The 54790-nt window shown below is 42.0% G+C and carries 46 protein-coding genes, 1 rRNA gene and 1 pseudogene (1 of these 48 running past the window's edge); 25 read left to right on the forward strand and 23 right to left on the reverse strand.

Going from position 1 to position 54790, the window contains the following annotated elements:
• The 9 genes from F988_RS06110 to F988_RS06150 all read right to left on the reverse strand — a co-directional run.
• A protein-coding gene (locus F988_RS06110; protein ID WP_004681764.1) for an AlbA family DNA-binding domain-containing protein crosses the window boundary here: on the reverse strand, window positions 1-727 show its 5' portion. The gene continues 677 nt to the left of window position 1, outside the view; only the first 727 of its 1404 coding nucleotides appear in the window; its start codon is at window positions 725-727; the stop codon falls past the left edge of the window.
• Window positions 717-2447 carry a class I SAM-dependent DNA methyltransferase gene (locus F988_RS06115; RefSeq protein ID WP_004681765.1) on the reverse strand — a complete coding sequence of 577 codons (1731 nt, stop codon included), beginning with the start codon at window positions 2445-2447 and terminating at the stop codon, window positions 717-719. The genes F988_RS06110 and F988_RS06115 overlap by 11 nt, the downstream gene beginning before the upstream one ends.
• Before the next feature lie 191 nt (window positions 2448-2638).
• On the reverse strand, window positions 2639-3697 hold the full coding sequence (locus tag F988_RS06120; protein ID WP_034422238.1) for an RNA-guided endonuclease InsQ/TnpB family protein: 1059 nt from the start codon (window positions 3695-3697) through the stop codon (window positions 2639-2641).
• 224 nt (window positions 3698-3921) lie between these two features.
• Window positions 3922-6120, reverse strand: coding sequence for an OsmC domain/YcaO domain-containing protein (locus F988_RS06125; protein ID WP_004681769.1), 2199 nt, complete (start codon window positions 6118-6120; stop codon window positions 3922-3924).
• A 225-nt stretch (window positions 6121-6345) separates the two neighbouring features.
• Window positions 6346-7263, reverse strand: coding sequence for a LysR family transcriptional regulator (locus F988_RS06130; RefSeq protein ID WP_010589466.1), 918 nt, complete (start codon window positions 7261-7263; stop codon window positions 6346-6348).
• Between the two features lie 113 nt (window positions 7264-7376).
• Window positions 7377-9440 carry a putative bifunctional diguanylate cyclase/phosphodiesterase gene (locus F988_RS06135; protein ID WP_004681772.1) on the reverse strand — a complete coding sequence of 688 codons (2064 nt, stop codon included), beginning with the start codon at window positions 9438-9440 and terminating at the stop codon, window positions 7377-7379.
• A gap of 691 nt (window positions 9441-10131) precedes the next feature.
• A complete protein-coding gene (gene ilvC / locus F988_RS06140; RefSeq protein WP_004659026.1) occupies window positions 10132-11148 on the reverse strand; it encodes a ketol-acid reductoisomerase in 1017 nt (338 codons plus the stop codon).
• A 125-nt stretch (window positions 11149-11273) separates the two neighbouring features.
• Window positions 11274-11765: an acetolactate synthase small subunit gene (ilvN, locus tag F988_RS06145; protein WP_004678407.1), complete on the reverse strand. Its 492-nt coding sequence runs from the start codon at window positions 11763-11765 to the stop codon at window positions 11274-11276.
• On the reverse strand, window positions 11762-13489 hold the full coding sequence (locus F988_RS06150) for an acetolactate synthase 3 large subunit (protein ID WP_004681773.1): 1728 nt from the start codon (window positions 13487-13489) through the stop codon (window positions 11762-11764). Before F988_RS06150 ends, ilvN begins: the two co-directional genes overlap by 4 nt.
• Window positions 13490-13996: 507 nt before the next feature.
• On the opposite strand from F988_RS06150, the gene F988_RS06155 reads away from it, so the two are divergent.
• The 4 genes from F988_RS06155 to holA all read left to right on the forward strand — a co-directional run bounded on the left by F988_RS06155 (window position 13997) and on the right by holA (window position 18671).
• Window positions 13997-14347, forward strand: a complete 351-nt coding sequence (locus F988_RS06155; protein ID WP_004681775.1) for a DUF4124 domain-containing protein — start codon at window positions 13997-13999, stop codon at window positions 14345-14347.
• Window positions 14348-14483: 136 nt separating this feature from the next.
• Complete coding sequence (leuS, locus tag F988_RS06160; RefSeq protein WP_004681776.1) at window positions 14484-17108, forward strand: leucine--tRNA ligase; 2625 nt, start codon at window positions 14484-14486, stop codon at window positions 17106-17108.
• Window positions 17109-17156: 48 nt separating this feature from the next.
• Window positions 17157-17666: an LPS-assembly lipoprotein LptE gene (locus F988_RS06165; RefSeq protein ID WP_004681778.1), complete on the forward strand. Its 510-nt coding sequence runs from the start codon at window positions 17157-17159 to the stop codon at window positions 17664-17666.
• A gap of 9 nt (window positions 17667-17675) precedes the next feature.
• Window positions 17676-18671, forward strand: a complete 996-nt coding sequence (gene holA, locus F988_RS06170; protein ID WP_004681779.1) for a DNA polymerase III subunit delta — start codon at window positions 17676-17678, stop codon at window positions 18669-18671.
• Here the strand turns inward: holA and F988_RS06175 are convergent.
• Window positions 18668-18934 (reverse strand): hypothetical protein, encoded by a 267-nt coding sequence (locus F988_RS06175; RefSeq protein WP_004681781.1) that lies wholly within the window; start codon window positions 18932-18934, stop codon window positions 18668-18670. The genes holA and F988_RS06175 overlap by 4 nt on opposite strands.
• A gap of 105 nt (window positions 18935-19039) precedes the next feature.
• Between F988_RS06175 and F988_RS14485 the strand changes: the two are divergent.
• From F988_RS14485 to F988_RS06205, 6 genes and pseudogenes are all read left to right on the forward strand, one after another.
• Window positions 19040-19251 (forward strand): annotated as a pseudogene (locus F988_RS14485) (integrase core domain-containing protein); the annotation flags it as partial.
• Between the two features lie 199 nt (window positions 19252-19450).
• Window positions 19451-20788, forward strand: a complete 1338-nt coding sequence (locus F988_RS06180) for a MacA family efflux pump subunit (RefSeq protein ID WP_004681782.1) — start codon at window positions 19451-19453, stop codon at window positions 20786-20788.
• A 1-nt stretch (window position 20789) separates the two neighbouring features.
• A complete protein-coding gene (locus F988_RS06185) occupies window positions 20790-22781 on the forward strand; it encodes a MacB family efflux pump subunit (RefSeq protein WP_004681783.1) in 1992 nt (663 codons plus the stop codon).
• Between the two features lie 284 nt (window positions 22782-23065).
• Window positions 23066-24454 carry an efflux transporter outer membrane subunit gene (locus tag F988_RS06190; protein ID WP_004681785.1) on the forward strand — a complete coding sequence of 463 codons (1389 nt, stop codon included), beginning with the start codon at window positions 23066-23068 and terminating at the stop codon, window positions 24452-24454.
• A 465-nt stretch (window positions 24455-24919) separates the two neighbouring features.
• A complete protein-coding gene (locus F988_RS06200) occupies window positions 24920-25189 on the forward strand; it encodes a hypothetical protein (RefSeq protein ID WP_004681789.1) in 270 nt (89 codons plus the stop codon).
• A 76-nt stretch (window positions 25190-25265) separates the two neighbouring features.
• On the forward strand, window positions 25266-25748 hold the full coding sequence (locus tag F988_RS06205; RefSeq protein ID WP_004681791.1) for a hypothetical protein: 483 nt from the start codon (window positions 25266-25268) through the stop codon (window positions 25746-25748).
• A gap of 124 nt (window positions 25749-25872) precedes the next feature.
• Here the strand turns inward: F988_RS06205 and F988_RS06210 are convergent, their stop codons facing one another.
• The 3 genes from F988_RS06210 to orn all read right to left on the reverse strand — a co-directional run bounded on the left by F988_RS06210 (window position 25873) and on the right by orn (window position 28215).
• On the reverse strand, window positions 25873-26676 hold the full coding sequence (locus F988_RS06210; protein ID WP_004681793.1) for an enoyl-ACP reductase FabI: 804 nt from the start codon (window positions 26674-26676) through the stop codon (window positions 25873-25875).
• A 143-nt stretch (window positions 26677-26819) separates the two neighbouring features.
• Window positions 26820-27554, reverse strand: coding sequence for a Bax inhibitor-1/YccA family protein (locus F988_RS06215; protein WP_004681795.1), 735 nt, complete (start codon window positions 27552-27554; stop codon window positions 26820-26822).
• A 106-nt stretch (window positions 27555-27660) separates the two neighbouring features.
• Window positions 27661-28215, reverse strand: a complete 555-nt coding sequence (gene orn / locus F988_RS06220) for an oligoribonuclease (RefSeq protein ID WP_010589338.1) — start codon at window positions 28213-28215, stop codon at window positions 27661-27663.
• Between the two features lie 124 nt (window positions 28216-28339).
• Between orn and rsgA the strand changes: the two genes are divergently transcribed.
• The 6 genes from rsgA to F988_RS06250 all read left to right on the forward strand — a co-directional run bounded on the left by rsgA (window position 28340) and on the right by F988_RS06250 (window position 31249).
• Window positions 28340-29398 carry a ribosome small subunit-dependent GTPase A gene (rsgA, locus tag F988_RS06225; protein WP_004681799.1) on the forward strand — a complete coding sequence of 353 codons (1059 nt, stop codon included), beginning with the start codon at window positions 28340-28342 and terminating at the stop codon, window positions 29396-29398.
• A 94-nt stretch (window positions 29399-29492) separates the two neighbouring features.
• Entirely contained in the window at window positions 29493-29909 is a 417-nt protein-coding gene (locus F988_RS06230) for a rhodanese-like domain-containing protein (protein WP_004678438.1), read from the forward strand.
• 11 nt (window positions 29910-29920) lie between these two features.
• On the forward strand, window positions 29921-30181 hold the full coding sequence (grxC, locus tag F988_RS06235) for a glutaredoxin 3 (protein ID WP_004681801.1): 261 nt from the start codon (window positions 29921-29923) through the stop codon (window positions 30179-30181).
• Between the two features lie 27 nt (window positions 30182-30208).
• Complete coding sequence (gene secB, locus F988_RS06240; protein WP_004681803.1) at window positions 30209-30667, forward strand: protein-export chaperone SecB; 459 nt, start codon at window positions 30209-30211, stop codon at window positions 30665-30667.
• A gap of 93 nt (window positions 30668-30760) precedes the next feature.
• Complete coding sequence (locus F988_RS06245) at window positions 30761-30946, forward strand: hypothetical protein (protein ID WP_004681805.1); 186 nt, start codon at window positions 30761-30763, stop codon at window positions 30944-30946.
• 24 nt (window positions 30947-30970) lie between these two features.
• Window positions 30971-31249 (forward strand): hypothetical protein, encoded by a 279-nt coding sequence (locus F988_RS06250; RefSeq protein ID WP_004681806.1) that lies wholly within the window; start codon window positions 30971-30973, stop codon window positions 31247-31249.
• Window positions 31250-31263: 14 nt separating this feature from the next.
• Here F988_RS06250 and F988_RS06255 read toward each other — a convergent pair whose 3' ends face one another.
• The 3 genes from F988_RS06255 to coaBC form a co-directional block, all read right to left on the reverse strand.
• Window positions 31264-31872 (reverse strand): alpha-ketoglutarate-dependent dioxygenase AlkB family protein, encoded by a 609-nt coding sequence (locus F988_RS06255; protein WP_004681808.1) that lies wholly within the window; start codon window positions 31870-31872, stop codon window positions 31264-31266.
• The gene (locus tag F988_RS06260; RefSeq protein WP_004681809.1) at window positions 31859-32698 is read right to left on the reverse strand and encodes a bifunctional transcriptional activator/DNA repair enzyme AdaA; all 840 of its coding nucleotides are present in this window, start codon (window positions 32696-32698) and stop codon (window positions 31859-31861) included. Before F988_RS06260 ends, F988_RS06255 begins: the two co-directional genes overlap by 14 nt.
• A gap of 205 nt (window positions 32699-32903) precedes the next feature.
• On the reverse strand, window positions 32904-34160 hold the full coding sequence (gene coaBC / locus F988_RS06265) for a bifunctional phosphopantothenoylcysteine decarboxylase/phosphopantothenate--cysteine ligase CoaBC (RefSeq protein ID WP_004678447.1): 1257 nt from the start codon (window positions 34158-34160) through the stop codon (window positions 32904-32906).
• 114 nt (window positions 34161-34274) lie between these two features.
• Between coaBC and radC the strand changes: the two genes are divergently transcribed.
• Window positions 34275-35009: a RadC family protein gene (gene radC / locus F988_RS06270; protein ID WP_004681810.1), complete on the forward strand. Its 735-nt coding sequence runs from the start codon at window positions 34275-34277 to the stop codon at window positions 35007-35009.
• Window positions 35010-35053: 44 nt separating this feature from the next.
• On the forward strand, window positions 35054-35965 hold the full coding sequence (locus F988_RS06275; protein WP_004681812.1) for a bestrophin family protein: 912 nt from the start codon (window positions 35054-35056) through the stop codon (window positions 35963-35965).
• A 358-nt stretch (window positions 35966-36323) separates the two neighbouring features.
• On the opposite strand, the gene F988_RS06280 is transcribed toward F988_RS06275, so the two are convergent.
• Window positions 36324-37175 carry a PHP domain-containing protein gene (locus F988_RS06280; protein ID WP_004681813.1) on the reverse strand — a complete coding sequence of 284 codons (852 nt, stop codon included), beginning with the start codon at window positions 37173-37175 and terminating at the stop codon, window positions 36324-36326.
• Between the two features lie 45 nt (window positions 37176-37220).
• On the opposite strand from F988_RS06280, the gene F988_RS06285 reads away from it, so the two are divergent.
• The 4 genes from F988_RS06285 to mnmC are packed head-to-tail and all read left to right on the forward strand — an operon-like array spanning window position 37221 to window position 40528.
• Window positions 37221-37832, forward strand: coding sequence for a septation protein IspZ (locus F988_RS06285; RefSeq protein WP_004678451.1), 612 nt, complete (start codon window positions 37221-37223; stop codon window positions 37830-37832).
• Window positions 37833-37855: 23 nt separating this feature from the next.
• A complete protein-coding gene (locus tag F988_RS06290) occupies window positions 37856-38158 on the forward strand; it encodes a YciI family protein (protein WP_004681814.1) in 303 nt (100 codons plus the stop codon).
• 3 nt (window positions 38159-38161) lie between these two features.
• The gene (locus tag F988_RS06295) at window positions 38162-38605 is read left to right on the forward strand and encodes an SH3 domain-containing protein (RefSeq protein ID WP_004681815.1); all 444 of its coding nucleotides are present in this window, start codon (window positions 38162-38164) and stop codon (window positions 38603-38605) included.
• Window positions 38606-38623: 18 nt separating this feature from the next.
• The gene (gene mnmC / locus F988_RS06300) at window positions 38624-40528 is read left to right on the forward strand and encodes a bifunctional tRNA (5-methylaminomethyl-2-thiouridine)(34)-methyltransferase MnmC2/FAD-dependent 5-carboxymethylaminomethyl-2-thiouridine(34) oxidoreductase MnmC1 (RefSeq protein ID WP_004681817.1); all 1905 of its coding nucleotides are present in this window, start codon (window positions 38624-38626) and stop codon (window positions 40526-40528) included.
• 69 nt (window positions 40529-40597) lie between these two features.
• Here mnmC and F988_RS06305 read toward each other — a convergent pair whose 3' ends face one another.
• On the reverse strand, window positions 40598-40912 hold the full coding sequence (locus tag F988_RS06305) for a rhodanese-like domain-containing protein (RefSeq protein ID WP_004678456.1): 315 nt from the start codon (window positions 40910-40912) through the stop codon (window positions 40598-40600).
• A 90-nt stretch (window positions 40913-41002) separates the two neighbouring features.
• Here F988_RS06305 and F988_RS06310 point away from each other — a divergent pair, with 90 nt between their 5' ends.
• Together F988_RS06310 and F988_RS06315 are read left to right on the forward strand one after the other, a co-directional pair.
• Window positions 41003-41491, forward strand: a complete 489-nt coding sequence (locus tag F988_RS06310; RefSeq protein ID WP_004681820.1) for a YajQ family cyclic di-GMP-binding protein — start codon at window positions 41003-41005, stop codon at window positions 41489-41491.
• 14 nt (window positions 41492-41505) lie between these two features.
• Window positions 41506-42000: a DUF4442 domain-containing protein gene (locus tag F988_RS06315; protein WP_004681821.1), complete on the forward strand. Its 495-nt coding sequence runs from the start codon at window positions 41506-41508 to the stop codon at window positions 41998-42000.
• Window positions 42001-42049: 49 nt separating this feature from the next.
• On the opposite strand, the gene F988_RS06320 is transcribed toward F988_RS06315, so the two are convergent.
• The 3 genes from F988_RS06320 to F988_RS06330 are packed head-to-tail and all read right to left on the reverse strand — an operon-like array spanning window position 42050 to window position 43799.
• Window positions 42050-42463: an acyl-CoA thioesterase gene (locus F988_RS06320; RefSeq protein ID WP_004678459.1), complete on the reverse strand. Its 414-nt coding sequence runs from the start codon at window positions 42461-42463 to the stop codon at window positions 42050-42052.
• A gap of 1 nt (window position 42464) precedes the next feature.
• Window positions 42465-42902 (reverse strand): thioredoxin TrxC, encoded by a 438-nt coding sequence (trxC, locus tag F988_RS06325; protein ID WP_004681824.1) that lies wholly within the window; start codon window positions 42900-42902, stop codon window positions 42465-42467.
• On the reverse strand, window positions 42903-43799 hold the full coding sequence (locus F988_RS06330; protein WP_004681825.1) for an alpha/beta hydrolase: 897 nt from the start codon (window positions 43797-43799) through the stop codon (window positions 42903-42905).
• 123 nt (window positions 43800-43922) lie between these two features.
• Between F988_RS06330 and F988_RS06335 the strand changes: the two genes are divergently transcribed.
• The gene (locus tag F988_RS06335) at window positions 43923-44258 is read left to right on the forward strand and encodes a protein tyrosine phosphatase family protein (RefSeq protein ID WP_004681826.1); all 336 of its coding nucleotides are present in this window, start codon (window positions 43923-43925) and stop codon (window positions 44256-44258) included.
• Between the two features lie 58 nt (window positions 44259-44316).
• Here F988_RS06335 and F988_RS06340 read toward each other — a convergent pair whose 3' ends face one another.
• Both F988_RS06340 and rrf read right to left on the reverse strand, forming a co-directional pair.
• Window positions 44317-54234: a hypothetical protein gene (locus F988_RS06340; RefSeq protein ID WP_004681828.1), complete on the reverse strand. Its 9918-nt coding sequence runs from the start codon at window positions 54232-54234 to the stop codon at window positions 44317-44319.
• Window positions 54235-54545: 311 nt separating this feature from the next.
• Window positions 54546-54660 (reverse strand): 5S ribosomal RNA (gene rrf, locus F988_RS06345).
• Window positions 54661-54790 lie beyond the last annotated feature (130 nt).

The raw sequence follows: 54790 nt of genomic DNA on the forward strand, positions 1-54790 counted from the left end.
TTTGTTCAATTTGAGAAAACAAGTCACCTGTGTATTCTTTACGGTCTAAAAACACACTCATATTTGTGCCTTTAAATCGGGCGCATTGGGTCATCACATGCTCATATTGACCGAGCAAGATCAATAAACCATGACTGGCATAACGCTGTCCTTGCTCTTCAATCACCAGTTTCAGATTCAACATCTTTTCTAAAGTCAGTGTTTTATCAGCAGCTTTGAACGCTTCTTCCAAGACCGTTAAATTGAGCTTTTCTAAAGGATATTGATAATTAGCTAAGGCATCAAAACTGATATTCAGCCTTTGCAATTCCAGTTGTTGAATATGCTCAGGCGATGCTACACGGTTACTCGCACCTAGGCGGATATATGTGCCTTGCTCACGTCCTATAGATTTAAGGTAATACGGAAATAAACTGCCCCGAGCCACTTCCACCACCAATAGCTCAACACCGTCTATGTTCTCGACATAAATTTGTGCTGCAATTTGCGGAGCGCACAATTCATAAATCATGGAAGTGATTTTATCTTGCAACTCGAAAATATCATCTTGAATCCCAACCAACTGCCGATCATCAGTGACTCCAACAATCAACTTACCGCCACTACTATTAGCAAAGGCAATTAATGTCTTGGCGATCTGCTGTCCTTTCGGTAACTGCTGTTTAAACTCTAGCGTTTTGCTTTCGCCTTTTTGAATCTCAAGCAGCAACGGTTGATCAAAACTCATAACCCAAACCTTTTAAATTCTTTTTAATCTCTGCTTCTAAAACAGCACTTTCAGCAAACTGCTGTTTAAGTTGTCCTGTTAAGCGTGCCATTTTCTCAGCAAATGGCTCGCCATCATCTTCCTGCTCGACTGCACCCACATAACGCCCTGGGGTCAATACATAGTCATGCTTCTGAATATCTTTTAACTCAGCAGAGAAGCAGAAACCTTTCTCATCTTGATACGCTTCGCCTTCAAAGTTTTCACCTTGTTGCCAAGCATGTAAAGCATTGGTGATTTTAGCAATATCCGCATCGGTAAAGTCACGTAGTACACGATCTTTCATATAGCCCAAGTTGCGAGCATCAATAAACAAAGTCTTGCCTTCACGATTGGCTTTCTTTTTATCCAGGGACAAACCATTCTTTTTGTCCTTGGTCAAAAACCAAATACAGGCAGGGATTTGCGTATTGGTAAACAGTTGCCCTGGTAATGCGACAATACATTCCACCAGATCGGCTTCAATCAGATTTTTACGGATTTCACCCTCATTATTGGTATTGGAACTCATCGAACCATTGGCAAGCAAAAGTGCCATACTACCCGTTGGTGATAGATGGTGCAGCATGTGCTGCATCCAGGCAAAGTTGGCATTGCCCTGTGGCGGTGTGCCATATTTCCAACGTACATCACTTTCCAGTGAAGCATGCCACCAATCCTTAATATTGAACGGTGGATTTGCCATGACGAAATCAGCACGCAAGTCTGGATGCTGATCATCTAAAAATGTATCGGCATTCTTTTTACCAAAGTTAAAATCAATGCCACGAATTGCCATATTCATGGCAGCAAGTTTCCATGTGGTTGGATTACTTTCTTGTCCGTAAATCGAAATATGCTTTTTCTGTTCAGATGCTTTGTAGTGCTTTTCCTGTGCATGTTGTTCGATGAACTTTTCACTGGAAACAAAGAAACCGCCTGAACCCATTGCAGGGTCATAGACTCGACCTTTATAAGGTTGCAGCATTTCTACAATCAAGGTCACGATACTTTTAGGTGTGTAATATTGTCCGCCTTGTTTTCCCTCAGCTAACGCAAACTGCCCTAAAAAGTATTCGTAGACATGCCCGAGAATATCCTTGCTGTGCAAGCTGAGTTTTTCCCCGTTGTATTCAGGCTTGGTAAAACTTGTGTCCGAAAAAGTATTGATCAAATCCAACAGTTTGTCATTATCAAGCTGATACTGCCCGATTCGATTCAGAATACCTTTTAATTTAGGGTTGGCTTTCTCAATTTCATCAAAAGCATTATCCACTAACCAAGAGATAGAACGTAGTTTGACATCTTGCCCATGTTCATCTTGCCAAATAATCGAGCCAATGGCTAAAGCGGCTGTATTTTGTAATGTTGCCCAACGTGCTGCTTTGGGCACCCAAAACACATTTTTTTCTTGATAATAATCAATAATTTCTAATTCATCAGCGATTGCTTGTTGATATTCCTCTTCTGTGTCGTATTGATCACGAGGCATGTAATAGATGTTGTGATCATCCGCCTGAGCAAATAAATCTTTAAGTTCAGACTGACGTTCATCAAAAGCATCTGATACATATTTTAGGAAAATCAGCCCAAGCACAATATGCTTGTAGTTGGCAGCGTCTAAGCTGCTACGTAATTTATCAGCGGCTTTCCAAAGCTTATCATCTAAGTCATTTAGAAACTTTTGTTCCAATGAGTTCATTCTTTATCCTCAATCAATGATCAACCGCTGTGGTTTTATACTTAATGTTCAATAGTTTATTACGTTAGCACAGTTAAGACAGAATCATTTATGGCAAATCCATGCCTTGGAAAATGTAACGCTCACCAATCCACGTACAGGGCAAACCATCTTACGGGATGTTTGATGAAATAGTTGACATCCTCCCCGACCTAAAGGACGGGGATTCCTACTGCTAGACGCTCATGTCCGAGCGCAAGAATATTCAGTGCGGAATTTACATCCCGATCATGGAGCGTACCGCACTCCATACACTGCCATTCTCTTATTCCTAAGCCTGCTCTACCTTTCGGACTACTGGAGCGTGAGCCACAGCACGAGCAAGTTTGGGTGGTATACGATTCATTGACTTCTTCATACCATACCCCTGCGTTCTCGCATTTATACTTGAGCATGGTTCTTAGTGTTGTCCAACTTGCATCTAGCACTGATTTAGCTAATTTAGTTTGTGCGAGTGCTTTGGCATTCACATTGCCAACGAAGATTGCTGCATGTTCATTCACCAGTTTATGACTGAATTGATGCAACATGTTTTGACGTATATTTTTAATCTTGGCGTGAATCGCTTTGACGCGCTTTTTATTTCTCGCACGTTGAGCTATGCCAAGTTTTTGTTCGTATTGTCGATAGATTTTAGGAGCTTTGAGCTTTATACCATCTGAACAAGTAGCTAAGTCTTTTAATCCCAAATCTATACCAATTGAGGTTTGACCTTTCGATTTAACTGGTTTTGCATGATCAACCACTAAACAGACATACCAACGCCCACGACTATCTTCTACAAATGAGCCTGTTTTGACGTTGTATTTTGATAGTCCGTAACTATCCCATAGTTTGAATTGATGTTTGCCATATTGAACATAGCCATTAGCATATTTGATTGCAACTTTTTTGAATGGTATCCAGCCCAATGAACGCCTAGCTGATTTTTTATTGCTGACTCGCCATTTCAGTTTTGCTTTTTTGAATTGCTTTCTGCGTGTAATGAGTTCTTCTGTTATGGCTTGAATGGTTTGACTATGCAAATTGCATTCTTTCGATGTGCCTTTTGTGTATTTAGCAATATCGTATGCTGAAAAGAATTGTTGTTTGCGTTGTAGATGCTTGAAACACAAATCATTGACATAATTCCAAACAAAGTTTACCTCCAACGCTAGTTGGTCTAGCATCTTGCAATGTTTGTCTTTTATTCGTAATTTGAGTGTCTTCATACAATTATTTTAACCGTATTTTTCTTAATAGTGATTATAGCAAAAGTATTTAAAACGACATTTCATGTCGTATGGCTTACGCCAGTCGCTTATATCGTCGGGCTAAACCCCGAGGTTTTACGCTCCAATGGATAAATTCCTTTTCGTATCAGGAAGCGTTTTAAACCTGAAACCGTAAGGTGCAATCTACAAATACAAGGATTGCACCCATAACTTTTAGCTCACTAGGCAGCAACCGCCCTGGCACGCGCGGCATGCAACTTTTTATAACTGTCAATCAGGCGTAAGTGTCGATCTAGCCCCTCCAGTTTCATACTGGTTGGGGTGAGACCATAGAAACGGACACTGCCATCTACCGATCCAAGTACCGCGTCCATTCGTTCATCACCAAACATACGGCGGAAGTTAATTAGATAATCATCCAATTCCAGCTCATCATCCAGAATCACCTCCAGCACCACATTCATGCACTGATAGAATAAGCCTCGCTCAGCCGTGTTGGTGTTGTATTGCAGGAACTGCCCGACCAATTCTTTTGCTTCTTCAAATTGCTCTAAAGCAAGATAAATCAACAGTTTTAACTCAAGAATGGTCAGTTGCCCCCACACGGTATTGTCATCAAATTCGATACCAATCAAGGTGGCGATTTCGGTGTAGTCATCCAGCTCACATTCCTCCAGACGCTCAACCAAGGCCTCAAGGCTGTCATTATCCAGACGATGCAGGTTTAAGATATCTTCACGGAATAACAGTGCCTTGTTGGTGTTGTCCCAGATCAGGTCTTCTACCAGATAAATCTCGGAATAGTCAGGCACCAAGATACGGCAGGCGGTTGCACCTAAATGTTCATACACCGCCATGTAGACTTCTTTGCCCATCTGCTCAAGAATGGCAAACAGTTCTTCCGCTTCTTCCACATTGCTGTTTTGACCCTGGTGGGTAAAGTCCCACTCGACAAAATCGAAATCAGCTTTGGAGCTAAAAAAGCGCCATGACACCAAACCGCTGGAATCAATAAAGTGTTCCACAAAGTTGTTTGGTTCAGTCACCGCATTACTTTGGAACGTTGGCTGTGGTAAATCATTGAGACCCTCAAAACTGCGCCCCTGCAACAACTCAGTCAGGCTACGTTCCAACGCAATTTCAAAACTTGGATGCGCACCGAATGAAGCAAAGACTCCGCCTGTACGTGGATTCATCAGCGTCACACACATCACAGGGAACTGACCACCAAGCGAGGCATCTTTCACCAGCACAGGGAAGCCCTGTTCCTCCAGCCCCTTGATGCCAGCCAGAATTGCTGGATATTTTTCCAGAACCTGTTGCGGTACATCTGGTAGCGTCATTTCGCCCTCCAGAATCTCACGTTTCACTGCACGTTCAAAGATTTCAGAAAGACACTGTACCTGTGCCTCAACCAAAGTGTTGCCTGCACTCATGCCGTTACTGAGATAGAGATTTTCAATCAGATTGGACGGGAAATACACCACTTCACCATCCGACTGCCGTACGAATGGCAATGAACAGATGCCTCGCTCGGTATTACCTGAGTTGGTATCATATAAATGCGTGCCCAGCAATTCATCGTCAGGGTTATAAATCTCAAGGCAGTATTCATCCAGAATTTCTACTGGCAATTCACCATTCGGGCCTGGCTGGAACCATTTTTCATCAGGATAATGCACAAACTCAGCATTGGCGATTTCCTCTCCCCAAAACTGGTCGTTATAGAAGAAGTTACAGTTTAAACGCTCAATAAATTCGCCCAGTGCCGATGCCAAGGCACTTTCCTTGGTTGAACCCTTGCCATTGGTAAAACACATCGGCGATTGTGCATCACGAATATGCAGTGACCAGACATTCGGAACAATATTACGCCATGATGCAATTTCAATCTTCATGCCCAAGCCAGCCAAAATGCTAGACATATTGGCAATGGTCTGTTCTAAAGGTAAATCCTTGCCCTGAATATAAGTACTGCTTTCCGAAGTCAGGCTTGGCATCAGCAATGCCTGTGCATCAGCATCAATACTTTCAACTTCTTCAATAATAAATTCAGGGCCTGTCTGGATCACTTTCTTCACGGTACAACGGTCAATCGAGCGTAGAATCCCCTGACGGTCTTTTTCAGAAATGTCAGCAGGCAACTCGACCTGAATCTTAAAAATCTGTTTGTAGCGGTTTTCAGGGTCAACAATATTGTTTTGTGACAGGCGGATATTGTCGGTTGAAATATCCCGCGCCGCACAATACACTTTTACAAAGTAGGCAGCACATAACGCCGATGAAGCCAGAAAATAGTCGAATGGTCCTGGCGCTGAACCATCGCCTTTATAGCGGATCGGTTGATCTGCAATTACTGTAAAATCATCGAACTTGGCTTCCTGACGAAGATTGTCGAGATAATTAACCTTGATTTCCATGCTGGTACCTAATACCTCTTATGTACCAGCATCGGCACATAAGCGTGTAAATATGAATAGAATAACGATCTGAAATGGACTTAAACAGAATATAAATGAGGCTCATCACGATCAATGAGCACTCATGATAAGCCAAGATAATATATGCCGCATTATAGAGGGATTTGCCTGAATTGATAATGTTTGTCCGTGTTTCCAATCGACATACAACCAGCCCATTCAAGCCTAGTCATAATAATGATTGCGCTTTTTAGAAAACTTATCCAGTTGATTTAAAAAGCCCTCAAAATAACTCTTGTCTTTATCTTCAGTGCGATAGCCTGCATAGAGTGTGCGTCGGAGACCTTTGGGTGAGACACAATCCAGACGGCGCGAAGTGACCCAGCCTTTTTGCTCATATTCATTTACCACCCAGTCAGGGAGTGCCGAAATCCCCCGCCCGCTGGCAACCAATTGGATCAACATTTGTGTTAGTTCCGTTGTGCGGATTTCTTTAGGGTGTAAATTGGCTGGAATAAATAGTTTCGCCATAATGTCCAAACGGTGTTTATCCACGGGATAAGTCACCAAGGTTTGCTCCGCCAACTCCTGTACCGTAATCTTTTCCATCCGAACCAAAGGATGAGTGTTGGACAAAACCAGTCTGGATTCATATTCAAAAATTGGAAAATACTCAATGCCTTTTAAAGCAATTGGGTCCGCGGTAATCAACAAGTCAAATTCCGCATTCTGTAATAACTCGTGTGGATTGGACTCAAAACCAGAGACAAAATCCAGATCAACATCTGGATATTGCTGGCGGTATTGATTCAACAACGGCATCAGCCAGTCAAAGCAACTATGACATTCCGAAGAGAAGATAATTCTGCCTGTTTGCCCGTGCACAATACGGGCAATATCGGTATGTGCAATCTGGATCTGCGGTAACACATCATCCGCCAGCTTTAACAGGCGCAAACCAACATGGGAAAATGAGACAGGTCGGCTACGGCGATTCACAACCTCCACGCCAAACCATTGATCCAGCTCTTTTAATTGATGAGAAATCGCAGAGGGTGTTAAATACAGGTCAGTTGCCGCTGCAACCAATGAACCGTGTTCGCGCAAGGCGGTTAATGTCTTTAAATGACGAAGTTCTAACATACTAATAAACCAGTAAAACATGCCTTAGCTTGTTTCAGTACAATTGAGCAGACAATATTTATATAGACAAAATTGAATTAAATTCATCTATTATAAAACCAGATTATTTAAAATTAGGCAAAATGTGGCTGCCCTTGCAATACCAAACTATCAATCTTAACAGGCCTGCCAAGCAAGTATCCCTGTAATTGATTACAGCCTAAATTTTTAAGAATATCCGCTTGTTGCTGTGTTTCCACTCCCTCAGCCGTGACAATCAAACCTAATTTTGCAGCAAGATGAATTATACTTTCTAAAATCGCTTCTTCTTTGGAATTGGGTTGTAAATCCATGAGGAAACCACGGTCAATTTTGAGTTCATCGACAGGTAAATTTTTTAAATACAGGAAGCTTGAGTAACCCGTTCCAAAGTCATCTATTGCGATTCGAATACCGAGCTTACGCAGGCGTTCCAGGGTACGAATAGTTGAATCAATGTGATGCATTGCAGTTGATTCAGTAATCTCCAGTATCAGGTTGTGAGGTTGGATTTGATATTTTTCCAATAATTGTTCAAGGACACTGAATAATTTCTTATTTTCAAACTGTAATGCTGACAGATTCACTGCAATTGGATAAAACGGGTTCTTGCTCTGCTCCCATTTCTGAATTTGTTGACAGGCTTGTTCCAGCGCCCAATATCCCATAGGAATAATTAAACCCGTTTTTTCAGCACTTTCAATAAACATTTGTGGCGTAAGCAGCCCCAAAGCTGGATGCTTCCAGCGAATCAGGGCCTCAACACCACAGACTTCATAGTTCGCGGTAAATTTTGGCTGGTAAAACAAGACAAACTGCTGCTCATCAACGGCCTTATATAAATCATTGATCAGTTTGGACTGGCTGCGTACATCTTGCTGATCGCTCATGGACTGGAACACGGTATAGGTATTACGCCCCTGATCTTTTGACACCAGCATGGCAACATCGGCATTAATCAACAAATCCTGAATATTGGTGCCATGTTCAGGATACATCGCAATCCCAAGGCTCGCGGATATGTTTATGTCTTTGCTGGCAATTAAATAAGTTCCCTGAATAAAATTCAGAATTTCTTCGGCAAGCTGTATTGCCTCGTTGATATCGGTATTTTCAGATATCAGGACAAATTCATCGCCACCTATACGGAATAACTTATGGCTTTGATTTAGCTTATTGTGTAGACGATTGGCCATCTGGACCAACAACTGATCCCCAATATGATGCCCAAAAGCATCATTCACCGACTTAAAACCATCCAGGTCAATATATAAAAAGGCAGCCTTTTGCTCATGCAAGCGATGATGGCTAAACACAACCTCTGCATACTCGGTTAAATACATACGGTTAGGCAGCTTGGTTAGGGCATCATGCAGAGACTGAATCTCAAGCTCTTTATTTATAAAAGTGAGTTGTTGATTACGCTCTTCCAGTCTAGATTCTAAAACCGCAACAGCAAAACCTGCGACAAACACCAGACTGGTAATAAAGATGATTGTGAACAACAATACACTTTGCTCTGTCTGTGCTGCATTCAAGGCCTTAATAATACTTGCATCAAAATAGGTTGCCACCATACCTGTGTAATGCATACCGACAATACTCAGCGCCATTAACAGCGCAACAATGGCTTTTATCCCAATCCGATACCTGACTGCTGACTTATATTTAAAGATAAAGAAGAAACTTAGACCAGCCCCACTGATTGCAATTAAAACTGAGCAAATAACCAATAAGGGATCATAATGCATCTGATAATGTTCAACTGTCAGAGCCATCATGCCTGTATAATGCATACCCGCTATACCCAAGCCCATAAACACGGCACCAAGAATCAGGCGAGGCAAAGGCAAGGTTGGACGTGAAGTCAGCCACACCGCAAAAATAGAGGCAATTGCACCCACCATATAGGAAAGCGTCGTTAACCCCAGATCAAAATGATAGCTTTCTGGCAAATGAATCGCTAGCATTCCCACAAAATGCATTGCCCATATCGCCAACCCCAGGATTAAGCCACTCGCAACCAGAATGCTTTTTTCAAACTTTTTATAAGCGGTCTTGAAAACCAGCTCTTCCATTGAAAATGCGGCATAGCATGTTGCCACCGCAACCAGAATGGAAACGATGACCAATGTACTATCGTAATCAACGTGTACCATAAAGGAATTCCATGATTATCCATGACTTTTTTATTTGCCGAGCAAATTGCCTAGGCTCAGAACGATCTTTCACACTCAAAAAAAGATACGAATAGCAGTCATAATCTTTCCTTAACAATAACATCATATAACATAAGGTCAAGTCTTTTTCATTTTATAAATCAATAGAATAAAAACATATAATTACTCCAAACCTATAAAAAGACTTGCTTTTTTTATTGCACTTTTCACCGAAAGACCAATTTATTTTTGCTAAGTGTTTTTCTTATTTAAGTAGCTACTTCTTATTTGTTTTAAACTGCCCTATGAACTTAAGTCTGATTGCAGTTTTTTTGTTTTTCTCGTGCACTAAGCACGATATAAAATGCTTATCAGAGACACATATAAACTTTTTTAATTTTTATACTATTATAACTCTGTTATCAGCAGCATTAAAAACCTCGTTTACCAACAAGAGGGTTCTTTTAACTCAGAGATAAAACTGAGCTTTCTCTTTTTCTACGATTTTGTTTGCTTCAACACTTATTAGGGTATCCTGCGCAAGGAGCAACGAAATAGAAAAGCATGTGAAGCATCACTTCGTAAGACCAATACGTAAGATTGGAGCTATACCTCACCAATGCGCAACATTAGGATGATCCAATAAAAAAGCCCCTGTACAAACAAGGGCTTTTAAAGATTAAACTAAAATTTAGTTCTTCTCTTTATCAACGATTTTGTTCGCTTGAATCCAAGGCATCATCGCACGAAGTTTATTACCTGTTACTTCGATACCGTGTGCAGCATTTTGACGACGGCGAGCAGTCATAGATGGGTAGTTCAACGCACCTTCCTGAATGAACATTTTCGCATATTCACCAGACTGGATACGTTTCAACGCGTTACGCATTGCTTCACGAGACTGTTCGTTGATTACTTCAGTACCAGTCACATATTCACCGTACTCAGCATTGTTAGAAACTGAGTAGTTCATGTCAGCAATACCGCCTTCGAACATTAAGTCAACGATTAACTTAAGTTCATGTAAGCATTCGAAGTAAGCCATTTCTGGTGCATAACCCGCTTCAACCAAAGTTTCGAAGCCCATTTTAACCAATTCAACAGCACCACCACAAAGAACTGCTTGCTCACCGAATAAGTCAGTTTCAGTTTCTTCACGGAAAGAAGTTTCGATAATACCTGTACGACCACCACCTACACCTGAAGCGTAAGAAAGAGCAACGTTACGTGCATTACCAGAAGCATCTTGGTGAATTGCGATTAAGTCAGGAACACCTGAACCACGTTGATATTCAGAACGTACAGTGTGACCTGGTGCTTTTGGAGCAACCATGATTACGTCTAAATCTTTACGTGGAACAACTTGGTTATAAAGAATAGAAAAACCATGAGCAAATGCTAAGGTTGCGCCTTCTTTGATATTTGGCTCAATCACATCACGATAAAGTTGAGATTGGAACTCATCTGGAGTCAAAATCATCACTAAGTCAGCTTGAGCAACAGCTGCTGGAACTTCAGATACTTTAAGACCTGAATTTTCAGCTTTTTTCCAAGATGCTGAACCAGCACGTAAACCAACAGTTACGTCAACGCCAGAATCTTTCAAGTTAAGTGCATGAGCATGACCTTGTGAACCATAACCAATGATTGCAACTTTTTTGCCTTGGATGATTGATAAGTCACAGTCTTTATCGTAAAAAATTTGCATCTGTATTCTCCATTAGAATCTTTAACTTCCCTCCCATTTTCAAGGGGAGGGTTAGGGTGGGGTCGACATAACCCCCTCTAACTCCCCCTCTTGCGTGGCAATACCACTCAGGGGGAGAACTATATTTAAACTGTTAAAACTTTTTCACCACGTGCGATGCCTGACACACCTGAACGCACAACCTCAAGGATGGTATTCTCTGCAAGTGCATCAATAAAACCATCGATCTTATCAGTCGTACCAGCGATCTGAATCGTATAAGTGGTTGGTGTTACATCAACGATTTGGGCACGGAAAATATCAGCTGTACGCTTAATTTCCGCACGAGCTGCACCTAAAGCTTTCACTTTAATCAACATAAGCTCGCGCTCAATATGTGCACCTTCTGACAAATCAACCACCTTAACCACTTCAACTAATTTATTCAGTTGTTTTGTGATTTGCTCGATTTTGTGATCATCGCCATAGGTTGTCAGCGTCAAACGAGATAAAGTTTCATCTTCAGTTGGCGCAACGTTTAAAGTCTCAATGTTGTAACCACGTTGAGAGAATAAACCGACCAAACGAGAAAGCGCGCCTGCTTCATTTTCTACAAGTACAGAGATAATGTGTCTCATGCCGTGCGCTCCCCTTTACCTAACCACATATCTTTCATCGACTGACCTGCAATCAACATTGGATAAACATGTTCTGTACGATCAACCATGACATTAATGAATACACATTTATCATTAATTGCCATTGCTTCAGCCAGTTTAGATTCCAATTCATCTGCATGATTGATTTGAATACCTACGTGACCATAAGCTTCCATCAATTTTGCAAAATCAGGTAAAGAATCTACATAAGAGCTTGAATGACGCCCTTCATAGTTCATGTCTTGCCACTGCTTCACCATGCCTAAAGCTTGGTTATTCAAGCAAAGAATTTTCACATTTAAGCCATATTGCTTACATGTTGATAATTCTTGGATACACATCTGAATTGATGCTTCACCTGTGATACACACTACTTGTTGATCTGGGAATGCAAGCTTCGCTGCCATTGCATACGGCAAACCAACACCCATGGTGCCTAGACCACCAGAGTTAATCCATTGGCGTGGACGTTTGTATTTGTAGTAGTTTGCACCAAACATTTGGTGCTGACCTACGTCAGATGTGATGATCGCTTCACCATTGGTCACACGATCAAGCGCTTCCACCACTTGTTGTGGTTTCATTTCACCATTTTGAGCCGTTTCATAGCGTAAGCCATGAACTTTACGCCACTCATTAATCTGAGACCACCATTCAGCAATTGCTTCAGGATTTGGTTTAGACACATTCATCTGCTTCAACTGTGCTAACATTTCTTGAAGAACTGGCTCAACCGCACCAACGATAGGAATGTGCGCCATGATGGTTTTAGAAATGGTCGCTGGATCTACATCAATATGAATAACTTTCGCATTCAAACAGAATTTCGCAGGGTTATTGGTTACACGGTCATCGAAACGTGCACCAATGGCCAAAATCACGTCTGCATTGTGCATCGTCATATTGGCTTCATAGGTACCATGCATCCCTAACATACCGACAAACTGTGGATCATTGCCAGGGAAAGCACCTAAGCCCATCAAGGTATTGGTTACTGGATAACCCAATAGATGTGCAAGTTCAGTCAATAATGCAGAAGCATTACCCTGAACAACACCACCACCCGTATAGATAATTGGGCGTTTAGCGGTAATCAGTTCATCAATCGCCTTACGGATTTGACCAGAATGACCACGTGAAGGCGGTTGATATGAACGCATCTTCACTTTTTCAGGATATTCGTAGGCAAATTTATCCGTAGGGTTGGTTGCATCCTTAGGAATATCAACCACAACTGGACCTGGACGGCCAGAAGACGCGATATAGAATGCTTTCTTGATAATTGCAGGAATTTCGCTGGCGTGACGAACCTGGAAACTGTGTTTTACAATTGGACGGGAAATTCCGACCATGTCCGTTTCCTGGAATGCATCTTCACCAATTAAATGAGTTGCAACCTGTCCAGACAAAATCACCATTGGGATCGAGTCCATATACGCTGTTGCGATAGGAGTCACAGTATTTGTCGCACCTGGACCAGAAGTCACAAGAACAACACCAGTTTTCCCTGTTACGCGCGAGTAAGCATCTGCCATGTGGCCAGCAGCTTGCTCATGACGTACAAGGTAATGATTGATTTTGTCTTGTTGAAAAAGCGCATCATAAATATGTAAAACTGCGCCGCCTGGATAACCAAAAACATGCTCTACGCCTTCGTCCGCAAGCGCACGAACGAGCATTTCACCACCAGATAAAAGTTCCAACGTGATTCACCCTAGTATTTGCACAGTTTATAGGAGACATAAACCGTGTTTCATTCATTAACTTATGCACTTTTTTAAGTGTGCGTATTCTACTCGTTTTTGCTGCAATAGGAAAAATTTTCTGACTCATCAGCCGTATAAGCTGTTTTTACATCTCGAATCAAAATATGCTGGGATAAGCATATTTCAAAAAATCATTCTCTCGGCTAGAAAGAATGTCCATTGCAAGCCATGACATTTATTCGAAGGGTGATCAAATAAGCGCATATAAAACTAAAGCAAGCATTTTTGTTGCTTTCATACACAAAGTCAAGAATAAAGGAAAGGTTTTTCTATAATATTTTTTAGCTGTTGTTTTTTTAGGCTTATTCAAGGTTGTGGTTTAGTCTATTGAAACGTCCATTTATCAAAAATTCATTTTCTTTTTACATAAAACGATGCATTGTAAATTGCATCCTGAATACACTTTGATCGAATATAGACAGAATTCTCTTGGAGAGATCAAACATGAAACCATCTTATTTAAAAACGGGCTTATATACGATTGCTACAACAGCACTGTTGTTTTGTTCAACTCAAAACCATGCTCAACAGTACTACAAATGGGTCGATGCAAATGGATCGACCCACTACACCACCACACCTCCACCTAAAGGTACAAAACGTTTAAACAAAGTTTCAACCTATGGTGGAAATCAGCCGACACAAGCACCAGCCACAACAGCAAATCAGGCCCCACAGCAAGCCCAGAATGCTCCGCAACATGTATCACAAGTAGCAAATGTGGCGGTTGAAGCGACTGCAACAACCTCACCTCCTGCTCAGGCACCATCTGCACCATCACATTCAGACCGATAAAGTAGCCTAAATAGATCAAGGCGGTATCTAACCGCCTTGAAGATAAAATCCCAATCTAAAAACTGACATTTCACCCAGTTTTGCGCTATGCTGTGCAGCAATCTTAATCTTAATTTTTGTTGTATCGCATATCCCTATGACGACTTCTCACATTGACACCGAATATCAAGCAAGTGCCATTGAGCCCCAAGTTCAACAAGACTGGGACAATCGCAAAGTTTTCAAAGTTGCCGACACTGTAGAGGGCAAACATCGCTATATCCTGTCGATGTTCCCTTATCCAAGTGGCAAACTGCATATGGGGCATGTGCGTAACTACACCATTGGCGATGTGATTAGCCGTTTTTATCGTTTAAAAGGCGAAACTGTATTGCAACCAATGGGTTGGGATGCCTTTGGTTTACCTGCTGAAAATGCTGCCATTGCGCATCAAGTTGCGCCAGCAAAATGGACTTTTGAAAACATCGCCTATATGCGTGACCAATTAAAAAAATTGGGCTTGTCGGTCGATTGGGATCGTGAATTTGCGACTTGTACCCCAGAGTATTATCACTGGGAACAATGGTTATTCGTACAGCTTTATAAGAAAGGCTTGATCTACCGTAAGCTGTCAACAGTGAACTGGGATCCTGTAGACCAGACTGTGTTGGCCAACGAGCAAGTTGAAAATGGTCGTGGCTGGCGTTCGGGTGCATTGGTAGAAAAACGCGACATCCCAATGTACTACTTCCGCATCACCGACTACGCACAAGAGTTGCTGGATGATCTAGACACCTTGCAGGATGGCTGGCCACAACAAGTGTTGACCATGCAACGCAATTGGATCGGCCGCTCTACGGGAATGGAAATTACTTTCCCATCTGCAAATACAGAAATTTATGCTGATGGCTTAACCGTTTACACAACGCGTGCTGATACCTTAATGGGTGTGACTTATGTTGCTGTTGCAGCAGAGCACCCTCTTGCGCTTAAAGCAGCAGAAAACAATCCTGAATTGGCTGCATTTATCGAAGAATGTCGTATGGGATCAGTGGCTGAAGCTGATTTAGCGACTGCCGAAAAGAAAGGCATGGCAACAGGTTTATTCGTGAAGCATCCAGTGACAGGTGAAGAACTTCCTGTTTGGATTGCCAACTATGTGTTGATGTCTTACGGTTCAGGTGCGGTGATGGCTGTGCCTGCCCACGATGAACGCGACTTTGAGTTTGCCAACAAATTTAACCTGCCAATCAAACAAGTCATTGATGCCAAAGGCACGGATGACGCTGATTTTTCTGCAACCGTATGGCAGGAATGGTATAGTTCAAAAGAAGGTAAACTCGTCAATTCGGGTGAGTTCGACGGTTTAGTATTCCAAGCAGCGTTTGATGCTTTCCTTGCAAAATTAGAACCACAGCACTTAGCAAATGCTAAGGTTCAATTCCGTTTACGTGACTGGGGTGTATCTCGTCAGCGTTACTGGGGTTGTCCAATTCCAATGATCAACTGTAACAGCTGTGGTCAAGTCCCAGTGCCAGAAGATCAATTGCCAGTGGTATTACCAACTGATGTGGTTCCAGATGGTTCTGGTAACCCATTGAATAGGATGCCTGAATTCTATGAAACTAAGTGTCCAAGCTGTGGCGGCGATGCGCGTCGTGAAACAGACACCTTGGATACCTTTGTAGAATCATCTTGGTATTATGCGCGTTATGCATCTCCAGACTTTACTGACGGAATGGTTAAACCAGAAGCGGCGCAAAGCTGGCTTCCTGTGAATCAATATATCGGTGGTGTAGAGCACGCAATTTTGCACTTACTTTATGCACGTTTCTTCCATAAGTTGATGCGTGATGAGGGTGTTGTTCAGGGCAACGAACCATTTACCAACTTGTTGACACAGGGCATGGTTTTGGCGGATACGTTCTACCGTGAAGCTGAAAATGGCAAAAAAACTTGGTTCAACCCTGCCGACATTATTTTAGAAAAAGATGAAAAAGGCCGTGTGCTTTCAGCAAAATATTCAGGTGATGGTCAGGATGTGGTTATCGGTGGACAAGAAAAAATGTCCAAGTCGAAAAACAACGGCATTGACCCGCAGGCGATTATCGACCAGTACGGCGCAGATACCGCCCGTGTGTTTATGATGTTTGCTGCCCCACCTGACCAGTCTTTGGAATGGTCAGATGCAGGGGTTGAAGGTGCCAACCGCTTCCTAAAACGTGTATGGCGTTTGGCTACTAGTTTCCTTGAAAAAGGCAATCAGACGAGTGCAATTGATAGCGCAAATCTTTCTAAAGATGCACAGGATCTACGCCGTAAAACCCATGAAACGATTCAGAAAGTGGGTGATGACATTGAACGTCGTCACGCCTTTAACACTGCCATTGCCGCATTAATGGAACTGTTAAATGCCACCAATAAGTTTGAAGCCAAGGATGATCACGATGTTGCGGTTGAACGTGAAGCAATCACAACATTGCTGACATTACTTGCACCATTTGCGCCACATTTAAGCCAGACCCTGTTAGCTCAGTTTGGTATTGATTTAACCTCGGCTGAATTCCCTCAGGTGGACGAGTCAGCCTTGACCCGCAATACGCAAACGATTGTTGTACAGGTGAATGGCAAGCTTCGTGGTAAGCTGGAAGTTGCTGTTGATATTTCCAAAGAAGATTTATTGGCACAGGCAAAAGCCTTGGCAGAAGTTCAGCAATTCCTGACAGGTCCAACCAAGAAAGAAATTGTTGTGCCAAACAAATTGGTGAATTTAGTCGTTTAAACTGTAGGGGCGTATTGTATACGCCCTCATTGTCTATGAGGGATATTTATGCACTTAGCGCAACGTCTCGCTGCTATTGTTTTAACTTTGGGTCTAAGTGCTGGCTTAGTCGGTTGTGGTTTTCATCTCAAGGGAAGCAACCCAGCCGCAACGCCATTGGTCTACAATAAACTCACCCTGGTTCTACCTGACAATACCGATGAGCTTGAAAATCGTTTAAGTATCTACCTCAGTGCAACGGGTGTGCAGCTCAGCAATGCCAATGATGCCTATGTATTGCGTATTCTGGATTACACCCCTCGCCGCCAGTTGTTGAATGGTAAATTGACAGAGGTGCTACTGCGTTTAACGGTGACTTTTCAGATTGAGGACCATCAGGGTCGCAAGATGACTGAACCACGTACCTTAACAGCTTCCCGTAGCTATCAATATGATGTGGCAACCGTCAACACTGACAACCAGCAAGAAGCCTATCTCAACCGTATTGTGATTGATGATCTGGCACAACAATTGACGCGTCAAATTGCCGCAAACCGCTTGCCTAAAGCTCAACCCTAAGCTGTCATTATGAAGCTGGATTATGTTCAAGCCCTAAAGCGTGTCCATGAAGCCCGTGGTGCATGGATTATGCACGGTCAGGAACCCCTGCTTGAACAAAACCTGCTGGATGCCTTTCGCAAAAGCTGGCAACAGCAGGAAGTTGAGCGGCAACGCTACGATATTGGCAACGTGAATGACTGGAAAAATGTCTTTAATGCGCTGAATAGTTTGTCATTATTTTCACAACAGCTTGCGATTGAAGTGCATGGCAATATCAAGCCAGATGCCAACGGTCTAAAACAGCTTAAAAATTATATTCAGCATAATGAACACAACTTACTCCTGATTGTTTTACCCAAACAGGACAGCAGCAGTTTAAAGACAGCCTTTTTTCAGACCGTGGAAGCCAATGGTGTGGTGGTTGCGCTAACCGCCACCTACCCGCAGGATCGGCAACGTATCCTAGGCATTGAGGCAGAAAAACTAGGGATTCAACTCAACAATGATGCATGGCAATGGCTGATGCAGCACCATGAACATAATTTACTGGCTGCAAAAAACAGCCTGATGCGGGTTGCGGACACATTTCCAGATCTTAAGCAAATTCAGACTGAACAACTGTATGCCTGTTTACAGGATCAATCCCGTTATACTACTTATGATTTAAGTGATGCCTTGTTGGCAGGCAACCTAGCACAGTCGGTCAAGATTTATCAGTACCTGATTGCGGCTGGCGAGCCTGACAGCCTGATTTTATGGACACTCAGCAAGGAAATGCGTCTATTGATGCAGTTGTTTGAGCAACCACACAATGCCCTACAGCTTGGTATCTGGAACACCAAGGTTTCACAATATCAACAGGCGTTACGGCGCTTGAATCCACGCCAGTTTCTGACCTGGTCTGATTTACTGTTGCGTATTGATGCCGCCATTAAAGGTATGTCGAAAGAAAAGCCTGAATATTTGATGTTGCAGGCTGTTGGGGAATTGTGTGGAAAAAGACTATTTCCCAACACAACTTAATAATTTGGTGTCCCCTCAATTAAATACTGATCATTTTTTTTGGAGAAATTGAAAGTGAAAGACAAGGTTTCGCTATTATTCAAAGTAATATTTGCATTACATCTTAATAAATAACCTTGTCTTGCTTTTTTCTGCTTTTTTTCAATGATCACGGCTTTTAAATGATATGTTTGAGCATAAGAACTTTCATCAAAAGATTGCTTCATTGAGGTTTTAATACGGTCATTCTGACAATCTTTTAAATCATATTCCGATAAAATCACTACATTCGCAACATTAAGCAGAGAGGTGAATCAGGAAATTTGAACAACAGCTATAAGTGATATTTTGCTCCCCAAATGATGTTATAAACATCGATATACTGCTCATGGATTGATAATGTGATGGTTGAACGGTTATGGAGAAGCGTTAAATATGAAGAGGTGTATCTCAAAGCCTACAGCAATGTTTTGGATGCGAAGAAGCAATTAAACGCATATTTTGAATTTTGTAATTTGAAACGGCCTCATTCGAGTCTGGACAAAATGACTCCAGATGAGTTTTTCTATTCCAGCTACCACAACAAAATAAGGTAGCTTAACTAGAGCAGAATATCACTTATAAATAAGCTTTTAGTTGTTCAAACAAGTGGAACCATCTCTCAAAGTATTTATCAGATTTTTATGCAATAAATCCTCCATAAAACAGCAAATAATTCTCATTATAGATTAAAAACATCCACGCTTTCTTCTCATTTCACTTTTATACTAGCCCAAGTTTCTCATTTTTGACCTGTGGCCATGCAAAAAACAAGTTCTAAAAAAATACCATTCAGTAAAATAATAATAATCGCTATCGGTGTAGCGATTATTGCAGCCGTTGCATGGTTTTTCTTTAAACCTAAAGATCAAGCGCCTCAGTACATTAGTGCCGAAGTCAGCAAAGGTGATATTGAAGATTCAGTGCTGGCAACAGGTGTACTTGAGGCCACCAAAATGGTGAGTGTCGGTGCGCAAGTTTCAGGTCAGGTGAAAAAGATGTATGTGCAGTTGGGCGATCAGGTTAAACAGGGCCGATTGATTGCCCAGATTGACTCCATTCGTCAGGAGAATGAGCTTAAAACCGCCGAAGCCAACATTAAAAACCAACAGGCACAACTGGCAGTGCAACAGGCCAACTTAGCCAAGGTTGAAGCTGAATATAAACGTCAACAGGCAATGTTTAGTCAGGATGCCACCTCACGCGCTGAACTTGAGGCGGCATTGGCAAACTATAAAACGGCACAGGCCCAGATTGCCTCGATTAATGCACAGATTGAACAATCGCGTTTGAGCCTTGCAACCACAAAGGAAAACCTGGGTTATACCCGTATTGTTGCACCGATGGATGGAACCATTGTGGCGATTGTCACGGAAGAAGGCCAGACGGTAAATGCCAATCAGTCTGCACCAACCATTGTGAAGCTGGCAAAACTGGATACCATGACCATCAAGGCACAGATTTCAGAAGCCGATGTGATGAAAGTTGAACAGGGCCAAACCGTTTATTTCACTACATTAGGTAATAGTGATAAAAAACATTATGCAAAACTGCGTCAGGTTGAACCAGCACCAAATTCCATTAATACAGAAACAACCAGTGGCAGTTCATCTTCTTCAAGTTCAGCCGTGTACTACAATGCCCTGTTTGATGTCCCAAATGAAGATGGCAAACTGCGTATTGACATGACTGCACAGGTCTACATTGTGTTAAATGAGGCAAAAAATGTACTGACCATTCCAGCGGCAGCGATCCAAAGCCAGCGTGCAAATCGTAAGGACAGTTCAGCCAATGCTAATAAATCCAGCGATCAGGCGAAAAAATCAGGTGCTGAAACAACCCAGCATCCGAAACGTCTGGATTTAACTGAGGATGACAAGGCCCTGATTGCACAAGGCAAGGCTTCAATAGCAATGGTTCGGGTACTACAGGCTGATGGTACAGCCCAGCCGCAACCTGTGCTGATTGGCCTGAACAACCGTGTCACAGCGCAAGTACTTAGAGGTTTGAAGCAAGGCGATCAAGTGGTGATTGCAGATGCAACTGATAGCTCAAACGAATCAGCAAAACGTAGCAATCAACGTGTAATGAGAATGTAATATGACCCGAGATCAAATACATTCATCACAGCCACTGCTTAAAATCAGCAACCTCACCCGTGAGTTTCCCGCAGGTGAGGGTACAGTCCAGATTCTCAAAGGTATCAATCTAAAGATTTATGCAGGTGAGCTGGTTGCCATCGTCGGTCAGTCAGGTTCTGGTAAATCCACCCTAATGAATATTCTGGGCTGTCTGGATAAACCAACAGCAGGTAGCTATCAGGTCAATGGTCGGGAAACCCGCCAGTTAGAGCCTGATGAACTGGCACAACTACGCCGTGAATATTTTGGTTTTATTTTCCAGCGTTATCACTTACTCGGTGATTTGAGCGCTTCTGGTAACGTTGAAGTCCCTGCAATTTATGCAGGTGTCGATAGTCATCTTCGCCAACAGCGTTCTGCTGAGCTACTCTCAGAACTCGGACTCGAAGAACGTTTACACCATCGCCCAAGCCAACTTTCTGGTGGTCAGCAACAACGTGTTTCAATCGCCCGTGCCTTGATGAATGGCGGTGATGTGATTCTTGCCGATGAGCCAACAGGAGCATTGGATAAGAATAGCGGTATTGAAGTGATGCGTATTTTGCGTGAACTCAATGCTAAAGGTCATACCATCATCTTAGTGACACATGATCTCAATGTAGCAAAAAACGCGACCCGTATTATTGAAATCAGTGACGGTAATATTATTTCAGACCGTGCCAATACACCTGAAAATGCAGATTCAGATTTAGAACATCCAACCCTGCAACGCACACCACAAAAGAAAACCTCGGCTTGGCGTTCTTTCTTTGACCGTCTCGGTGAAGCATTCCGTATGGCACTGCTGGCCATGAATGCCCACCGCATGCGGACTTTCCTGACAATGCTCGGGATTATTATCGGGATCGCATCCGTGGTCTCGGTGGTTGCACTGGGCAATGGTTCGCAAAAGCAGATTCTGGCAAATATCAGCAGTCTCGGCACCAACACTATTACTGTATATCAGGGACGTGGCTTTGGCGATAACTCACGTGCCTCACAAGTCAAAACCCTAGTGCCTGCTGATGCAGAAGCCTTGGCAGAACAACCCTATGTGGATGGAGTCAGTCCCTCTGCCAACACCAGCGTCACCTTGCGTTATAAGGATACCGAAGCATCGGCAACCGTAAATGGTGTCAGTGCAGATTTCTTCTATGTCCGTGGCATGACATTTAAATCAGGACAGGCTTTTGACAAAAATAGTGTTACTCAGCGTGCCCAAGACGTGGTGATTGATACCAATACGGAAAAAACTTTCTTTGCTGATGGGACCAACCCTGTTGGTCAAGTGTTGTTGTTGGGCAGTGTACCCAGCCGTATTATTGGCGTGATTGATGCTCAACAAGGCTTTATGGGCAACTCTGACAGCTTGAATGTTTACTTGCCTTATTCGACAGTCATGAGCCGTATGCTGGGGCAGTCTAATGTACGCAGCATTATTGTTCGTATCAAAGATGAATATCCAAGTAGTGCCGCTGAAAATGCCATTTTGACTCTACTTGAACAACGTCACGGCGCACAGGACGTATTTACCCAAAACTCCGACAGTATTCGGGAAACCATTCAGCAAACCACAGCCACTATGACCCTGCTGATTTCAGCGATTGCGGTGATTTCTCTAGTGGTCGGCGGTATTGGCGTGATGAACATTATGCTGGTTTCTGTGACCGAACGAACCCAAGAGATTGGCGTACGTATGGCGGTGGGCGCTCGTCAAAGTGATATTCTGCAACAATTCCTGATTGAAGCAATTCTGGTCTGTTTACTGGGCGGTATCTTGGGTGTCCTGCTCTCCTTAGGGATTGGACAAATCATCGGACACTTTGCCAAAGGCATCATTGAAATGAGTTATTCGACCACGTCAATCGTAGCGGCCTTTGTCTGCTCAAGCATGATTGGTATTGTATTTGGCTTCTTGCCAGCACGAAATGCAGCACAACTCGATCCAGTTGCTGCTTTAGCGAGAGAATAAATTCAAGCCCACTAGGACTGATCAAAAAATATGATACTCGGAAACGTCATCCGCAATTGTTTGAGACAGGACTCCGTTAATAAAGTATTGTTTCTGCGATTCATTAGCTTAAGTGACGGTAGTCAACGAGTTTTGCGGTGAGCAGCGATAGCTGCGCAAGATGGTTGCCCTTGCGGAGCTTCGCTCCTCATCCCGAAAGAAAAGTAGGTCAAGCCGACGGCTTACTCTGTAATACGATGAGAACTCGGCAAGACACCGCCCTGTTTCTATAAAGGACACCTGAAATGAAAAAGCTTAGTCTTGCGTTATGTTTAAGTAGCTCTCTAGTTGGCTGTTCTGCTGTGGTTAAAACACCATATAACGCCCCTACAGTCCAAGTGCCCCAACAGTTCCAGTACGATGCGCAAAAAAATAAGAATGTGAATCTCACCGATCAGTGGTGGACACTATTTAATGATGCCCAACTGAATCAATTGGTCGATCAGGTTCTCGCTAAAAATAGTGATTTAAGCGTTGCAGGGATTACCCTTAAACAAGCTCGTTTACAGGCAGGTTTGGCTGAAAACAGACAAGGACTGCGTACCAGCTCCAGTGTGTCTACAGGTTATAGCTATGACCTACGCTCAGGTGATGGCAGTGATCGCGGTCTATCAACCAGTTTGGGTGTGAGCTATGAGTTAGATTTATTTGGAAAATTGGCAAATCAAACTGAAGCCAGTCGTTGGGAAGCGCAAGCCAGTGAACAAGACTTACAGGCTACGGCACAAAGTCTTGTTGGTACAACAGCAAAGTTATACTGGCAACTCGGCTATCTGAATGAACGCTATCAAACAGTTCAACAAAACTTAGCTTCCACGCAGAAAATCTACGCTTTGGTTCAATCGCAATATAAAGCAGGTGCGGTATCAGGTCTGGATTTGACCCAAGCGGAACAATCGGTACAAAGCCAAAAAGCCAGTCTCAGCCAAATTGAACAACAACGTGTAGAAGCGCGTACAGCGATTGCGGTACTGCTGCATCAGCCTGTACAACAGCTAAATATTCAAGAGCCAGCTCAGCTACCAAGGAATGCTTTGCCTAATATCGGGGTGGGTTTGCCTGCTGAAATCTTATCTCGTCGTCCAGATCTACAAGCTTCAGAATTACGTTTACGTAAAACCCTTGCCAATAAAGATGCCACCAAAGCAAGTTATTATCCATCGATTAATCTGACAAGCAGTGTGGGTGCTTCGAGTACCTCTTTGACTCAACTTCTGCAAAATCCAGCTTTAGCCTTGGGTGCAAGTTTAAGTCTACCCTTCCTTCAATATAATGATATGAAGAAAGATATTGCGATTAGTGATCTTGAATATGAAAAAGCCATTACTCAATATCGTCAAGGCCTGTATCAAGCCTTTGCAGATGTCGAAAATGCGTTGTCGAATCGAACGCAGTTAGATCAACAAGTTCAACTTCAACAACGAAATGTAGAGCTGGCAGAAAAAACTGAACATTTAACTGAAGTGCGATATCGCAATGGGGCAATCGCTTTAAAAAACGTACTCGATGCTCAAGCAACCACCCGCAATGCACGACTCAACTTAGTTGAAACCAAGCAGAATCAATACAATGCCTATGTGACCTTAATGCAGGCTTTGGGTGGGAGTCCTGTGAAAGAATTACCTGAACAATAGCATTGAGCGTGCTCTTGTTTTAATGATTATTCCTTTCAACTTCTAGTTAATTTTTAATGGGTTGATCGCTTTTGATTTAATCTCACATTGTTTGTGTGTTGATGCAAATATTGCTATTTTATATGCTTATCAAAATATAGTTACATCCAATAGGATTCAAATTGGTTATATGGCATTTTCATTTTGGTTATGCGGCAGACTTGCCGTATAACTGTAGTTAGCGCCTATCAAGCAAAGGTGGAACACATGAAATTCCTCATTTGTTATGAGTGCAGAACCGGAAATGGTTTATTTTCCGGTCAGGTTGAGTTCGAGTCAGCGCAAGAACCAACAACGACAGATCAAGCGGTCATTGAGGCAGCCCTTAAAGACTCAGTGAGATTTCATGCCTCAGGAGCGGGAGGATTGTCGATCACGTCGGTATCATTGGTCGCGCATTAAATGCATTAGAAACATGGAGAGATCATGGAAGTAGTCATATTGACTGTAATTGCAATCATCGCCGCATTCGCTTTCCTAATGAAACGAGGAGTAAAGGCCGTTCAGGCTTACGTGTATCTTGCGGCCAGACTTGATGGGAAAAGTGAGGCGGAAGCAAACGATATTGCTCTAAGGCTAGACACACATAGTGCAGGTCATTTGAATGATGCCATGCGCTTATTTTGTCAGCACTGCTATGGCGGTCGGCAATTGGCAATGATATCGGGCGCTAGACTTGATGGATTTAAAGGTTAGGCAGTACGGCGCTAACCTGTCGGTCAACCGGACCTGCCTCCGGCAGGCCGGTTACCTTTAACGTTAGATTACTTTTATGTCACATCTAGAGTCACTTATCGTTGAATACCTTGATTGGCAAGGCTATCTCGTTCGCAGAAATACTAAAGTCGGACGATTGAAGCATGGTGGATGGGAAATGGAACTTGATGTCATAGGCTTCAATCCCCACTGCGGTGATCTTGTTCACTATGAACCATCTGTAGATGCCCATACTTGGGAAACTAGAGAAATGAGATACAAGAAGAAATTTGATGCCGCTAGAAAGCTCATCTTCTTGGAGGTTTTTTCTTGGCTACCGCCAGAAACACCACTACGTCAAATTGCCGTATTCCCATCACACCCGAAAGATAGGCACACTATTGCTGGCGCTCAGATTTTATCCATTGATGAGCTAATGGCAGAGATTCGCTCAAAAATTATTGGGTGTGGCGTCATGAGGAGCAACGCAATATCTGAGAATTATCCACTCCTGCGTGTGCTGCAACTATCGCACTGTGGGTACAACAAAGTAATCTAACAACTCATTTAAGGCGGACGCTTCGCGCCGCCTTAACCCCAACTTTATAATTTGAAGATCTCACAATCTTGAAAAACAAAGCCGCTATAAAAGCGGCTTTGTCAAAAAATTTGGATAAATCTAATCACTCATCACCCAACATCGACTGGCTCATACCAACAGTATTAAACCCTGCATCGACATATAAAATTTCACCCGTAATACCCGAAGCCCACGGCGAACAAAGGAATAATGCTGCATTGCCCACTTCTTCTATCGTGACATTACGTTTTAACGGCGCAACTTTTTCATTGGCATCCAACATTTTACGGAATGATTTGATACCAGAAGCTGCCAATGTACGGATTGGACCCGCAGAGATCGCATTCACACGAATCCCCTCTTTACCCAAGCTTAGCGCTAAATAACGAACACCCGCTTCTAAAGATGCTTTGGCCATACCCATAACGTTATAGTTTGGCATCACACGCTCAGAACCTTGATAAGTCAAAGTCAATAAACAACCCTTACGTGCTTGTAATAATGGTTTTGCCGCACGAGCCATCGCGACAAAACTATAGGCACTAATATCATGTGCAATTTTAAAACCCTCACGATCCGTTACGTCGGTAAAGTCACCATCTAGCGTATGTGCAGGTGCAAAACCAATCGAATGCACAACACCATCTAAACCATCCCAGTGTTTTGCCAACTCAACAAAAGTATTGTCAATTTCTGCATCAATTGCCACATCGCAAGGGAAAACAAGGCTTGAACCAAATTGTGCTGCAAAATCATCGACTCGTTTTTTTAGTTTTTCATTGGGGTAAGTAAATGCCAACTCTGCACCCTCACGATGCAGTGCCGCAGCAATTCCATAAGCAATGGATAATTTACTGGCAATTCCTGCAATTAAAAACCGTTTACCCGCTAAAAGCCCTTGCGACATAATCTTCTCACTCGAAAAATTTTCCCACCATGATGCCAATATTTCATCAATTACGGAATTGCATCATTGTTCATTTTTACATGCTTGCATAAAAAAAATCGCTCTCAATTAGAAAGCGATTTGTATTTTATATTCATTGAAGCTTAATCATCACCTTGAATCAGGCTTAACAAACGCATAAATGAATAATACATCCAAACCAAAGTTGCCAATAAGGCAATACCACAGACCCATTCAAATGCTTTCGGTGCGCCTTGCGCCGTCGCACTTTCAATTAGATCGAAGTCTAAAATCAAATTTAACGATGCAATCACCGCTACAAATGCAGCAAAGCCAATGCCTAACCAGTTACTTTCAAAAATAAATGGAATGCTTGAACCAAATGCTAAACGCAAGATGATTTGCACCACAAACACCAATGCAATTGCCACAGAGGCAGAAATTACCACGGCTTTGAATTTTTCAGTGGCGCGAATAATTTGCATTTTATACAAGGCAAATAACACCAAAGTGGTGACAAAAGTCGCCAACAAGGCTTGTAAAGGTACACCAGGAAATTTCAATTGGAATATAAACGAAATGCCGCCTAAAAATGCCCCTTCAAATAAAGCATAAGGAATGGCTAAAGCAGGGGCTGTTTTTGTTTTAAATGTCGTGATCAAGGCCAGAATAAAACTACCCACAGCCCCGACAATCGCGGCCGCATAGGCAATGGACAGGTTTGCAGTGATGGCACAATAGAAAAACAATGCGATACCTAAAACAGCGGCAATCACAGTTAAAAGCACTGACTTCTGAATTGCCCCCTGAATGGTCATTGGTTCAGCCAAATCGCTGTAGCTTTCCACCCGGGTTAAAATAGGATTATGACTTTGCATGTACACTCTCTTTTTATAGTTGGCAATAAAAAACCGAGTTTAAGCGATTTTTTGATCAGGCCCAAATCTTTTATTCACATAAAAAAAGGGGCTTATGCCCCTTAATTTATTTATTCATAATAAAAAAGTATTCACGGTAATATTTTAATTCAGCAATCGAATCACGAATATCATCCATTGCCAAGTGTGAAGCATTTTTCTTGAGACCACTCATGATTTCAGGTCTCCAGCGCTTCGCCAGTTCCTTGACTGAAGATACATCCAGATTGCGGTAATGAAAAAACTGTTCCAGTTCAGGCATTAAACGATGCAGGAAACGGCGATCCTGACAAATCGAGTTGCCACACATGGGTGATGATTTTGGATTGACCCATTTTTTCAGAAATTCCAGCGTTTGCTGCTCTACGTCCTGAGCGGTGAGTTTACTGCGGCGCACCCGTTCAATCAGTCCCGACTGTCCATGCTGCTTGGTATTCCACTCATCCATTGCGTTCAGGATTAGGTCAGATTGATGTACAGCCAAAACAGGCCCTTCAGCCAAAATATTTAAATGGTCATCTGTAACAATGGTTGCGATTTCAATGATCTTGTCGTTATCGGTATCAAGGCCTGTCATTTCCAGGTCAATCCAGATTAATCGTGTATCAGGGGTACTGCTCATGAATGCTGATTCTAAAGTGCTTAAAAACACCAATAGTAGCAAATTAATTACATCTTGGCTGTAATTCCATAGCGGCTTCATGCTATTTTTGCGGTCTTCAACATGTGGATTTTCTGGGATATGAATGGCTTTAATTCGTAAGCGTCGTTTAACCGAGCAACAGCAGCGCCGTATTGAAAAACAGCATAAATCGCGTCAGGATGATATTGACACGTCGCAGGATTTAGATGGGCTGGTTGTTCAGCATTATGGCCGTCAACTCGAAGTACAAGCCCTGTCCATACCTGAACAGCACCCTGAAAAACCACAGGTGGCAGAGGGCGAACCTGAACCATTCTGGAAACCGATTGAACTGGACAGTATTTGGCGCTGTCATACCCGTACCAACCTGGAGTTGCTGGTGACGGGTGACCGTGTGAAATGGCAGGCCGACCCAAATACAGGCCTGGGGATTATCACTGCGATTTATCCAAGACAATCATTATTGACCCGCCCAGACCGCTACCACAAGGTAAAACCCGTTGCCGCCAATATCAGCCTGATTGTGATTGTGTTCGCACCACTGCCAGAACCCGCACCAACACTGATTGACCGTTATCTGGTCGCCTGTGCCGATGCCAACATTCCCGCCTTGCTGGTACTGAACAAATCAGACCTGCTCACTGAAAATGATCCGATCCTGACCATGCTCAGTGAATATGAAACCCTGGGCTATGAAACTCTGATCTGTCATGCAAAAGGTGATTTATCCGCACTTTCAGCACGAATCGACAATGAAACGGTTGCATTTGTTGGTCAGTCAGGCGTGGGTAAAAGCTCATTGATTAACACCATTGTTCCAGATGCGGCACAGAAGACCAATGTCATTTCCGAAAACTCGGCACTGGGACAACACACCACCACCTCAACCCGTTTGATTAAATTTGGAACAAACGGCGCACTGATTGACTCCCCAGGAATCCGTGAATTTGGTCTGTGGCATTTGAGCCTGGAAAAGGTGCGAACAGGTTTTCCTGAGATTGAAACCCATCTGGGTCATTGCCAGTTCCGTAACTGCACCCATAGCCATGAGAAAAATTGTGCCTTAAAACAGGCAGTTGATGCAGGTGAGATTTTACCAAGACGTTTGGACAGCTATCTACGCCTAATGGATGAAATTCAGGAAGCCCAGCAAAAAAGTTAGTTTTCTTGGGTTTTTACCCTTGAACTAACATTTTTGATCACCATAGAGATAAGTTATACTCAGGGTCAATTTTGATTTTAACTTTAGGTGACTTGTGGAACGCTGGTTAGAGTTTATGGGGAACCACCCCTTTTTGTTTGGTACGCTCGGCGTGCTCATCGTGCTGTTCTTCATTTTAGAGGGTCAGCGCAATGGTCGTAAAATTTCACCACAATCACTCGGTATTTTGGTCAAGGCAAAAAATGCCATGCTGATTGACCTTCGTGATGCGAAAGATTTCCGTGATGGTCACATCAGCGGTAGCCGCAACATTCCATACAGCCAAATCACAACTCATGTTGATGAATTAAAAGCAAGTGACCGTCCATTGGTGTTTATTTGCAACCTAGGGCAAGTTGCAGGCTCCGCATTGCAGAAAGTCGGCCATGCCGACAGCTACCGTCTAGATGGTGGTGTCAGCAATTGGAAAGCCCAGGGCTTACCCTTAGTTAAAAGCAAAACCAAAGCTTAAGGAGAAATAAAATGACCGATACCAACGTCACCATTTATTCAACGCTTTCTTGCCCATATTGTGTGAGAGCAAAACAGCTCCTTGAGCGTAAGGGTGTTGCCTATAAGGAAATTAACCTTTCCAATGAGGCGCCTGAAGTTCGTATTGAGTTAATGCAACGTACCAATCACCGTACCGTGCCTCAAATTTTTATCAAAGACCAGTTTATCGGTGGTTTTGACCAACTTTATGCCTTAGAGCGTGAAGGGAAACTCGACCAATTATTAGCTTAACAACACTCCACGATTTAAGGAAAAACAATGAGCGAAGAACAAGTTCAACCACAACTCGCGTTAGAACGTATTTACACCAAAGATATTTCTTTTGAAGTTCCAGGGGCACAGGTATTTACCAAGCAGTGGCAGCCAGAACTCAACATCAATTTATCTTCTGCGGCAGAAAAGATTGATCCAAATCATTATGAAGTTTCTTTAAAAGTTGTGGTTCAGGCCACCAATGAAAGTGAGACCGCATTCATTGTTGATGTGACCCAGTCAGGGATTTTCCTGGTTGATGGCGTGGAGGAAGATCGTCTTCCGTACGTTCTGGGTGCTTACTGCCCGAATATCCTGTTCCCGTTCTTGCGTGAAGCAGTGAATGATCTAGTGACCAAGGGTAGCTTTCCACAATTGTTGCTTACCCCAATTAACTTTGATGCTGAATTTGAAGCCAATATGCAGCGTCTACAAGCTGAAGGTGATGCCCAAGGTCAGGCATAACACTTTAAGCGCGCAAAAAACCACAGCACCTGCTGTGGTTTTTTATTATTTTATAATGAGAACGATATGGATAAGATAAAATGAGAACAAATAATGTCCACAGTACCATATACCCTTTGCCAGCAGGTATTTCCTGAGCTTGCCACAAGCCTTGTCCCTCGTAAGCTACATGATTTTTATCAATTTATTGAATGGGTTAATAGCCCATACTCAAACATCCAATATGTCGAATTAAAACAATATTATGACAATGGCACAGATGAATGCCACCAACTATAACAGGCCAAGGTAGATATTGAACAGTTGAACAACCGTATTGAGGAGCAAATAGAACAACTTTTTGCTGAAGATGATAATTCAGACTTAGATGCTCAAAATGAGCCTGATGTTAGGGAATATATCTATGCCATCCACTTTGACAACATCTATGCGGTTGCAGAACAACATGGGCTGGCACTGTTATTAATCTCGAATGAAAACCCTTACTGGATGCTGGTGCCAGATCAGGCTGAACAAATTAATCGCCTGATCGAGGCATTTAACCAGACTTTTACGGACGTTGAGCTTTATCACTATGTTTAAGGCCACTGATGATGCTATTCAACAATCGTTCTAAAGGTCAGGTTGATACGGGCAGTCGACACTTTCTTGGTGGGTGGCAAACGGTGCAGCCAGTGGCTTTGTGTGGTGTCTTTCATCACCAGTAGACTGCCATGTTCCAGATACAGCTCCACCTTTTCCTTGCTTTGTTTATGTTTAAAGGCAAATCTCCGTTCCGCACCAAAGCTGAGTGATGCAATCGCGCCATTTTTCTTTAAGTCGGTTTCATCATCACTGTGCCAGGCCATTCCCTCCTCACCTGTATGGTAAAGATTCAGTAGACATGAATTAAAGCGCTCACCTGTCAACTGCTGCACCCGTTGCCTTAACTCAAGCAGTTCAACCGTCCACGGCAAGGCGTATCTGTTGACATTGGAGTAGGTATATTCATACCCCTGATCGCCATACCATGCCACTTTTCTTTTGGTGGTGATCTGCCGACCAAAGATAATGGCCTGATCATTTTCCCAAGCAATATTTTGCATCAACTTTTCAAAATAATCATCAGCGACCATTTCCTGTATGACTTTGCCATAATACTGCACCGTTCCATCATAGGGTAAATGGTTATGCCTTGGGTCAGCTTCAATATCAAACAATTGCATGCGTCTGTGCTCCCTCCCAGCCAATCATCGCTGTTTTCCTTAGGATTCCCCATTCATAGCCACCCAAAAGACCCGTGGACCGAATCACCCGATGACATGGAATCAGGAAAGCCACGGGATTACTGCCAATCGCTGTGCCCACCGCACGGGCTGCCTTGGCATGGTCTATATTTTGCGCAATCTGCCCATAGGTGGAAAGCTGCCCCATTGGAATCCGAAGCAGGCTTTGCCAGACTTTCAGTTGAAAATCGGTTGCTTTTAGATGTAGTTTAATTTCAGGCAGTTTTTCCCAGTCTTTTTGAAAGAAAGCCAGCGCATTAGTCTGAAATTCATCTATTTGCTCAACAAGCTGAGCTTTAGGAAACTGTAATTTCAATTGCTGCAAGGCCTCCGCCTGATCTTCCACAAAGCTTAATGCGCAGATGCCTTTATGTGTGGAAGCAACCAGCACCTCACCGAACAAGGTTTCAGCAAAGGAATAATGAATTATTAAATCTTGTCCGCCCTGTTTATATTCGGCTGGGGTCATGCCCTCAATCTGGATAAACAGGTCATGCAAACGACTGGTACTGGAAAGTCCTGTCTCAAAGGTCGCATCCAGCACACTGCCCTGTTGTTTTAAAATATTTTTGGCATATTCAACACTGGTGTATTGCAGGAATTTTTTAGGGCTGGTTCCCACCCAATCGGTAAACAAACGCTGGAAATGTGCTGGGCTTAAATGAATATGTGCTGCCACTTCACCCAGTTGTGGCTGCTGCTGAAAATTTTGCTGGATATAGGCAATCGCTTGAGCAATACGATCATAAGTACGCTGCTGTTGCATTTCTCTATCCTCTAATTGCTGCTGTCTCTCCACACTAACAAGCTTCTTGCGCCAAGAAAATCCGAAAGATGCTATTCATTTATCAACTTCTTATTCTGCTCTTTTTTATAGCTGCATTTTTATGGCAATGGTTGGCACATCCATTTGCTTATATCAGCTCAAATTTAAAAAAAAGAGGGCGTAAACACACGCCCTCCTGGGCTTTTTATAAACGACGACGCAACGCATCGGCAATAGACTCAACCAATTGTTGTGAGATTTCCTGTTTTGAGGCTTTTTCCAGTTCACGCTTATTCATGTGATAGGACTGGGCAAAGAACACCGTCATGGCGTTTTCATCAGATGCAAAACCAATATCAGGGCGCGACACATCATTACAGGCGATCATATCCAGCTTTTTCGCGACCAGTTTGCCTGCGGCATATTCCTCAACATTCTGGGTTTCAGCAGCAAAACCGACCATAAATGGGCGCTGCTGTTGCTGAGCAATGGTCGCCACAATATCGGGGTTTTTCACCAAGGATACTGCAAGCTCGTCACCCGCTTTCTTGATTTTATGCTCTGCAACCTGTGCCACACGGTAGTCCGCCACCGCAGCCGTGGCAATAAAGATGTCACAGCCCTGTTGCAACTGGTTCATGCTGACATCCAGCATTTGCATGGCTGAACTGACATTGATACGTTGCACACCATTTGGAGTATCCAGACTGACAGGCCCTGCCACCAGAGTCACTTTTGCCCCTGCGGCATAACAGGCTGCCGCCAAGGCAAAGCCCATTTTTCCAGTGCTGTGGTTGGAAATATAACGTACAGGATCAATCGCTTCGCGGGTCGGGCCAGCGGTAATGGTGACACGTTTACCCGCCAATAAACCAAACTTTTCTGCAATAGCACGCTGGGCTTTATGGAAATAGGCCGCCACCTGACGCGCCAAGTCCTCAGGTTCAGGCATACGCCCCAACCCAACATCACCACACGCCTGCTCACCTGCATCTGGCATAATCACATGCACACCGTCTTCTACCAGTGTTTGCAAGTTGCGCTGTGTCGCCTTGGCTGCCCACATTTGCTGGTTCATGGCAGGCGCAACCCAGACAGGTGCTTTGGTGGCTAAATATAAAGTACTCAGCAAATCGTCCGCCAAGCCATTGGCAAACTTGGCAATGCTGTCACAGCTTGCAGGCGCAACCAGAATCAAATCTGCCCAGCGTGCCAGCTCAATATGCCCCATGCCTGCTTCGGCTTCTGGGTCAAGCAGTTCAGTATGCACTGGATTACCTGAAAGGGCCTGAAAAGTAAGCGGGGTAATAAAAGCCTGTGCGCCCTGTGTCATCACTACACGGACATCAAAGCCATAATCTTTTAGACGACGAACCAGAATGGCACTTTTATAAGCAGCAATGCCACCCGTAACCGCCAATATAATGTTTTTATGAGGAATAACACTAAGATCGAAGCTCACAAACAGGATACCTTGCTGTTGCAGTGGCGCTCACAATAGCATTAAATACGGTCATACCCAAGCCATGCGCTCGGAAAAACATACACTACAATAAAATGAACGTGAATATTCACCATGAATCAATCCATAAAACAGTCCATCAAGGCATGGCCAGAACAAGAACGACCACGGGAACGCTTATTATCACAGGGGGCGCAGAGTTTATCCGATGCTGAGTTACTGGCGATTTTCCTACGCTCAGGCTCCAGACAGCACTCGGCGGTTGAGCTTGCCCGTATTCTGATCCAGCATTTTGGTGGACTCAACCCAATTTTTGATGCATCACTTGAAGAACTTTCCCAGTTTAACGGCATTGCCGATACCAAATACGCACAACTGATGGCGGTAAAGGAACTTGGACGGCGTTATCTGAATAATTACTTTCACCAGCAACGGCTTTGCCTAGATACATCTACATTGGTGCTTGACTATCTACGCTATGAACTGCAAGGTGAAAAACAGGAAGTGTTTGCGGTGCTGTGTCTGGATGCTGAGCTCAGGAAACTGCATTTTAAGAAACTGTTTTTTGGATCACAGCATAGTTGCAGTGTATCCATTAACCAGACCTTGCGTTATGTGCTTCAGCAACAGGCCTGCCAAATCGTGATTGCACATAATCATCCTTATGGCATTGCCCAGCCCTCGCACGAAGATATTTACCTCACCCAGCAATTGAAACAAGCCTGCCAGTTACTTGAAATCCAGTTGCTTGATCACTTTATTATTTCACCTGAAAACCATTTTTCCTTTTCTGAGCAACAACTACTCAAACCTGTCCGAATCAAACAATCTGATCTTGACAAAGCCTAGAGCAAACAGGAACATCAGCAGATAAAATTAATGATTCAAACAACATGATTGTCCGTGACCAGCCAAGTATTTTTAAGGTTTTATTTTCATGGCGTGGGACGATTTTACCCAAAATTTTACCCTCTCTTGGTTTTGTCATGTTGATCTCCGCCATTATTGGTGGAATTGAATATATTGATCTATACCGCTTCCCTGAAATCCCCCTTGTCGGCTTTACCCTGATTGGTGTTGTGCTTTCTATCTTCCTTGGTTTTAAAAATACCGCATGCTATGACCGTTGGTGGGAAGCACGTAAACTTTGGGGCGTTTTGATTGCCACATCACGACACTTTGACCGCGATTGCCGAATCTTAACCCAGGCACGGCGTGAACGTGTGATTCAGCATGTGATTGTATTTGCCAATGTATTACGCGACCGTTTACGCCATCAAACCGCCAACCCAACTGAACTGACAGAAACCAGTGGTTTAAGCCAGCAGGCGCTTAACCAGCTTTACCAGCAGCACAATGCGCCACAATATACCCTGAGCCTGATCCAGTGGGAGCTGTTACAGGCCCTGAAAGATGGGGAAATCTCCGATATTATTTATACGCAGATGAATCACCATGTCGCGGCCTTAAGTGAAATGCATACGGGTTGTGATCGGATTGCCAATACTCCCATTCCTTTTGCCTATTCAGTTTTGCTGAACCGAACCGTTTATTTCTTCTGCTTTATGTTGCCTTTTAGCCTGGGTTCTTTACTGGGTTTGGTGACACCCCTCTTGGTTGGAATTTTGGCTTATACCTTTCTAGGCCTCGATGCCTTAAGTACAGAAATTGAAGAGCCTTTCGGTACTCAGAGTAATGACCTGCCACTGGATGCAATGGTACGTACCATTGAAATTGAATTATTGAGTACCTTAGGTCGTCCAACACCACCACCGATTCAGGCACATGATCATAATCTGTTGTAAATTATAATTTTTTCACTTATGTGGTCAATATAAAAAGTGTCGATATAACAATATTCAAAAAGTTGAAATCGGCACTTCTCAAACAGAGACACGATTGTGCATTTGGCTTAAACAACAAAATTTTCAAATACCAGTGGATGAAAACCAACTTAAGCTGATGGAAACAATTTTCTTCACCAAGCTTTTAATGTTCTCACAAAAGCAATACCTGACCATTAAGAACCAGCAGACTCAAGATATTATTTGGCAGTCGTAGTATAGAACAATGGAAATCCATGAGGCATCCAATGCGCTTTCCATAACAGAATCATGAAGAATATAATTGATCAAAAATATTTCTAACTTTTTCATTCCATTATCATCTAAAACTTTCCCACACCCCTTTTTGTCCATCAGCAACTTTTGGGGTATTACCAAGCTTAATCCACGGCATATTGTCTCCATGAAAATCGCTGCCAATTGAAACCGCTAAACCATATTCCTGAATCATCCGATCCACCATGTGTCGCGTAGAAAGCGCTTCACTACTGGCAGGAAGCTCAACCGCATCACCACCAAACTCAGCAAATAACTGAATCAAATAACGGATATTGGTTGCAGACAAATCATAACGGGTCGGATGTGCCAATACCGCAAAGCCCTGGCTGGCATGAATCACATCAATGGTCTCTTTTAAACCTACCCCATCAAATTTGACAAAAGCCTTTTTGCCCTCTTTCAGGAAACGGTCAAATGCCTGTTGAGGACGAGCGACAACATTTTTTTCAACCAAAGTTTTGGCAATATGGGTTCGCGTCACCCGATCTGCCTGACCATCCACTTTTGCCAATACATCTGGATAAATATCAAAACCGATACATTTTTCCAATAACTCACAAATCAGTTTTGCCCGCTCAGCCCGCACTTTTTTCTGATTTTCCAGCATTGCCTTGATAGGAACCTCATCCTGCATATTCAATGCAACGATATGCACCCCATAACTCTTTTTAGTGCTGGGACGTGACCACTGACTAGAAATTTCCACACCAGAAATAATTTGAATATCATGATCTTGAGCATAATCTCTCGCCCTTGCCACACCGTCCATCGTGTCATGGTCGGTCAGGGCTAAGGTCTGGATTTTTAAGTCAACCGCAGCCTGTACCAATTGTTCAGGAGACAAGGTACCGTCTGAAATGAAACTATGCGTATGTAAATCGACACCGAACATGGTTTGTATTATGCTATCTGACCTATTTCACCACTGTACTGTAACATGAAAGCGTTGCTCGACTACCTCCCACTGATTATCTTCTTTTATTTTTATAAAACCACCGATCCCAAAGATAGTCACCATCCATTACTGGAGCTTGTGGGCAGTGCAGGAAATACTGATCAAAACCATATTCTGGTTGCGACCTGTGCGCTACTGATCTCGACCCTTGTGGTCTATGGTTGCCTGTTCTTTTTCCAGAAGTTCAAACTGGAAAAAATGCAGTGGTTTATCGTTGTCATGTCAGTGGTTTTTGGTGGAATTACACTGGCATTCAGTGATGTGACCTATATCAAAATGAAAGCGGTCATTATCAATATCGGGATTGGAATAGGTTTTCTGGTTACGCCCCTGTTTAACAAAGAACGTGAACCGATTATTAAAAAACTTTTGGGTTCGTTGCTTGAACTGACACCAAAAGGCTGGATGCGTCTAAACTGGGCATGGTGTGGGCAGTTCTTCTTGTTGGCGTCACTGCATTTCTTCTTTGGCTTTGTATTTATGCAGGGAAAATACTGGGGCGAATTCACGGCTTTCGGCGATATTATCGTTTCTATCAGTTACCTTGCTGTTATACTGATTTGCTTAAGAAAGCATTTTAAAGCCACTGACTAACCTGAATCATTTGAGCGACTACTATGCCATATTTTGTCCTGACCTGTACTGATCACGAAGGTACCTTAGAAAAACGTTTAGCAATTCGCCCCCAGCATGTAGAGCGTCTACAAAAGCTGGATGATGAGGGTCGCTTAATTGCTGCGGGTGCGCATCCAAAAGACCCGAATGATCCACAGGCTGGATTTTTAGGCAGCACCATCATTGTTGAATTTGAGAGTCGTGAAGCACTGGATGCATGGATTCAGGAAGAGCCATTTTTAAAAGAAGGGATTTACGCAAAGATTGAAGTAAAACCTTTCAACAAAGCTTTTCCAAAAGGGTAAGTCATGCAAGTTGCCATTAAAAGTCTATTCGCTTTTTGTTTATTCAGCTCAAGCGTATGGGCCGTTGAACCTCCATCTCCCACACCAGCAGTACAACCGAAATCATCTGTTACAGCCACTGCTACAAATGTGACTGGCACGGCAGCAAAGCCTCTGACGGCTGAACAAATTGCCAAGGCAAAACAGCAACAAGAAGCCAAAGTCAAAGCATTGGTTCAAGATCAAGCCAATCGCCTAAAACAACTTGAAAATGCCAATCTTGAAGCGCTCTCGCAAAATCAAGAATTACAACTCAAAAATGACAATCTTACTGTTCAGGTGCAGGTTCTACAAAGTGAACGCAGTGCCCAAATGTTCCTTTATGGCGCGATGACCATTGCGGTCGGGGTAATTCTAGGTTTCTTTATTGCCAGTTATGTTCACACTAAACGCCGCCGTCAGTGGTAAAACACGATTTCTTTATTTATGTCTCACTCATCAAAATTGCAAACTGCTGAATTAGACTGGGAAATAGTCGATGACATCGAAATTCCTATTTCTAAGCAATTCGGTGATGTTTACTTCTCTAAAGACAATGGTTTGCTTGAAACCCGACATGTATTTTTAAATGGCAATGATTTAACCGAACGCCTTTCTCAATTACATGATTATCAATATTTTTGTGTAGGTGAAACTGGTTTTGGTACAGGACTCAATATTTTGACCCTGTGGCAACTCTGGCAACAAGTTCGCTTAGATAATCACAGCCATTTACATGTTGTCAGCGTTGAAAAATTTCCATTAAATAAAGCTGATTTGATCCGTGCACTGAATGTTTGGACTGAACTCAAACCTTTAGCAGAAAAACTGATTCAGCAATATCCCTTGCCAATTGCAGGTTGTCATCGCTTAAGTTTTCCTGAAGAACGTTTTAGTATTGATTTATGGCTAGGTGATGCTCAGGATATTTTTCCAACGATTCCCAAAACCCAAACAGTGAATGCATGGTTTTTGGACGGTTTTGCCCCATCTTGTAATCCAGATATGTGGCAAGCAAATGTCTTAGATCATATGGTGCGTTTATCTGATTTTGGAACAACTTTCGCATCCTTTAGTGTCGCAGGCATATTAAAACGTGGGCTTAAACAACACGGCATCCAAATCAGCCGTCCACGCGGTTTTGGGCACAAGCGGGAAATGCTCAAGGCGATTTGGCTAGATACCTCCCAAACTGAAACCCAGTCGCAAGATTCAGAAACAACTATTGCAGCTCCACCAAAGTCCGAAACATCAAAGCAACGTAAAATCGCCATCATTGGCGCAGGAATCGCAGGTTTAAGCTCAGCGTGGGCATTTGCTCAACGAGGACATCAAGTTACGATCTACGAGCAAAATGAGCCACTTTCAGGTGCATCTGGCAATCCACTGGCGTTGCTCAATCCAAAACTATGCCCAATTGAACAGGCGCATGAACACTTGATGACCTTGAGTTGGCAACATGCCTTGAATTTTTATCCCAGATTCAAGGCTTTTAGATCCATTCAGGTTCAACAGATTGCCTTAAAAAATGCGGATGAATTGTTAGGTCTGGTTGAGCAATATCCTGAAAAAGTATTATCTGCAAATACAAAGCAAACAGACAACTCTATTCCGCAGACTGAGTTTTCAAGCATAACCTTAAATCAGGCAGGTGCAGTTTCCCCTCATCAGTTACGTGATGAGATTTTACAACATGCTAATATTCGAATAGAAAAAGTAAAAATTTCTCGATTAGAGTCGACTGATAGCCAAGTTACACTCTGGCAAGACCAACAAATAATTGCCATAACGGATCATGCGATTGTCTGTTGTGCTAAACAAAGTGCTGAGTTATTTGAAAATTATCCTGTCCTAAAACCAATTCGAGGACAAGTCAGCTGGGTTGAGAATAGCCAGCGGCCTTTAGCACTGGATCAGGCTTATAGTTATGGCGGCTATTGCATGCAACTGGATACTGCTCAATTGATTCTAGGCGCATCTTTTTATCCTAATCGGGATGATGCAGAAGTGCTAACAGAAGACCATGTGCATAACTACGAACTTATCCACAATGTCTTTCCAAAATATGCGCAAGGACTTCCCTCTGTAGATACTTGGCAAGGAAGAGCATCCGTTCGCGCACAAAGTTTAGATTATTTCCCCTTAGTTGGGAAAATACAAAATTTTGGTCAAATCTATACTTTTGCTGGTTTAGGATCGAAAGGTTTCTTATTTGCGCCATTATGTAGTGAAATCTTGGCAGCATTAATTTTAGGTGAACTTTGCCCAGTTCCTCAAAGTTTATTGGATAAATTAAATCCTCAAAGATTTCAAAAGAAATTAAAAGCTAAAAAACCTTATTATTCTGGGTAAATTGTTATTTTAGTTGTTCATTCTTTAAATTTGCCAAAATACCCAAGTATTTTGGCAAATTTAACTGATCTATGCGCCCTGTTCTAAAGCTAAGCCAGCATCACGTGCCGCACGTGTACCGCCCATCAATACAACATATTCACGAGAATCATCTAAACCGTCTAAAAGCTCTGCTGCGCGTGGTGCTTTACTACCACCACCACATAGAATATAAATCGGCTGATCCGCTGCAACCTGAGTCAAACTATCCGCAGTTAATTCAGCAATTGGACGATTCAACGCCCCTTTGACGTGTGCCTCTGCATAAGCTTTGGCATCTCGGACATCCCAAATGACTGCGCCTTCTGGGAACTCAAATGTTGTAATTTCTTGTTTACGGATCATTGTGCACTCCTTTGATGTAAACAACACTTGGCAAATGAAGAAAACACCCTTAGCATCTCAAATATTCTTTCCCTTTGTAAAGGTCTAACCATGCCTTCTTTTGATATTGTTTCTGAATTAGAGTTATTTGAAGTCAATCACGCTGTACAAAATACAGAAAAAGAGATTGCAACACGTTTTGACTTTCGTGGACAAGACGTTTCAATTGAGTTAAATGAAAAAAATAAAGAAATCAAAATCTCAACTGAAAGTGACTTCCAATGTGAACAAGTCTATACCATGCTTGAAAATCACTTCTATAAACGTAAGATTGATGTACAAGCTTTAGATCCACAAAAAGCGACTGCTTCTGGTAAAAATGTGGTCCAAGTGATCAAGCTGAAAGATGGACTTGACTCAGATACCGCAAAAAAAATTAATAAAGCCATTAAAGAAAGTGGCATCAAGGTGCAATCTTCTATCCAAGGAGACAAAATCCGTGTCACTGATAAAAAGCGTGATACTTTGCAACAGGTCATGAACTTTTTACGTGATCAGCAATTTGGTCTACCGCTTCAATTTAATAATTTCAAAGACTAAGCAATAGGTTCACTATGGCAAAAGATAACCGTCTTTATACGCTGGTTAAAACCACTTCTAAATTTCCAAAAGGTATTCGCAGTACATTATGGAGCAAAGCCTTTGGACGAGTTGTTCCAATGGTGGGGACTGCAAACATTCGCTATTTGGAAGTCGATAAAGACCATGTCACTGTGCGCATTGAAAACCAACGTAATATGCAAAATCATATTAAAGGGGTTCACGCAGCAGCAATGGCCTTACTCGCTGAAACGGCAACGGGTTTCCTAACAGGTTTACATATTCCTGATGATCGGATTTTGTTGATCAAATCACTGCACGTAGACTATTTAAAGGTTGCACAGGGTGGTTTAACGGCAACCGCAACTTTATCAGCCGATCAACAAAAGTTTATCGCTGACAATGAAAAAGGCGAGTTATTGATTCCTGTGACCGTTATTGATGATTCTGGTAACGAGCCGATCCAATGCCAAATGCTTTGGGCATGGTTACCAAAACGTAAAAAATAATCTTAGATTTTAAAATAAAGCCCAATTCAATTTGGGCTTTATTGTTTTATCAGCTTGCTAAAAAATCTTGCTTAATTTGTTCTGAGATTTGTCGTTTATTACCATTCACATCCACAGCAACAAATGTAAAAACACCTTGAGTAATTCGAATCGGTTCACGTGAATTGTCGTGACTATTCCATACCTCGATTTGCACCTGTACGGAAGTATTGCCGACTTTCAAAATTTTAGTATAGCAACTAATCACATTTCCAACCTTAACAGGCACAAGGAAAGTCATTTCATTAATCGCAATTGTTGCACATCGTCCCTTACTCAAACGCTCAACATGAATCGCTCCTGCGAGATCCATCTGTGAAACAATCCATCCTCCAAATACATCACCACTCCAGTTTGTATCTGCTGGCATAGCAATATTCTGCAAGGATAAAACCCCTTCTGGATGATTTGAACGTTCAGTCATGTTAATGTCCTTGATGGTGCTGTAATTGCTGATTTAACCATTGCTGTAGCTCTGGTGTACGTAATGCACCACTTATTCTGGCCAATTCAGTCGTCTTATTCATTAAGACCAAAGTCGGAATACTACGGACATTAAATGCGGCACTTAAACGGGGATTCGCCTCAGTATCAATTTTGGCAAAAACCACATAGGGATTTTGCTTTGCCACTTGAGCAAAATGAGGTGCCATCATTTTACAAGGTCCACACCACTCTGCCCATAAATCGATCAGCACAGGTAAATCAGTATTGGCAATAAACTGACTAAAGTTTTGTTCATTGAGTTCAATTGGCGCTAACGTTAATAATGGTTGATGGCATTGCCCACAGTTGGGATGAACTGCTAATTTTTCTTCAGGTACACGATTTTTTGCACCACAGGATGCACAGACAATAATCATTTACATCACTCCGATATGTTGATGTAAAAATTCTAATTGGGTTGTGACTGCTTTTTCAAACCATGAACCGTGATAAACCTCAAAATGTTTCATATCCCACTCATGATAGCTTACAAATGGTGCAATATTGGTCGCAGCTTCACGACTGGATGCAATTGGAATCAAAGAATCATGTTTCGCAGCAATAAACAAAACAGGAATATTAATTTTGCGTACAAATTGAATTGGACGATAGCGCATTAAATTAAAAAATACACGTGCAGGAACTTCACCACTCCAATAATAGTCAGGATTTACAATCGAATGATAACCATAGTAACTATCGGAGGTCGGTAAAAAGCATAGTTTATGTTGATCTACAACTGGCAAAGTTTTAGGTACTAAACCCATCTTAGACCCCATGTAATCCTGACTAGAACGCTTTAAAGCCTCTGGATAACGTTGTAATGGGTATAATTTTGCTGTTTCAGCGCCATCTACATAAGGTACCTGTACCATCACGGCCTGAATATTTTTAAGGTCAGTGGCTAAACTAAGCGCATATCCACCGCTTAGAGAAGTTCCCCATAAAATAATACGTCGACTATCAATTAATTTACAATTCGAAGCATATTGAACAATGGTTTTCCAATCATCCAGTTGAGCACTAAGTGAAACCAATTCCCGTGGTTTCCCTGTACTGCCACCCCAATAACGATAGTCAAACAGGATAACGGCATAACCTGCCTGAGCGAAACGTTGTGCATACTGAACCAGTTTGAATTGACGCAAACCCGCAAATCCATGTGCCATAAGAATTACAGCAGGTTTAATATTGGTCTTTGGTAGGTAGAAATCTGCTGCTATGGTTTCTTCGCCACTAGGAACATACAACGGCTCAACTGTATAGGTGTGCATGCGCGCTCCAATGCTTTATCTTATGACTTATCATCATTTATTTGCTACAGACATTTAAACTCAAGATCAAGCTTAATGCTATGATAGAGCATAAAATGTTTTGTTTATTTTTGGAGTGACAAGATGTCAGAAAATGTTGGTTTTGCAGGTCAAATCGGCCCTGAGCATGTAGATCAAGTTGTCGAAAAAGGCTTTAAATCTATTATCAATAATCGTCCAGACATGGAAGGTGGTTCTGAACAACCTACAAGCGCACAGATTGAAGAATCAGCTCGTAATGCTGGCCTAGATTATGTTTACCAACCAGTTGTTGCAGGTCAGATCACAGAGTTAGATGTTCGCACATTTGCAAACCATTATAATGAACTACCAAAACCGATCTTGATGTTCTGCCGCACAGGTAATCGTTCTAACAACCTATATCAGCTAGCAAAGCAAATGGATTTGTTGGAGGATTAATAAAAAATCTTCAAATAAAAATGGAAGCTCGAAAGCTTCCATTTTTTTCATTCAGGCATTATGGACAAGTGAATGATGTACCATAAGGACTAACTTCATTTGGTGAATATGTACCATCACTAGAATAATCACTTGCTAGTGAAGCTAGACCTAAACTATAAGTCGTACGATTTGGTAATGATGCAACAGTTGCTGATGCTCCTACCTGCACTGTTAACCACTGTGCATAGATTTTTGGATAACGCATGGCAAAGTCAAACTTACCATTAGCATCAGTGGTAAATGTATTTTGCTCAGCACCAGACTGGCTCACAAACGTCACCACTTTCACAGGCGTATTATTCGCTCCCACAGCCGTACCTGCTGGGCTTGCCACACAAGCATGTATACTGTTGGTTGTAGTACTTGCCATATAATCATCCGTTAAATCACTTGGTGTACCATTGTTATTCATTGGTCTACCATTAGCATCCAGATAAATATTAGGAGCTGACAAATTATAATACTCTTGATTACCAAACACCCATTTCTCTGCTGGATCAGAACCAGCTTTCGGAGCCAATGCCCATAAGTTCCGTCCTTTGATATACGTCAGTGGTGTAGAATCTAAAGTGACGACTTGATTAGCTAATGGCTTACCATCAAAATCAACCACACTCACAGACATATTCTTGGTGTAATAAACTCCATCACTTGAAGATGCGACTTCTGTTGGATTGACACCAATTACAATTGAAGCAACAGGTGCTTGTACTGCAGCCTGTACGATATCAATCATTGAGATTTGTGTGGCATCGGCATAGCCTGTTTCATTAAAGCGTGCTGTCAAATGCAAATCATCATTAACGAATTCGGTAGCTGTATAATTTCGGCGTGCATTTTCATCTACCTTGATTTTAAACACAGCCTGACCATTCGCATCAGTGGTTAAACCTGAAGCACCAACAATAACAGCACCATTGCGAGCAAAATCAGTAAGACCTAGCGTAATATATTTTCCAGAAACACCACCACCATTCGTATCAAGTAAAGTCACAGTAACATCTGCTGTGTCATCACGTACACTCATGGTTGGTTTTGCTGCAATACGTAAAGAATATCGAGCAGGTTGTACTGTTGGTGTACCTGAATTATCAACTGTTGCAATACGATAGATCTGGGTAGCTTTTCCACCAATTTCATCCGTATTCGTTGCTGTTAACTCAATACCACTTGCAAGCAACAACTGTTTATCAACCGTTGTTTCATCAATTGCAACAGAGAAGAAAGCATTACCATTTGAATCCGTTTTGACTGCAAGTGGTTCACCACTTGTATTGACTGGACTACTAGAACCAGGATTACCAATAATTAATCCACCTGCATTATTTGCGGCAAGTATGACTTCCTGATTGCGTACAGGTTGATTAGCTCGATCCAACAACGTCACCGTCACAATTGAACGATCACCATTCACATCCATGGCTGACTTACTGACATTACTAAATACAAGATGGTAATTACTGCTGGCTTCATTCACATTAAAGTGAACTGTTTGGGTACGAACAACCCCATTTGGTAAAGTAATTGAAGCACGAACAGTAACACCATTTGCCAATAAGTCCGTATATTGTTTGCCAGTAATTTTAGTTAATTTCAGCGCGACTTTTGCATTACCACTCGCATCTGTTGTAACAACAGATGTTGCCTGACCATTAATCGTGACACCATTTAATGCAGAATCAACAACAGTGAAAGTAACAGGATAATTCTTAACACCAGCCGCAGTATTATCAACTAATTTAGCAAATACTTCAGAAGTATCGCCACTTGCCAATAAATCAGCTTTGGTTTTATCCATTGTTAAATTCATCGCTTCTGTTGGCACAGAAACATTCACTCTACCAACTTGTGTAACAACAGGCTGCGTCGTACTGTTATTATTATAGGTTGAAACAGCATAGGTAATACCTTTTTCAACCAATAGTTGATCAATACTATCACCATTCTCGACTGTCACAGTAAAATAAGCGATACCATTCGCATTGGTTGTCGCGCTAGTCTTATCCACTTTGACTCGTGAACTTAAACCTCCTGCCAAACCAAAATCAATTTCTTTATTTGCTAAAGGATTGCCATTCGCATCTTCAGCCTTAACAGCTAAAATGCTTGTACCACCTAAAACTGAAATTACTGGCTCTGACAATGTTGTGGTTAATGCTACAACATCTTTTGCAACTGGGGCTTTCACCATCACCTGAATGGTTTGACTCAGTACAGAACCATCAGCCTGTACAACAGATGCAGCAAGTGTAATACCATTAGCAACCAAATTTTCAATCATTTGATCATTGCCAGCTTTTACGTTTACTGTAAAGGTTGCATTGCCATTTACATCTGTCTTTTTACTTGCACCACCCACAAAGGTTACACCATTTGCAGTCGCTGCGGCATTTAAACCAAAACCAACCTGTTTATTTTGAAGCGGATTACCATCTTTATCAAAAACTTTTGCTGTAAATGTAAAAGTATCATTATCAGCAGTGACAATACCTTTGGAAGTAATTAATTCCAAACGCTGTGCATCCTTAGCTGCTTCCAAATCATCCGTCACAAACTGCAATACGGTTGTTTGTGTTACCGTTGTACCTGCATCAGTGGTGTAGATTGCTCTTGCTTGAACACCCGCCAATAAGCCTTTAATTTGTTCAGCACTTAAATTTGCTGGAGCTGTATAAGTGATCGTAAAGCTTGCTGAACCGTCAGTGCCAGTTGTTTGAGCTGGGCTAACATTAATTGTCAAACCTGCTGGAACATTACTTAAAACTAATTTAACCAGCTTACCTGCAAGCACTTTACCCTTGCTATTAAAGGCTTTTACTGTAAGAGTTGCAGTATTACTACCTGTTGTTTTAATTGCACCAGTTACATTGTCTAAGGTCAAATAACTTAATTCTGATAATGTTGCCGCAGAACTCACCGTAATTTGTGTCTTTTGCGTTACACTACCTGTGCCGTCACCTTGAATCGCTAATGCACTAATACCAATACCTGATGCCACTAAAGCATCTACCGCTTCTTTTGTCGTAGTTTTTACTTCCAAGACAGCGATTGCCTGACCATTCGCATTGGTTTCAACAACAGTTGATCCACCGATAACACCTTCAAAATTAACACTATTTTTAATGACGTTATTATCAACACTCCAGTTATCAATCGCTAAAGTCACTTGACGGTTTTTAATCAAATTACCATCTTTGTCTTTTAAGGTGACTGTGGTCAAAACTGTTTGAGGTGTGCTGGTATCCATTACCAAGCTAGGTTTTTCAACGACCAAATCCATACGTTGAATATTGACTTGATCAATAGCAAATTGTTGCGTCATGTTTTGCGTTGTATTAATACCTTTATTATTGGTATACGTTGCAATCACTTGAACCCCTGACAATAAGCCCTGGATCTGTTCAGGTGTTAAAACTTTTGCTGCATTATAAGTCACCGTAAATGTTGCTTCACCATTGCCATTTGTTGGTTTGCTTGCCATATCAAGTTTAATATCTAAACCTGTTGGCACATTATTAAGGCCTAACTGAATCGTTTTACCACTTAAAGCTGTACCTGTACTATTAAACGCTTTAACGATAATGGTTGAAGTACCGCCAGTTGTCGCAATCAGTCCAGAACTGTTCACAGTCATATAACCAACTGCTTCAGAGCTAATGCTTACTTTGGTATTTTGTGTAACTGTCCCACTACCATCAGATTGTACTGCGGAAGCAGTGATACCAATTCCCGATGCCATTAAGGCATTCACTGCATTTTCAGTTGTTGGATTGACATTTAAATCAATAATCGCCTGACCGTTGGCATTCGTTGAAACTACAACAAGGCCACCTGTCGCACCTGCGAAGCTCACGCCATTTTGGACAGCTTCTGCATTCAACGCCAAGGTCACTTGACGATTCTTGATCACCTGACCATTTTGGTCTTTGAGCGTAACCGTAGTTTTAACCGTTTGTGCAGCTGTAGTATTCACAACCAATGCGGCTTTATCAACCACCAAGTCCATACGCTGGATATTTGCCTGATCAACGTAGAACTGCAACATGGTGCTCTGTGTGATATTTTTGTTGGTGCTGGTGGTATAGACCGCATTGGCTTGAATACCAGCCAGCAATGCCTTGATCTGTTCAGCTGTTAAATTAGTTGGTGCAGTATAAGTCACGATAAACTGTGCTGTACCATCCAGAGCAGTTGTTTGAGTTGCAGTATCAACTTTAACATCCAAACCAACTGGCACGTTATTCAGACTTAACTTAACCGCTTTACCACCTAGTGCCTTACCATCACTATTCAATGTTTTAACAGTAATTGTTGATGTACCACCTGCGGTACCAATCGCATTGTTACTTTCAGTAATTAGGGACGCCACTTCATTTTGAGATGCTTCTGACAAAATATTGACTTTAACATTTTGGGTGATGGTACCACTGCCATCTGCCTGAATGGCTGATGCACCAATACCAATTCCTGATGCAACCAGAGCATCCACTGCCGCTTGAGAGGTTGGATTGATACTTAAAATAATTTCCGCTTGACCATTTGCATCAGTTGAAACCGCAATTAAACCACCAGCAGCAGCAGCGAAGCTCACGCCATTTTGGACAGCTTCTGCATTCAGGGCCAAGGTCACTTGACGGTTTTTAATGGCCTGACCATCGCGATCTTTCAAGGTGACTGTGGTTTTAACGGTTTGTGCCGCTGTGGTATTCACAACCAAGGCTGATTTATCAACCACCAAGTCCATACGTTGAATATTGACTTGATCCGCATAGAACTGGATGACGGTATTTTGTGTAATTGCCTTATTTGCGCTAGTCGTGTAGGTTGCACTTGCCTGAATACCAGCCAGCAACGCCTTGATCTGTTCAGGGGTTAAACTGGTAGAGGCATTATAAGTCACATTAAATTTAGCACTACCTGTTGCATCTGTTGTTTGGCTGGCTTGATCAACTTGAATATTGACACCTGCTGGTACATTATTCAGGCTTAATTTAACCGCTTTACCACTCAGTGCTTTATTGTCTGCACTAAAGGCTTTCACCGTAATAATCGATGAACCACCTGTTGTGGCAATCGTGTTATTACTCTCAGAGGTTAAATAACCCACTTCATTTTGAGATGCCTCAGATAACACATTGATTTTTAAGCTTTGCGTCACTGTGCCTGAACCATCACCTTGTACTGCCGCAGCACGGATACCGATCCCCGAGGCAACAAGCGCATCAACTGCTTTCTGAGTATCTGGATGAACTTCCAGTGTCACCACTGCCTGACCATTGGCATCTGTTGAAACAACAGTTGAACCACCAATCACGCCTTTAAAATTCACACTTGTAAATAGGATGTTGTTATCTGTACCTAGATCATCCAGTGATACTGTCACTTGACGGTTTTTAATCAGATTACCATCTTTATCTTTTAAGGTGACGGTTGTTAATAACTCCTGTGATGTCGTAGTGTTTACGACTAAAGCCAAGCCTTTTTCAACCACCAAGTCCATACGCTGAATATTCACTTGATCAGCATAGAACTGTAGCATAGTACTCTGAGTAGTATTCTTGCCTGCACTATTGGTATACGTTGCAAGGGCTTGAATGCCTGCTAATAATGCCTTGATCTGTTCAGGTGTTAAAACTGTTGGTGCCGTATAGGTCACGTTAAACTGAGCTGTACCATCCGCAGCCGTTGTTTTCGTTGCGGCATCAACCTTAACATCCAGACCTGCTGGGACATTGTTTAGGTTCAATTTAACTGTTTTACCGCCTAAGGCTGTGCCATCACTATTAAAAGCTTTAACGGTAATGGTTGACGTTCCGCCTGTTGTGGCAATTGTACGGTCACTATCACTAGTCAAATATGCAACTTCACCTTGTGTGGCCGCAGATAAAATATTGACTTTAATATTTTGGGTGATGGTACCACTGCCATCCGCCTGAATGGCTGATGCGCCAATACCAATTCCTGATGCAACCAGAGCATCCACTGCCGCTTGAGTTGTTGGTTTGACATTTAAATCAATAATCGCTTGACCATTTGCATCAGTTGAAACCGCAATTAAACCACCAGCAGCAGCGAAGCTCACGCCATTTTGGACAGCTTCTGCATTCAGGGCCAAGGTCACTTGACGGTTTTTAATGGCCTGACCATCGCGATCTTTCAAGGTGACTGTGGTTTTAACGGTTTGTGCCGCTGTGGTATTCACAACCAAGGCTGATTTATCAACCACCAAGTCCATACGCTGGATATTCATCTGATCAACAGCAAATTGTAACATGGTACTTTGAGTAACATTTGTACCTGCATCAGATGTATAAGTAGCAGCTGCTTGAACGCCTGCCAATAAACCTTTGATCTGATCAGCCGTTAAACTTGTTGGCGCAATATAAGTCACGACAAACTGTGCTGTACCATCTGCACCTGTGGTTTTAGTAGCTGCATCAGCCTGAATTTTCAAACCTGCTGGTACATTATTCAGGTTCAATTTAACTGCTTTACCACTTAAAGCTATTCCATTCGCACTGAATGCTTTAACTGTAATCTTGGTTGAACCGCCTGTTGTCGAAATCGTATTATCACTGTCCGTGGTTAAATAACTGACTTCATTTAAAGCTGCCTGAGACAAAATACTAACCTTAGTACTTTGAACAATATTACTGCCATCCGCTTGTAAAGCAGATGCACCAATGCCAAGACCTGAAGCAATTAACGCAGCAACTGCATTACCATCTTTGGGTTGAACCGTTAAATCAACTGTAAATTGACCACTTGCATTGGTCACCACAGTCATTGAACCACCTATTGCGCCATTAATACTCACGCCATTTTGCAAGGCTTCTGGATTAATTGCCACAGTGACTTGACGGTTCTGAATCACATTTCCAGCATCATCTTTTAGCGTTCCAGTTGCTTTGACAGTTTGCGCAACCCCAGCTTTCACAACCAAGACAGGTTGGTCAACAACCAAATCCATGCGCTGAATATTTTTGGCTGCTTCAAAATAACCCACTTTTACAGTTTGCGACACATTGCCATAATTTGCCGTGATCACCAAACCATCTTGCAATAATTTTGCTTTATCTGCATTTTGAGGATCATATACAACTGTAAACTTCACTTCACCAGCAGAATTCGTCGTGAGTATTGAACTTTCTTTAATACGGATTCCAGCCAATTGAGATAGACTCAAACTAATATCTTTATTCGCAAGCACATTACCACTACTGTTATACGCCTTAACTGTCACCACTCTTTCAGCATTGTTGGCAACATTAATTGCATCAACTTGCTCAATCGCGAGATAAGCAACATCAACTGTACCTTGAACCGAGGCCACAACCATCACTTTTGAGGTTTGGGAAATACCATCCGCAGAGGCTGTTAACAACAATCCTTCTGCAACCAAAGCATTAACAGCATCTGTATTAGGCGCAGCCAACTGTACTGTAAACTTCGCCTCACCATTAACAGTGAGTTCTGTTGGTTTAACAAGTTTTACTCCATTATTTTTTGCCACATCAGAAAGCGTTAAATTAATTTTACGTCCATTAATTGGCTGACCATTCTCATCAATCGCTTTGACTGAAACTTCAAACATATCATTTGAAGCAACCACAACGCCTTTACCTAAAGAAATAGCAAGTTGTTTTACCTCAACATTATCACTTTGCTCATAATAACGCACATAGGAAGTTTGAGTGATTGCAGCGCCAGTTGTTGGTTGATATTTTGCAGTAAGTAAAACCCCTTTTGTCTTAAGCTCATTTAATACAGCAGAATCTAAAGTACGGCCATCATATTCAACAATGAAAGCTGCCTCACCTTGAGCATTAGTTTTCGCTTTAGAACCATTTTTAATTGTTAAGCCATAAGCCTGAGCCTGATCAATATTTAGTGTAATATCCTGATCTGTAAGTACACCACCATTTTGATCGACAGCTCGAACGGTAACTGTTGTCTGCCCGCCTTTTACATTAATCATTGAATTTGGATTAATACTTAAATAACTCACATCAACCGCTTGTAATGGTGCGGCCTCGACCATAATTTGTGTGTTTTGCTTAACAGTTGAACCATCTGCCAGCGTCGTACTCACAGCAACTGCAATACCTGATTTTACTAAATTATCAATAGATTGCTGATTAAAGGCATCTACATTTAAAGTAAATATTGCATAACCACTAGCATCTGTTTGTTTAACTACTGCTTTATCACCACCGACTGATACACCATTCTCGGTAACCGCTGGAGCTAAACCAAGTGTGATTGATTTATTTGCAACAAAACTACCATCAGCACTGATAGCACGTACTTTCACCTGAACAGTATCATTTTTTGCTGAAACAACACCTTTCGTTGGAGTCAACTCTATACGTTGTACATCTTTTTCCAATACTGCATTTTTATTAGTAAAATTAATTCGGGTGGTTTGGGTTAATGTATTACTATTAACGGTGTTATAACTTGCAACAACAGTTACACCATTTGCAAGTAAATTATTCAGTTCATTAGCAGAAACACTAGCCTTATTGAATTTTAAAGTAAAAGCCGCCTGACCATTTGCATCAGTTGTTATTTTAGAACCATTTGTAATCGTCAGCCCATTATTTTGACTGTTTGGCACAGTTAAATTAATTTGTTTATTTGCAACAGTTCCACCTTTTGCATCTTTAGCAGTGACTGTAACAGTTGCTTCACCATTATCGACATCAATTGTATTTGAACCAATCGCCATCAAATAAGATACATCTTCCGTTGCTACAGAAACAACGGTTATCTTACTGACCTGAGATGAAACAGTACCATCCGCTGAAGTTGCTGTAATATTGATCCCATTATTCACCAACAATTGACCAGTTGGATTTAAACTATTTGCTTCAGTTTTAATTGTAAAAATAGCCTTACCATTTTCATCTGTTTTTACAGTGGCATTCGCTAATTTTGCTCCATATTCAACGGCTGCATCATCCAGCTTTAAAGTAATATCCTTACCTGCAACAACCAAGCCCTCAGGGTTTTTTGCAATAACCTCTACGTTAATTGTACCACCAATCGCATCTATCTTATTATTTGCTGAGGTAGACAATGTCAAACTGCTCATTGTATTCTTAACTGAAATGACTTGAGCTGTAGAAATTTGGGTTTTAATAGCTCCAGATTGTTCTGTCAAAGTCGCTTCAAGTGCAATACCTGATGCAATTAATGCTGCTCGATCAGCTTCTTTACCTTTTGGTAGTACTAGAGTGAATACAACATAGCCTTCATTATCAGTTACTGCACTAGAGGCACCTTTAATTGTTACATTATTATTCTTAAAATCTTTTACCGTAAGCGATACATTCTCATTTGGAACACCACCACCATTATTGTCTAACACACGAACACGTACAGCCCCTTCACTACCAGATACTTGTAAAGGTGTAATATCATCAAACTTTAGTTCATATTGACTCTGAACAACTGTTCCAGCACCTGTAACCGTTGCTTTACTTTGATTTTGAATTTTTGTACCCACAATTGTAGTGGTAAATAGTAACTCCGTCAGCGCTTTATTTGAACCATCAAGGGTAACTGTAAATTTAACTGTACCATCATCACCTGTTGTTTTTGTAGAAGCATCACTTGTAGCTCCATTAGTAGCACTATCTTTAATATTTAAATTAATTTCTTTTCCTGAAACCCCTCCACCGTCTTTGTCTACTGCTTTTGCAATAATTTCAACGGTATCTCCTGTAGCTTTTAAAGTACTTTTACTTAATTGAATTGTAACTCCTGCAACTTCTTTTACAGTGCCTGAATCATTAGGATTATTTGTGTTTGTATTAGAGTTTGTATCCCCATAATACCCACCACCACCACCACAGGCAGCAAGAGCAAGGGAAGTTGTTAATACCGTAGTATTTACCCCAATTTTCTTTAAATTTTTCAAATATGCCATATCAGTAATATCCATCTTATTTAATATAATAGTCTTACAATAGAATTAAGACTTTTGTACAAAAATTTACTCGAAATAATATATTTTATCAATTCGTAATACCACTTTTATCGTCAAAAAAGTGAACTATTTGGCAAAAAAATATTTAAATTTTTTTGTTACTTATAATGCAAAAATATTGTTCAATAAATACCAAGACAAGGAAACTGTGATTTTATAATTCTCATTCCTACTTGATTTTGAGATAAATACTTGAGTTAAAATAGAAATAAAAAACCTCCCAACATTGGTTGGGAGGTTTAGTATTTAAAAGCTGGCGATGACTTACTCTCACATGGCAAACGCCACACTACCATCAGCGCGAAGAGGTTTCACTTCTGAGTTCGGGAAGGGATCAGGTGGTTCACTCTTGCTATTGTCGCCAGCAAACTGTTGTGGTGTTTTGGGGTCTTATTGATCATGTTGTGTTTTCACTTCATGTCTGCCTTACTTACGAACCAAAGAGTTATTAACGGATTAGATATTGAGTCTAACTTTGTGTTCAGCATTTTAACTA

The sequence above is a fragment of the Acinetobacter parvus DSM 16617 = CIP 108168 genome (assembly GCF_000368025.1).
GTDB lineage: Bacteria > Pseudomonadota > Gammaproteobacteria > Pseudomonadales > Moraxellaceae > Acinetobacter > Acinetobacter parvus.

Excerpts from the sequence above, each read along its gene's own strand:
- F988_RS06115 (WP_004681765.1), bottom strand. The coding sequence starts at position 2,447 with ATGAACTCATTGGAACAAAAGTTTCTAAATGACTTAGATGATAAGCTT.
- F988_RS06120 (WP_034422238.1), bottom strand. The coding sequence starts at position 3,697 with ATGAAGACACTCAAATTACGAATAAAAGACAAACATTGCAAGATGCTA.
- F988_RS06125 (WP_004681769.1), bottom strand. The coding sequence starts at position 6,120 with ATGGAAATCAAGGTTAATTATCTCGACAATCTTCGTCAGGAAGCCAAG.
- F988_RS06130 (WP_010589466.1), bottom strand. The coding sequence starts at position 7,263 with ATGTTAGAACTTCGTCATTTAAAGACATTAACCGCCTTGCGCGAACAC.
- F988_RS06135 (WP_004681772.1), bottom strand. The coding sequence starts at position 9,440 with ATGGTACACGTTGATTACGATAGTACATTGGTCATCGTTTCCATTCTG.
- ilvC (WP_004659026.1), bottom strand. The coding sequence starts at position 11,148 with ATGCAAATTTTTTACGATAAAGACTGTGACTTATCAATCATCCAAGGC.
- ilvN (WP_004678407.1), bottom strand. The coding sequence starts at position 11,765 with ATGAGACACATTATCTCTGTACTTGTAGAAAATGAAGCAGGCGCGCTT.
- F988_RS06155 (WP_004681775.1), top strand. The coding sequence starts at position 13,997 with ATGAAACCATCTTATTTAAAAACGGGCTTATATACGATTGCTACAACA.
- leuS (WP_004681776.1), top strand. The coding sequence starts at position 14,484 with ATGACGACTTCTCACATTGACACCGAATATCAAGCAAGTGCCATTGAG.
- F988_RS06165 (WP_004681778.1), top strand. The coding sequence starts at position 17,157 with ATGCACTTAGCGCAACGTCTCGCTGCTATTGTTTTAACTTTGGGTCTA.
- holA (WP_004681779.1), top strand. The coding sequence starts at position 17,676 with ATGAAGCTGGATTATGTTCAAGCCCTAAAGCGTGTCCATGAAGCCCGT.
- F988_RS06180 (WP_004681782.1), top strand. The coding sequence starts at position 19,451 with ATGCAAAAAACAAGTTCTAAAAAAATACCATTCAGTAAAATAATAATA.
- F988_RS06185 (WP_004681783.1), top strand. The coding sequence starts at position 20,790 with ATGACCCGAGATCAAATACATTCATCACAGCCACTGCTTAAAATCAGC.
- F988_RS06190 (WP_004681785.1), top strand. The coding sequence starts at position 23,066 with ATGAAAAAGCTTAGTCTTGCGTTATGTTTAAGTAGCTCTCTAGTTGGC.
- F988_RS06200 (WP_004681789.1), top strand. The coding sequence starts at position 24,920 with ATGGAAGTAGTCATATTGACTGTAATTGCAATCATCGCCGCATTCGCT.
- F988_RS06205 (WP_004681791.1), top strand. The coding sequence starts at position 25,266 with ATGTCACATCTAGAGTCACTTATCGTTGAATACCTTGATTGGCAAGGC.
- F988_RS06210 (WP_004681793.1), bottom strand. The coding sequence starts at position 26,676 with ATGTCGCAAGGGCTTTTAGCGGGTAAACGGTTTTTAATTGCAGGAATT.
- F988_RS06215 (WP_004681795.1), bottom strand. The coding sequence starts at position 27,554 with ATGCAAAGTCATAATCCTATTTTAACCCGGGTGGAAAGCTACAGCGAT.
- orn (WP_010589338.1), bottom strand. The coding sequence starts at position 28,215 with ATGAGCAGTACCCCTGATACACGATTAATCTGGATTGACCTGGAAATG.
- rsgA (WP_004681799.1), top strand. The coding sequence starts at position 28,340 with ATGGCTTTAATTCGTAAGCGTCGTTTAACCGAGCAACAGCAGCGCCGT.
- grxC (WP_004681801.1), top strand. The coding sequence starts at position 29,921 with ATGACCGATACCAACGTCACCATTTATTCAACGCTTTCTTGCCCATAT.
- secB (WP_004681803.1), top strand. The coding sequence starts at position 30,209 with ATGAGCGAAGAACAAGTTCAACCACAACTCGCGTTAGAACGTATTTAC.
- F988_RS06245 (WP_004681805.1), top strand. The coding sequence starts at position 30,761 with ATGTCCACAGTACCATATACCCTTTGCCAGCAGGTATTTCCTGAGCTT.
- F988_RS06255 (WP_004681808.1), bottom strand. The coding sequence starts at position 31,872 with ATGCAATTGTTTGATATTGAAGCTGACCCAAGGCATAACCATTTACCC.
- F988_RS06260 (WP_004681809.1), bottom strand. The coding sequence starts at position 32,698 with ATGCAACAGCAGCGTACTTATGATCGTATTGCTCAAGCGATTGCCTAT.
- radC (WP_004681810.1), top strand. The coding sequence starts at position 34,275 with ATGAATCAATCCATAAAACAGTCCATCAAGGCATGGCCAGAACAAGAA.
- F988_RS06275 (WP_004681812.1), top strand. The coding sequence starts at position 35,054 with ATGATTGTCCGTGACCAGCCAAGTATTTTTAAGGTTTTATTTTCATGG.
- F988_RS06280 (WP_004681813.1), bottom strand. The coding sequence starts at position 37,175 with ATGTTCGGTGTCGATTTACATACGCATAGTTTCATTTCAGACGGTACC.
- F988_RS06285 (WP_004678451.1), top strand. The coding sequence starts at position 37,221 with ATGAAAGCGTTGCTCGACTACCTCCCACTGATTATCTTCTTTTATTTT.
- F988_RS06290 (WP_004681814.1), top strand. The coding sequence starts at position 37,856 with ATGCCATATTTTGTCCTGACCTGTACTGATCACGAAGGTACCTTAGAA.
- F988_RS06295 (WP_004681815.1), top strand. The coding sequence starts at position 38,162 with ATGCAAGTTGCCATTAAAAGTCTATTCGCTTTTTGTTTATTCAGCTCA.
- mnmC (WP_004681817.1), top strand. The coding sequence starts at position 38,624 with ATGTCTCACTCATCAAAATTGCAAACTGCTGAATTAGACTGGGAAATA.
- F988_RS06305 (WP_004678456.1), bottom strand. The coding sequence starts at position 40,912 with ATGATCCGTAAACAAGAAATTACAACATTTGAGTTCCCAGAAGGCGCA.
- F988_RS06310 (WP_004681820.1), top strand. The coding sequence starts at position 41,003 with ATGCCTTCTTTTGATATTGTTTCTGAATTAGAGTTATTTGAAGTCAAT.
- F988_RS06315 (WP_004681821.1), top strand. The coding sequence starts at position 41,506 with ATGGCAAAAGATAACCGTCTTTATACGCTGGTTAAAACCACTTCTAAA.
- F988_RS06320 (WP_004678459.1), bottom strand. The coding sequence starts at position 42,463 with ATGACTGAACGTTCAAATCATCCAGAAGGGGTTTTATCCTTGCAGAAT.
- trxC (WP_004681824.1), bottom strand. The coding sequence starts at position 42,902 with ATGATTATTGTCTGTGCATCCTGTGGTGCAAAAAATCGTGTACCTGAA.
- F988_RS06330 (WP_004681825.1), bottom strand. The coding sequence starts at position 43,799 with ATGCACACCTATACAGTTGAGCCGTTGTATGTTCCTAGTGGCGAAGAA.
- F988_RS06335 (WP_004681826.1), top strand. The coding sequence starts at position 43,923 with ATGTCAGAAAATGTTGGTTTTGCAGGTCAAATCGGCCCTGAGCATGTA.
- F988_RS06340 (WP_004681828.1), bottom strand. The coding sequence starts at position 54,234 with ATGGCATATTTGAAAAATTTAAAGAAAATTGGGGTAAATACTACGGTA.